Source organism: Nocardioides sp. (assembly GCF_047607185.1).
Lineage (GTDB): Bacteria > Actinomycetota > Actinomycetes > Propionibacteriales > Nocardioidaceae > Nocardioides.
On the sequence record NZ_JASGDQ010000140.1, the window covers coordinates 1 to 52,339 of the forward strand.

57 protein-coding genes and 1 riboswitch are annotated in these 52,339 nt (G+C 72.4%); of the genes, 12 read left to right on the forward strand and 45 right to left on the reverse strand.

What is annotated here, in order from left to right:
- Together infC and QM595_RS16500 are read right to left on the reverse strand one after the other, a co-directional pair.
- Nucleotides 1-333: translation initiation factor IF-3 (gene infC, locus QM595_RS16495; protein WP_415172721.1), on the reverse strand; the 333-nt coding region annotated here is incomplete at its 3' end.
- 285 nt (nt 334-618) lie between these two features.
- Complete coding sequence (locus QM595_RS16500; RefSeq protein ID WP_415172668.1) at nt 619-1,173, reverse strand: SseB family protein; 555 nt, start codon at nt 1,171-1,173, stop codon at nt 619-621.
- 43 nt (nt 1,174-1,216) lie between these two features.
- Between QM595_RS16500 and QM595_RS16505 the strand changes: the two genes are divergently transcribed.
- From QM595_RS16505 to QM595_RS16520, 4 genes are all read left to right on the forward strand, one after another.
- Nucleotides 1,217-1,630 carry a hypothetical protein gene (locus QM595_RS16505; RefSeq protein ID WP_415172669.1) on the forward strand — a complete coding sequence of 138 codons (414 nt, stop codon included), beginning with the start codon at nt 1,217-1,219 and terminating at the stop codon, nt 1,628-1,630.
- Nucleotides 1,627-2,850 carry an amino acid deaminase/aldolase gene (locus QM595_RS16510; protein WP_415172670.1) on the forward strand — a complete coding sequence of 408 codons (1,224 nt, stop codon included), beginning with the start codon at nt 1,627-1,629 and terminating at the stop codon, nt 2,848-2,850. Before QM595_RS16505 ends, QM595_RS16510 begins: the two co-directional genes overlap by 4 nt.
- A gap of 96 nt (nt 2,851-2,946) precedes the next feature.
- Entirely contained in the window at nt 2,947-3,519 is a 573-nt protein-coding gene (locus QM595_RS16515) for a Uma2 family endonuclease (protein ID WP_415172671.1), read from the forward strand.
- Nucleotides 3,516-4,067, forward strand: coding sequence for a 4-amino-4-deoxy-L-arabinose transferase (locus tag QM595_RS16520; RefSeq protein ID WP_415172672.1), 552 nt, complete (start codon nt 3,516-3,518; stop codon nt 4,065-4,067). Before QM595_RS16515 ends, QM595_RS16520 begins: the two co-directional genes overlap by 4 nt.
- On the opposite strand, the gene QM595_RS16525 is transcribed toward QM595_RS16520, so the two are convergent.
- The gene (locus tag QM595_RS16525; RefSeq protein WP_415172673.1) at nt 4,051-4,467 is read right to left on the reverse strand and encodes an Lrp/AsnC ligand binding domain-containing protein; all 417 of its coding nucleotides are present in this window, start codon (nt 4,465-4,467) and stop codon (nt 4,051-4,053) included. The genes QM595_RS16520 and QM595_RS16525 overlap by 17 nt on opposite strands.
- On the opposite strand from QM595_RS16525, the gene QM595_RS16530 reads away from it, so the two are divergent.
- The gene (locus QM595_RS16530) at nt 4,386-4,745 is read left to right on the forward strand and encodes a hypothetical protein (RefSeq protein WP_415172724.1); all 360 of its coding nucleotides are present in this window, start codon (nt 4,386-4,388) and stop codon (nt 4,743-4,745) included. The two genes, QM595_RS16525 and QM595_RS16530, sit on opposite strands and share 82 nt — an antisense overlap.
- A gap of 9 nt (nt 4,746-4,754) precedes the next feature.
- On the opposite strand, the gene QM595_RS16535 is transcribed toward QM595_RS16530, so the two are convergent.
- From QM595_RS16535 to rpe, 9 genes are all read right to left on the reverse strand, one after another.
- The gene (locus QM595_RS16535; protein ID WP_415172674.1) at nt 4,755-6,239 is read right to left on the reverse strand and encodes a glycoside hydrolase family 6 protein; all 1,485 of its coding nucleotides are present in this window, start codon (nt 6,237-6,239) and stop codon (nt 4,755-4,757) included.
- 74 nt (nt 6,240-6,313) lie between these two features.
- On the reverse strand, nt 6,314-6,793 hold the full coding sequence (locus tag QM595_RS16540) for a PH domain-containing protein (protein WP_415172675.1): 480 nt from the start codon (nt 6,791-6,793) through the stop codon (nt 6,314-6,316).
- On the reverse strand, nt 6,777-7,637 hold the full coding sequence (gene hisG, locus QM595_RS16545; RefSeq protein ID WP_415172676.1) for an ATP phosphoribosyltransferase: 861 nt from the start codon (nt 7,635-7,637) through the stop codon (nt 6,777-6,779). Before hisG ends, QM595_RS16540 begins: the two co-directional genes overlap by 17 nt.
- A gap of 11 nt (nt 7,638-7,648) precedes the next feature.
- A complete protein-coding gene (locus QM595_RS16550) occupies nt 7,649-7,912 on the reverse strand; it encodes a phosphoribosyl-ATP diphosphatase (RefSeq protein WP_415172677.1) in 264 nt (87 codons plus the stop codon).
- Nucleotides 7,913-7,959: 47 nt separating this feature from the next.
- Nucleotides 7,960-8,460: a 6,7-dimethyl-8-ribityllumazine synthase gene (gene ribH / locus QM595_RS16555; RefSeq protein ID WP_415172678.1), complete on the reverse strand. Its 501-nt coding sequence runs from the start codon at nt 8,458-8,460 to the stop codon at nt 7,960-7,962.
- 2 nt (nt 8,461-8,462) lie between these two features.
- Nucleotides 8,463-9,731 carry a bifunctional 3,4-dihydroxy-2-butanone-4-phosphate synthase/GTP cyclohydrolase II gene (locus QM595_RS16560; RefSeq protein ID WP_415172679.1) on the reverse strand — a complete coding sequence of 423 codons (1,269 nt, stop codon included), beginning with the start codon at nt 9,729-9,731 and terminating at the stop codon, nt 8,463-8,465.
- On the reverse strand, nt 9,728-10,315 hold the full coding sequence (locus tag QM595_RS16565; RefSeq protein ID WP_415172680.1) for a riboflavin synthase: 588 nt from the start codon (nt 10,313-10,315) through the stop codon (nt 9,728-9,730). Before QM595_RS16565 ends, QM595_RS16560 begins: the two co-directional genes overlap by 4 nt.
- A complete protein-coding gene (gene ribD / locus QM595_RS16570; protein ID WP_415172681.1) occupies nt 10,315-11,352 on the reverse strand; it encodes a bifunctional diaminohydroxyphosphoribosylaminopyrimidine deaminase/5-amino-6-(5-phosphoribosylamino)uracil reductase RibD in 1,038 nt (345 codons plus the stop codon). The genes QM595_RS16565 and ribD overlap by 1 nt, the downstream gene beginning before the upstream one ends.
- Nucleotides 11,353-11,468: 116 nt before the next feature.
- A riboswitch (FMN riboswitch) is annotated at nt 11,469-11,627 on the reverse strand.
- 184 nt (nt 11,628-11,811) lie between these two features.
- Nucleotides 11,812-12,483: a ribulose-phosphate 3-epimerase gene (gene rpe, locus QM595_RS16575; RefSeq protein WP_415172682.1), complete on the reverse strand. Its 672-nt coding sequence runs from the start codon at nt 12,481-12,483 to the stop codon at nt 11,812-11,814.
- 41 nt (nt 12,484-12,524) lie between these two features.
- Between rpe and QM595_RS16580 the strand changes: the two genes are divergently transcribed.
- Nucleotides 12,525-14,558, forward strand: coding sequence for a M3 family metallopeptidase (locus tag QM595_RS16580; RefSeq protein ID WP_415172683.1), 2,034 nt, complete (start codon nt 12,525-12,527; stop codon nt 14,556-14,558).
- Here QM595_RS16580 and QM595_RS16585 read toward each other — a convergent pair.
- Nucleotides 14,536-15,333 (reverse strand): isocitrate lyase/PEP mutase family protein, encoded by a 798-nt coding sequence (locus QM595_RS16585; protein WP_415172684.1) that lies wholly within the window; start codon nt 15,331-15,333, stop codon nt 14,536-14,538. The genes QM595_RS16580 and QM595_RS16585 overlap by 23 nt on opposite strands.
- A 94-nt stretch (nt 15,334-15,427) precedes the next feature.
- Entirely contained in the window at nt 15,428-16,387 is a 960-nt protein-coding gene (ligD, locus tag QM595_RS16590; protein ID WP_415172685.1) for a non-homologous end-joining DNA ligase, read from the reverse strand.
- 112 nt (nt 16,388-16,499) lie between these two features.
- On the opposite strand from ligD, the gene QM595_RS16595 reads away from it, so the two are divergent.
- Genes QM595_RS16595 through QM595_RS16605 form a run of 3 tightly spaced genes read left to right on the forward strand, consistent with a single transcriptional unit; the run spans nt 16,500 to nt 18,439 of the window.
- Nucleotides 16,500-17,222, forward strand: coding sequence for an AAA family ATPase (locus QM595_RS16595; RefSeq protein WP_415172686.1), 723 nt, complete (start codon nt 16,500-16,502; stop codon nt 17,220-17,222).
- A gap of 45 nt (nt 17,223-17,267) precedes the next feature.
- The gene (locus QM595_RS16600; protein ID WP_415172687.1) at nt 17,268-17,765 is read left to right on the forward strand and encodes a SigE family RNA polymerase sigma factor; all 498 of its coding nucleotides are present in this window, start codon (nt 17,268-17,270) and stop codon (nt 17,763-17,765) included.
- Nucleotides 17,762-18,439: a hypothetical protein gene (locus QM595_RS16605; protein ID WP_415172688.1), complete on the forward strand. Its 678-nt coding sequence runs from the start codon at nt 17,762-17,764 to the stop codon at nt 18,437-18,439. The genes QM595_RS16600 and QM595_RS16605 overlap by 4 nt, the downstream gene beginning before the upstream one ends.
- Nucleotides 18,440-18,485: 46 nt before the next feature.
- On the opposite strand, the gene QM595_RS16610 is transcribed toward QM595_RS16605, so the two are convergent.
- The 17 genes from QM595_RS16610 to QM595_RS16690 all read right to left on the reverse strand — a co-directional run bounded on the left by QM595_RS16610 (nt 18,486) and on the right by QM595_RS16690 (nt 36,564).
- On the reverse strand, nt 18,486-19,154 hold the full coding sequence (locus tag QM595_RS16610) for a maleylpyruvate isomerase family mycothiol-dependent enzyme (RefSeq protein ID WP_415172689.1): 669 nt from the start codon (nt 19,152-19,154) through the stop codon (nt 18,486-18,488).
- 61 nt (nt 19,155-19,215) lie between these two features.
- On the reverse strand, nt 19,216-20,601 hold the full coding sequence (locus QM595_RS16615; RefSeq protein WP_415172722.1) for an RsmB/NOP family class I SAM-dependent RNA methyltransferase: 1,386 nt from the start codon (nt 20,599-20,601) through the stop codon (nt 19,216-19,218).
- Entirely contained in the window at nt 20,594-21,010 is a 417-nt protein-coding gene (locus tag QM595_RS16620) for an MmcQ/YjbR family DNA-binding protein (protein WP_415172690.1), read from the reverse strand. The genes QM595_RS16615 and QM595_RS16620 overlap by 8 nt, the downstream gene beginning before the upstream one ends.
- Nucleotides 21,007-21,930: a methionyl-tRNA formyltransferase gene (gene fmt / locus QM595_RS16625; RefSeq protein ID WP_415172691.1), complete on the reverse strand. Its 924-nt coding sequence runs from the start codon at nt 21,928-21,930 to the stop codon at nt 21,007-21,009. The genes QM595_RS16620 and fmt overlap by 4 nt, the downstream gene beginning before the upstream one ends.
- Before the next feature lie 28 nt (nt 21,931-21,958).
- Nucleotides 21,959-22,501: a peptide deformylase gene (def, locus tag QM595_RS16630; protein ID WP_415172692.1), complete on the reverse strand. Its 543-nt coding sequence runs from the start codon at nt 22,499-22,501 to the stop codon at nt 21,959-21,961.
- Between the two features lie 43 nt (nt 22,502-22,544).
- On the reverse strand, nt 22,545-24,743 hold the full coding sequence (locus QM595_RS16635) for a primosomal protein N' (RefSeq protein ID WP_415172693.1): 2,199 nt from the start codon (nt 24,741-24,743) through the stop codon (nt 22,545-22,547).
- Between the two features lie 212 nt (nt 24,744-24,955).
- Nucleotides 24,956-26,158 (reverse strand): methionine adenosyltransferase, encoded by a 1,203-nt coding sequence (gene metK, locus QM595_RS16640; protein ID WP_415172694.1) that lies wholly within the window; start codon nt 26,156-26,158, stop codon nt 24,956-24,958.
- A 78-nt stretch (nt 26,159-26,236) separates the two neighbouring features.
- On the reverse strand, nt 26,237-27,466 hold the full coding sequence (gene coaBC, locus QM595_RS16645; RefSeq protein WP_415172723.1) for a bifunctional phosphopantothenoylcysteine decarboxylase/phosphopantothenate--cysteine ligase CoaBC: 1,230 nt from the start codon (nt 27,464-27,466) through the stop codon (nt 26,237-26,239).
- Between the two features lie 38 nt (nt 27,467-27,504).
- Nucleotides 27,505-27,840, reverse strand: a complete 336-nt coding sequence (gene rpoZ, locus QM595_RS16650) for a DNA-directed RNA polymerase subunit omega (RefSeq protein ID WP_415172695.1) — start codon at nt 27,838-27,840, stop codon at nt 27,505-27,507.
- A gap of 4 nt (nt 27,841-27,844) precedes the next feature.
- Complete coding sequence (gmk, locus tag QM595_RS16655) at nt 27,845-28,522, reverse strand: guanylate kinase (protein WP_415172696.1); 678 nt, start codon at nt 28,520-28,522, stop codon at nt 27,845-27,847.
- A complete protein-coding gene (mihF, locus tag QM595_RS16660; RefSeq protein WP_415172697.1) occupies nt 28,515-28,835 on the reverse strand; it encodes an integration host factor, actinobacterial type in 321 nt (106 codons plus the stop codon). Before mihF ends, gmk begins: the two co-directional genes overlap by 8 nt.
- A gap of 100 nt (nt 28,836-28,935) precedes the next feature.
- Nucleotides 28,936-29,355: a hypothetical protein gene (locus QM595_RS16665; RefSeq protein ID WP_415172698.1), complete on the reverse strand. Its 420-nt coding sequence runs from the start codon at nt 29,353-29,355 to the stop codon at nt 28,936-28,938.
- 40 nt (nt 29,356-29,395) lie between these two features.
- Entirely contained in the window at nt 29,396-30,217 is an 822-nt protein-coding gene (gene pyrF / locus QM595_RS16670; RefSeq protein ID WP_415172699.1) for an orotidine-5'-phosphate decarboxylase, read from the reverse strand.
- The gene (locus tag QM595_RS16675) at nt 30,210-31,325 is read right to left on the reverse strand and encodes a quinone-dependent dihydroorotate dehydrogenase (RefSeq protein WP_415172700.1); all 1,116 of its coding nucleotides are present in this window, start codon (nt 31,323-31,325) and stop codon (nt 30,210-30,212) included. Before QM595_RS16675 ends, pyrF begins: the two co-directional genes overlap by 8 nt.
- A complete protein-coding gene (carB, locus tag QM595_RS16680; protein ID WP_415172701.1) occupies nt 31,325-34,651 on the reverse strand; it encodes a carbamoyl-phosphate synthase large subunit in 3,327 nt (1,108 codons plus the stop codon). Before carB ends, QM595_RS16675 begins: the two co-directional genes overlap by 1 nt.
- 1 nt (nt 34,652) lies before the next feature.
- Nucleotides 34,653-35,795 carry a glutamine-hydrolyzing carbamoyl-phosphate synthase small subunit gene (gene carA, locus QM595_RS16685; RefSeq protein WP_415172702.1) on the reverse strand — a complete coding sequence of 381 codons (1,143 nt, stop codon included), beginning with the start codon at nt 35,793-35,795 and terminating at the stop codon, nt 34,653-34,655.
- 64 nt (nt 35,796-35,859) lie between these two features.
- Nucleotides 35,860-36,564, reverse strand: coding sequence for a lysostaphin resistance A-like protein (locus QM595_RS16690; RefSeq protein WP_415172703.1), 705 nt, complete (start codon nt 36,562-36,564; stop codon nt 35,860-35,862).
- A gap of 37 nt (nt 36,565-36,601) precedes the next feature.
- On the opposite strand from QM595_RS16690, the gene QM595_RS16695 reads away from it, so the two are divergent.
- The gene (locus tag QM595_RS16695; protein WP_415172704.1) at nt 36,602-37,747 is read left to right on the forward strand and encodes an NAD(P)H-binding protein; all 1,146 of its coding nucleotides are present in this window, start codon (nt 36,602-36,604) and stop codon (nt 37,745-37,747) included.
- On the opposite strand, the gene QM595_RS16700 is transcribed toward QM595_RS16695, so the two are convergent.
- From QM595_RS16700 to pyrR, 6 genes are all read right to left on the reverse strand, one after another.
- The gene (locus QM595_RS16700; protein ID WP_415172705.1) at nt 37,687-39,345 is read right to left on the reverse strand and encodes an ATP-binding cassette domain-containing protein; all 1,659 of its coding nucleotides are present in this window, start codon (nt 39,343-39,345) and stop codon (nt 37,687-37,689) included. The genes QM595_RS16695 and QM595_RS16700 overlap by 61 nt on opposite strands.
- A 111-nt stretch (nt 39,346-39,456) precedes the next feature.
- Nucleotides 39,457-39,843 carry a type II toxin-antitoxin system VapC family toxin gene (locus tag QM595_RS16705; protein ID WP_415172706.1) on the reverse strand — a complete coding sequence of 129 codons (387 nt, stop codon included), beginning with the start codon at nt 39,841-39,843 and terminating at the stop codon, nt 39,457-39,459.
- Nucleotides 39,840-40,079, reverse strand: coding sequence for a type II toxin-antitoxin system Phd/YefM family antitoxin (locus QM595_RS16710; RefSeq protein WP_415172707.1), 240 nt, complete (start codon nt 40,077-40,079; stop codon nt 39,840-39,842). The genes QM595_RS16705 and QM595_RS16710 overlap by 4 nt, the downstream gene beginning before the upstream one ends.
- A gap of 162 nt (nt 40,080-40,241) precedes the next feature.
- A complete protein-coding gene (locus QM595_RS16715) occupies nt 40,242-41,510 on the reverse strand; it encodes a dihydroorotase (protein WP_415172708.1) in 1,269 nt (422 codons plus the stop codon).
- A complete protein-coding gene (locus QM595_RS16720) occupies nt 41,510-42,448 on the reverse strand; it encodes an aspartate carbamoyltransferase catalytic subunit (protein ID WP_415172709.1) in 939 nt (312 codons plus the stop codon). The genes QM595_RS16715 and QM595_RS16720 overlap by 1 nt, the downstream gene beginning before the upstream one ends.
- A 61-nt stretch (nt 42,449-42,509) precedes the next feature.
- On the reverse strand, nt 42,510-43,043 hold the full coding sequence (gene pyrR, locus QM595_RS16725; protein ID WP_415172710.1) for a bifunctional pyr operon transcriptional regulator/uracil phosphoribosyltransferase PyrR: 534 nt from the start codon (nt 43,041-43,043) through the stop codon (nt 42,510-42,512).
- 197 nt (nt 43,044-43,240) lie between these two features.
- On the opposite strand from pyrR, the gene QM595_RS16730 reads away from it, so the two are divergent.
- Nucleotides 43,241-44,809: a hypothetical protein gene (locus QM595_RS16730; protein WP_415172711.1), complete on the forward strand. Its 1,569-nt coding sequence runs from the start codon at nt 43,241-43,243 to the stop codon at nt 44,807-44,809.
- Nucleotides 44,810-44,840: 31 nt separating this feature from the next.
- On the opposite strand, the gene nusB is transcribed toward QM595_RS16730, so the two are convergent.
- The 3 genes from nusB to QM595_RS16745 form a co-directional block, all read right to left on the reverse strand.
- Entirely contained in the window at nt 44,841-45,275 is a 435-nt protein-coding gene (gene nusB / locus QM595_RS16735; protein ID WP_415172712.1) for a transcription antitermination factor NusB, read from the reverse strand.
- Entirely contained in the window at nt 45,272-45,838 is a 567-nt protein-coding gene (efp, locus tag QM595_RS16740; RefSeq protein WP_415172713.1) for an elongation factor P, read from the reverse strand. Before efp ends, nusB begins: the two co-directional genes overlap by 4 nt.
- A gap of 76 nt (nt 45,839-45,914) precedes the next feature.
- The gene (locus QM595_RS16745; RefSeq protein WP_415172714.1) at nt 45,915-47,369 is read right to left on the reverse strand and encodes a PLP-dependent aminotransferase family protein; all 1,455 of its coding nucleotides are present in this window, start codon (nt 47,367-47,369) and stop codon (nt 45,915-45,917) included.
- Between the two features lie 62 nt (nt 47,370-47,431).
- Here QM595_RS16745 and QM595_RS16750 point away from each other — a divergent pair, with 62 nt between their 5' ends.
- Complete coding sequence (locus QM595_RS16750) at nt 47,432-48,085, forward strand: YczE/YyaS/YitT family protein (protein ID WP_415172715.1); 654 nt, start codon at nt 47,432-47,434, stop codon at nt 48,083-48,085.
- Here QM595_RS16750 and QM595_RS16755 read toward each other — a convergent pair.
- The 5 genes from QM595_RS16755 to QM595_RS16775 are packed head-to-tail and all read right to left on the reverse strand — an operon-like array spanning nt 48,043 to nt 52,046.
- Nucleotides 48,043-48,477, reverse strand: coding sequence for a type II 3-dehydroquinate dehydratase (locus tag QM595_RS16755; protein ID WP_415172716.1), 435 nt, complete (start codon nt 48,475-48,477; stop codon nt 48,043-48,045). The genes QM595_RS16750 and QM595_RS16755 overlap by 43 nt on opposite strands.
- Nucleotides 48,474-49,586 (reverse strand): 3-dehydroquinate synthase, encoded by a 1,113-nt coding sequence (aroB, locus tag QM595_RS16760; RefSeq protein WP_415172717.1) that lies wholly within the window; start codon nt 49,584-49,586, stop codon nt 48,474-48,476. The genes QM595_RS16755 and aroB overlap by 4 nt, the downstream gene beginning before the upstream one ends.
- On the reverse strand, nt 49,583-50,083 hold the full coding sequence (locus tag QM595_RS16765; RefSeq protein ID WP_415172718.1) for a shikimate kinase: 501 nt from the start codon (nt 50,081-50,083) through the stop codon (nt 49,583-49,585). Before QM595_RS16765 ends, aroB begins: the two co-directional genes overlap by 4 nt.
- Nucleotides 50,080-51,258, reverse strand: coding sequence for a chorismate synthase (aroC, locus tag QM595_RS16770; protein WP_415172719.1), 1,179 nt, complete (start codon nt 51,256-51,258; stop codon nt 50,080-50,082). The genes QM595_RS16765 and aroC overlap by 4 nt, the downstream gene beginning before the upstream one ends.
- Before the next feature lie 53 nt (nt 51,259-51,311).
- The gene (locus QM595_RS16775; protein WP_415172720.1) at nt 51,312-52,046 is read right to left on the reverse strand and encodes a hypothetical protein; all 735 of its coding nucleotides are present in this window, start codon (nt 52,044-52,046) and stop codon (nt 51,312-51,314) included.
- Between the last annotated feature and the right edge of the window lie 293 nt (nt 52,047-52,339).

The window sequence follows — 52,339 nt, forward strand, 5'->3', positions numbered from 1 at the left end:
CTTGAGGAACCGCTCGACGTGACCCTTCTTGGTGTCGTAGTCGTGCTGGTCGATCTTGGGACGAAGCTTCATCTCCTTGATGATCACGTTCGTCTGGTTGCGGCGCGCGTCACGGGCCTTCTGGGCGTTCTCGTACTTGAACTTGCCGTAGTCCATGATCTTGGCGACCGGCGGGTTGCCCTGCGGGGCGATCTCGACGAGGTCGAGGTCGGCCTCCTGGGCAAGGCGCAGCGCATCGGCCGTCGGCACGATGCCGACGGTCTCGCCGTTGGGACCAACGAGGCGGACCGAGGGGACCCGGATCCGGTCGTTGATGCGAAGCTCGGTGCTGATATGTCCTCCAGTGGTGTGGTTGACCGGAGGTCCTGCCCCGACAAATCGAAAAAGGGCCTCCGCTGATCAAGCGGAAGCCAGTCGCCGCGTCGCCCGCACTGGGCACGCTTCCGGAGAACCGCTGTCCGCGAACGCCGTACGACGTCCTCCGGACTGCTCCGGGACCGGACCCGACGACCTGTGCAGCCTTGGTCGATGCGGGTGGGACGACAGTGGCTGCCTTCCGCTTGTGGATGGTCCTCCCATTGCTGGGAGTCGCATCGGTCAACAGCAGAGGCTACCGGATCATTCCGTCTCGGACGAATCGCCGCCGAGGTCGGGCACGGCCGGCGGCCCGGCGGCAGGCCGGAGCCAGGCGGCTCGGGTGGTCCCGTCCGAGCCGGCGATGGCGGCGAGCTGCCACCCGGCGGCCAGCGCCTTGAGGTTGTCGCCCTCCACGACCAGCTTGGCCGGGCCCGCGATGTCGACCAGCAGCGCCTCGGCCTGCTCCTGGACGGCGGCCTTGGCCGCGTCGGCGGCGGCGACCGGCACCGGCCGGGCGTCCTCCCGCCAGGCACGCAGGGTGGCCATGCTGCTGAAGGCGAGTAGCGCGTGCCGGCCGTCGGCGCCGCGGATCAGCACGGTCGCCATGTCGGAGGTCTTGTCCGCGCCGTGCTCGTCCACCTCGCCGAGAACCGCGACCACCGGGACCAGCAGCCGGGCCTGGACCAGCGCGGCCACCGCGTCGGGGTAGGAGCCGGTGCCGTCGGCCAGTCGGGCGAGCGCGGTGGCCAGTCGGGGGTCGGCCGCGCCGTCGTCGGCGGGGAACGCCGGGGCCAGGATCTCGCGCGGCTCGGTCACGAGGCTCGATTCTGCCACTGGGACCGCGTGGAAGACTGAGAGCATGTTGGACTCGATCACCTGGGGCGTCTTCGCGGCGATGGGCACCGTCCTCGGCGGGGTCGGGACCTGGTTCGCCTACCAGCGCCGCGGGGCGCGCTCGGCCGCCCGCTGGCTGGCGGTCACGCTGCTCTTCCCGGCCGCCTATCTCACCCGGACGCTGAAGATGTTCGGTCGGATCGCCGACGCCATCTCCGACTGGGCGCTCTCCTTCGTGTGGAACCCGATGGTCTGGGTCGGCATCGCCCTCGGGGTCGTCGCGGTGGCGCTGTTCCTGGTCTCCGGGCGGCTGCCGTCGAAGGTGGCTCCCCAGCAGGCCGCCAAGCCGCTGCCGGCCGGCCGCGCGCCGGTCGCCTCGCAGGGCGATCCCGAGCTCGACGAGATCGAGGCGCTGCTACGGAAGCACGGCATCTCATGACCGCTGCCGCCGCAGCGGCGACCCAGCGCAACCGGCTGTGGTCGCGGCTCTCGGCAGCCGTCGCCGCTCACCCCGAGCCGCTGGCCACGCCGACGATGGTCGTCGACCTGGACGCCTTCGACGCCAACGCCGCGGATCTGGCCCGCCGCGCCGCCGGCCTGCCGATCCGGGTCGCCTCGAAGTCGCTGCGGGTGCCGGCGCTGATCGGCCGCGCGCTGTCGCTGCCCGGCTTCGCCGGCGTACTGGCGTTCACGCTCGCCGAGGCGCTGTGGCTGGAGGAGCAGGGCATCAGCGACGACATCGTGGTCGCCTATCCGAGCGTTGACCGGGGCGCCCTGGCCCGGCTGCTCGCCTCGCCGGCGGCGGCCACTCACATCACGCTGATGATCGACTCGGTCGACCATCTCGACCTGATCGCCTCGCTGCGCGGTGCCGACTCAGCCGAGGTCAAGGTCGCCATCGACGTCGACGCCGGCCTCGACCTGCGGGTCACCCGGGTCGGGCCGCGCCGGTCCCCCGTCACCGACGCGGCCGCGGCCGAGGCGCTGGCCCGGGCCAGTCAGCGGCCGGGGTTCCGGCTGGTCGGCGTGATGACCTACGAGGGTCAGGTCGCCGGCGTGCCCGACATGGTCCCGGGCCAGCGGATGCGCTCGGCGGTGGTACGACGCCTCAAGAGCCTCTCGGTGGGCCAGCTGGCCGACCGGCGTCGTGAGGTCGCCGCCGCGATCGCCCGGGTGACCAAGCTGGAGTTCTGGAACGCCGGCGGGTCGGGCTCACTGGAAACCTCCGCCGCCGATCCGATCGTCACCGAGCTGACCGCCGGCTCGGGACTGCTGGTGCCGGCGCTGTTCGACCACTACCGCGCCTTCGCGCCGCGCCCGGCGGCGTACTTCGGGCTGCCGGTCACCCGGATCCCCGGACCCGGGACGGTGACCGTCCATGGCGGCGGGCTGGTCGCCTCGGGCGCCCCCGGTTCCGATCGGCTGCCGCTCCCCTGGGCTCCCGCCGGGCTGTCGCTGACCGCACTGGAAGGGGCCGGCGAGGTGCAGACCCCGCTCACCGGCGAGGCCGCCGATCGGCTCCGTGTCGGCGACCTGGTGTGGTTCCGGCACGCCAAGTCGGGCGAGCTGTTCGAGCACGCCAACACCGCGCACCTGGTCTTCGGCGACCGGATCGTCGAGTCCGTCCCCACCTACCGCGGCCATGGCCTGGCGTTCTGACGCAGGTTTTCCACAAGCTTCGGCCGCTCCGGTTGCCGCTGCTCCGTCGGTTGCGGATGCTGGGCGCGTCGGCGACGATCTCGGGAGGAGCCGACCATGGCGGAGGTGAGGAAGATGAGCGCGATCAGCGTCGAGCGTCCGTCGGAGGACGGGCTGGTGCGGATCCCCATGACCTGGGAGGAGTACCTCGCCGCCGATGTCGTCCCGAGCGATTACTACGACGGGGCGATGGTGGTCATGAACCGACCGAGGCGCACACATCAAGAAATCGCGAGACGGTTGGAAGACGCCCTTCGCGCGACAGCGCCCGAGGGCGTCGAGGTCATCCGCGAGTGGGGCTGGTCACCCGCCGGAGTGAAAGAGGAGCTCGGTCCTGACCTCATGGCCTTCCCGCAGACCGACGAGGACCTACGCTTCTCCGGCGTGCCGTTCCTGGTCGTGGAGGTGCTCTCCGGCAACCGGCGTGACGACCTGGTGGCCAAGCTCAATCGCTATGCCGCCTGGGGCGCACCCGACTACTGGATCGTCGACCCGCGCGACCGGGTGGTGATCACGCTCCGCAACGACAGCGGCACGTTCACCGAGACCGGTCGGTTCACCGACGGCGACGTCACCCTGAGGTACGGCGCCGTCGAGGTGCCCGTCGACCTCGACGCGCTCTTCGGGTGAGCGAGCCACCGGTCCGAGGCGACGCCGAGCAGGTCCTCGCTCTCGCCCTGGGCCGGCCACCGACGCTCGGCGCCGGCCGGCTGGTCCGCATCGACGGCCCGGCGGGGTCGGGCAAGACCACCTTGGCCGCCGCCGTGGCCGACCTGGCGGGGGCGCGGGTGGTGCACCTGGACGACCTCTACGAGGGCTGGGACGGGCTGCCGCGGATCGACGCGCAGCTGGGCTCGCTGCTGCGGCCGCTGGCCGAGGGCCGTCCGGGCAGCTACCGCCGCTACGACTGGCATACCGGCCACTTCGCCGAGACCGTGGTCGTCGAGCCGGCCGGCCTGCTGGTGCTGGAGGGCGTCGGCAGCGGGGCCGATGCCTACTCCGCACTGGGCACGGTGCTGGTGTGGGTCGAGGCACCCGACGAGGTGCGGATGCGTCGCGGCATCGAGCGCGACGACGACGCGTTCGCGCCCTACTGGGACGCCTGGGCGCGCAGCGAGCGGGCGCTCTTCGCCCGGGAGCGCACCCGGGAGCGAGCCGACCTCATCGTCGTGACGTGAGCGCCGGCCGGACCAGCCGGCCGTCGGCGACCAGGCCGCCGGATTGCTTGACGAGGCGCTGGAAGATGAGGGTCTCCATCGACTCGATGCCGGCCAGGCCGCCGATCCGGCCCGAGACGAACTCGTAGAGGTGGGCCAGGTCGCGGCAGCTGAGCGAGGCCACCAGGTTGTCCCGGCCCGACATCGCCGCAACGAAGCCGACCTCCGGCAGCTCCGGCACCGCCTCGCCAATCTCGCGGCGGCCGGCTCTCCGCCCGACTGCCGGTCCGGCTACTGATCGGCCCCGGCCTGCTGATCGTCGGCGCCGGACTGCTGGCCATGTCCGGGCTGCACGCCGACACCGGCTGGACCCACCTCGCGCTGGGGCTGGTGCTGGGCGGCATCGGCAGCGGGCTGGCAAACCCGCCGCTGGCCTCGACCGCGGTCGGCGTCGTCCATCACCACCAGGCCGGGATGGCCTCGGGCGCCAACACCACGTTCCGGCAGATCGGCATCGCGGTCGGCGTGGCGGCGTACGGCTCCATCTCGACCACCGGACACGGTGCCCTCGGCGCCGGCCCGGCGGCGTTCGTGGACGGCCTCAACCGGCTGCTGCTGACCTCCGGCGGGGTCGCGCTCGTGGGCGGGGTGCTGGCGGTGCTGCTCATCCGGCAGCGCGACTTCGTGGCGCAGCACTGAGCCCGCGCGCTACTGGTACGGCGTAGAGCGGGCCACCTCGAGCGAGCGGGCGAGGCTGAACGGCGACGCCTGACGGATCAGCCAGGGACGGCCGAACCAGAGGTAGGCGTCGACATAGCGCAGCGCGAGGCGCTGCTGCTGCTCGCTGAGTCCGAGACCGGGCTCGCCGGTGACGTCGGTGGTGGGGGGCACCCCGAGGGTGTCGCAGGTGGTGTCGGAGACGCTGCGGCAGGTGGCCGCGTTGTCGAAGTCGGCGCCGGGATGCTCGGCGCGGTGCTGCAGCCAGGTGAACGGCCGGCCGTTGTCGGCGGTGTCGATCACCATGTGCTTGCCGGTGATGCCGTCGGCCTCGAGCGCGTCGATGATCTGCTTGCCGTAGTCGATGTTGTCGGGCACCGAGGAGTAGTGGGTCGCCCCGAGGGCGATGCCCCGGACGTACTCCACGCCGGCGGCCTCCAGCACCGGCACGATCTTGGCCAGGGAGAGCCAGTCTGCGTCGGAGGCGTCGAGGTAGACGCTGGTGCGGGGCAGCGCGGACAGTTTCTGGGCGGCGTAGCGGACCAGCGAGAGCCGGACGGCCGGGTCGGCGGTGCGCAGCTCCCAGGAGTTGTTGGGGATCGCGTTGAGGCCGAGGTCCGGCTCCAGGATCAGCGCGACCCGGGCGTCGCCGATCGCGGCGGCGGCCTGGTCGATCCAGGCGCGGTAGTCGGCCTGCTCGGCCCCGGAGAGCGGCTTGCCGCGGCCGGACTCCTCCCGCGGCCACTCCCGGAAGATCGCCAGCTGGATCAGCGCGTCGTCGCCGAACTCCGCCTGCTGCTCGGCGATGAAGCCGCTGATCGCCTCGCGGATCCGGGAGGTCGGCCAGTTCGCGGCGAACCAGATCACCCGGGGCTGCAAGGCGATCTTCGCGAGCTGGGCCTTGTTGTCGCCGCTCGCGGCCTGGTACGCCGGGTAGATGCCGTTCCACTCGCCGCGATAGACCGCCCACGGGCCGCCGTCGAGGGGGTTGTCCGACTTCACCACCCGGGCCCGGGAGACTCGCGAGGCCGGGGCGTAGCCGGCCTCGCGTCCGGTCACCTGCACGGAGATCTTCTTGCCGATGTGCCTCACCGTGGGGGTGAACCGGCGCTTGGTGGCGCCGGCGACCGGCTTGCCGTCGACCAGCCACTGGTAGCTGAATCGGGTGTCGGGGTCCCAGTTCTTCGGGATCTTGACCGTGACCGTCTGTCCCGCGACGGCGGCGCCGATCTTGGGCGCCCCGCCGGGTGTCACCACCTTGGGGCCGTAGCGGCCGGTCACCGGGGCCACGGTCGATGCCGTCGGCGCGCTCGACGGCTCGGTCGCGGAGTCGGCCTTCGACTCGCCGAGCCAGCCAAGTGCCCAGGCGCCCGTCACCAGCAGCGCCACCAACACCACCAGTGACCCGGCCGCGAGCGCCGCGACGCCACGGCGGGGCCGGAGGGCGGCGGCGCGGTGCGCGGGCAGGTCGATCACATCCCGGGGCAGGTCTGGCGGTCTCCTCCGACCATCCGACACCGGATGCCGTCAGGTCAAGTCGGCGAGTGCCGTCAGCGGGTCAGCTCGGTGGCCAGCTGCCGCAGCGTCCGGACGGCGGTCCTGGCCGAGGCGCCGTCGGAGGCCTGGATCCCCATGGCGGAGATCTCCGAGCCGTCCGAGAGGTCGAGGCGCACCCACGGAGCGCCCCGCGGCAGCCGCACCGCGACGATCTGCGCCCACGCCAGGTCGCGGCGCCGGTAGCCGTTGACGACCGTCAGCCGGTCCCGTGTCGCGGTCACCCGGGACCGGGTGATGGCGTGCACGCAGACCAGGATCAGCAGCGCGATGAAGGCCAGCGTGAGCTTCTCGAAGAGGGTGAACTTCGCCTGCGTCTCCGCGTCGAAGCTCAGCCAGGACATGGTGCAGACGACCACGAGTCCGACCACCAGCACGGCGGCGACGATGCGTGGTCCGAGCGGCCGCCACGTCCGCGGCAACGGCAGCGGCGGTGGCTCCGGCTCCTCCGGTGACGGCTCAGAGCCGGCAGGCATGGATCTCGGTGAGCAGGATGCCTCGGGCCCCGACGGCGTAAAGGTCGTCCATCAGCCGCTGGGAGCCGTCGCGCGGCACCATCACCCGTACGGCGACCCAGCCCTCGCGGCGCAGCGGCGAGACCGTCGGGCTCTCGATGCCGGGGGTGAGCGCCACCGCCGCCGGCACCGCGGCCTCGGGGATGTCGTAGTCCATCATCAGGTAGCTGCGCGCCACCAGCACGCCCTCGATGCGGCGCTGGAAGATGTCGAAGCCGTCGGGGGCGTTGCCGGAGCGGCCGATCAGCACCGCCTCGGAGGCGAGGATGACGTCGCCGAACACCTCCAGGCCCGCCTGCCGGAGCGTGGAGCCGGTCTCGACGACATCGGCGATGGCATCGGCGACGCCGAGTTGGATGCTCGACTCGACCGCGCCGTCGAGACGCACCACCTCGGCCTCGATGCCGCTGCGGCGCAGGAAGTCGTCGACCACTCCGGCGTACGACGTCGCGATCCGCTTGCCGGCCAGGTCGGCGGTCTCGGTGAAGGCGCCGACCGGTCCGGCGAACCGGAACCGCGACCGGCCGAAGCCCAGCCGCAGGATCTCCTCGGCCTTGGCGCCGGAGTCGGCGAGCAGGTCGCGGCCGGTGATGCCGATGTCGAGGGTGCCCTCGCCGACGTAGAGCGCGATGTCGCGCGGGCGCAGGTAGAAGAACTCGACGCCGTTCTCCTCGTCGATGAGCGTGAGTCGCTTGGCGTCGTCGCGCTGCCGGTAGCCCGCCTCGCGCAGCATGTCGGAGGCGGACTGGGAGAGCGAGCCCTTGTTGGGGACCGCGACCCGGAGCAGGGACTGCGTGGGAGTCATGGGTGGGACCTTCAGAGGTGGGAGTAGACGTCGTCGAGGGTCAGGCCGGTGGCGAGCATGAGCACCTGGGCGTGGTAGAGCAGCTGGCTGATCTCCAGCGCGGCCGCGTCCCTGCCCTCGTGCTCGGCGGCCATCCAGGACTCGGCGGCCTCCTCGACCAGCTTCTTGCCGATGGCATGGACACCGGCGTCGAGCTCGGCGACGGTGCCGGATCCGGCCGGCCGGGTGCGAGCCTTCTCGGACAGCTCGGCCCAGAGCTCGTCGAACGTCTTCACAGGGCACAAGCCTAGGGCTTGCCGGGCCGGCGCCTCGATCCGGGCCATCAGGTGAAGAGGCCGGTCTTGAACCGCGCCCGCACCCGGCGCAGCGTCATCGCGGTCGACAGCGCCGCCGCCGCGGCCTCGTAGCCCTTGTCCTCGCGGGAGCCCTCCAGGCCGGCCCGGTCCAGCGCCTGCTGCTCGTCGTCGCAGGTGAGCACGCCGAAGCCCACCGCGACGGTGTGGTCGAGCGCGACCCGGGTTAGCCCCTCGGTGGCCGAGCCGCAGACGTAGTCGAAGTGCGGCGTGCCACCCCTGATGACCACGCCGAGCGCGATGATCGCGTCGAAGCCACGCTGGGCCATCGCGCTGGCCACCACCGGCAGCTCGAAGGTGCCGGGCACCCGGGCGAGCACCGGGTCCTCGACCTGGTGCTCGCTGCAGGCGCGCTTGGCGCCGGCCAGCAGCCCGGCCATCACCTCCTCGTGCCAGCTGGCGGCCACGACGCCGACGCGCAGGTCGTGGCAGTCGATCGGCTGTGGGGTGGGTGCGCCCTGTCCGCTCATGGTCAGGCTCCTCGGCTGTCGAGATCCGGCAGGACGTGTCCCATCCTGTCGCGCTTGGTGCGCAGATACGCGATGTTGTGGTCGTTGGGGTGTGACGTGAGCGGCACTCGCTCGACCACCGCGACACCGTAGTCCTCCAGGTCGGCGACCTTCTGGGGGTTGTTGGTGAGCAGCCGCACGCTGCTCACTCCGAGGTCGCGCAGAATCTGGCTGGCGGCCGCATAGTGGCGGGCGTCGGCGGGCAGGCCGAGGTCGAGGTTGGCGTCGACCGTGTCGCGGCCGGCGTCCTGCAGCGCGTAGGCCCGCAGCTTGGCCACCAGGCCGATGCCGCGGCCCTCGTGGCCACGCAGGTAGACGACCACGCCACGGCCCGCCTCGACCACGCGCCGCAGCGACTCCTCGAGCTGGGGACCGCAATCGCAGCGCTGGCTGGCGAAGACGTCGCCGGTCAGACACTCGGAGTGGACCCGAGTCAGCACCGGCGTCCCGCCGGAGATGTCACCGGAGATGTCACCGTGCACCAGCGCAAGGTGCTCGCTCCCGGATCCGGCGGAGTCGTCCACCGCGACGCGGAAGCCGTACGCCGTGAAGTCGCCGTACCTGGTGGGGAGCAGGGTCTGCGCCACCCGCTCGACGAGCACGTCGTGGCGGCGGCGGTAGCCGACCAGGTCCTCGATCGAGATCATCGCCAGGCCGTGCTCGTCGGCGAACTCGCGCAGCTGCGGCGCCCGCGTCATAGTGCCGTCGTCGTTGACGATCTCGACCAGCGCCCCCGCCTCGGGAAGGCCGGCGAGTCGGGCCAGGTCGACGGCCGCCTCGGTGTGACCGCGGCGGGCCAGCACGCCGCCCTCGTGGTAGCGCAGCGGGAACACGTGGCCGGGCCGGGTCAGGTCGCCGGCCACCGTCGCCGGGTCGGCCAGCAGGCGGGCGGTCACCGCGCGGTCGTGGGCAGAGATGCCGGTGGAGACGCCGTCCCGGGCGTCCACCGAGATCGTGTACGCAGTCCGCATCCGGTCCTGGTTGCGGGGCACCATCAGCGGCAGGTCGAGGGCGTCGAGCCGATCCCCGGGCACCGCGACGCAGATGACGCCGCTGGAGTGCCGGACCGCGAAGCCCATCAGCTCCGCAGTCGCGGCCGCCGCCGCGAAGATCAGGTCACCCTCGTTCTCGCGGCCCTCGTCGTCGACGACCACGACCGGCCGTCCTGCCGCGATCTCGGCGATGGCCAGCTCGACCGGGTCGAGCCGAACCCCGCCGTACTGCTCGCTCACCGGGTCACCAGCCGCTCGACGTGCTTGGCGATGATGTCGACCTCCAGGTTGACCCGCTCGCCGGGCTGCCGCAGCCCGAGCGTGGTGCGGGCCAGCGTCTCGGGGATGAGGCTGATCGTGAAGCTCTGCTCTCCCGCGGTGACCACGGTCAGGCTGACGCCGTCGACGGCGACGGAGCCCTTGTCCACCAGATAGCGGGCCAGCTCGGGTGGGACGCTGATCTCGACGACCTCCCAGTGCTCGCTCGGCTCGCGCCGCAGGATCGTGCCGACGCCGTCGACGTGGCCTTGCACGATGTGGCCGCCGAGCCTGGTCTGTGGGGTCACCGCGCGCTCCAGGTTGACCCGGTCGCCCGGGCCGACGCCGGCGAGCGAGGTCTTGTCGAGGGTCTCCTGCATGACGTCGGCGGTCCAGGTGCCGGCGTCGGTGTCGGCCACGGTCAGGCAGCAGCCGTTGACGGCGATCGAGTCGCCGTGCTTGACGTCCTCCAGCACGGTGGTCGCGGTGATCGAGAGACGCAGGCTGTCGCCCTGGTCCAGCACGGCGGCGACGGTGCCGAGCTCCTCGACGATTCCGGTGAACATCAGTGGGCCTCCGATGGCTTCTCTGTTGACAGGGTGATGCGGACATTGGGCTGCTCGCCGTCGATCCCGGGCAGCACCGTCACGTCGGTGACGGTGGGCCGGAGCGCGTCGGCGATGGTGGTGATCCCGAGATCGGCGACCGCGCAGAGGCCGGCGCCGAGGAGTATGGGGGCGACGTAGCAGACGATCTCGTCGACCAGGCCGGCGGTGACGAAGGCGGCCGCCAGCGTCGGGCCGCCCTCCAGGAAGACGTGGTGCCGCTCGCGGGACCAGAGCTCCTTCAGCGCCTGGTGCGGGTCGCGGGTCCGCAGCCGGACGGTCTCCGGCCACCCAGAATCTGGCGGAGCGTTGAAGACCCGGTGGGTCGGCGCCAGGTCGCGCAGTCCCATCACCGCGCGCAGCGGCTGTACGGCGACGGGCCGGTCGTGCTCGTCGCGCACCGTGAGCTCGGGGTCGTCAACGACGACGTTGTTGGTGCCGACCAGCATCACGTCAGCCAGCGCCCGGAGCCGGTGGGTGTCCAGCCGGGCTGCTCGGGAGGAGATCCAGCGGCTGGTGCCGTCGGCGGCGGCGCTGCGGCCGTCGAGCGTGGTGGCCAGCTTCCAGGTCACGAAGGGCCGCTGCCGACCGGTCGCGATGGTCCAGACCCGGTTGAGGTCGCCGGCCTCCTCGGCCAGCAGGCCGGCCTCCACCTCGATGCCGGCCGCCCGGAGGAGGTCCGCGCCGCCTGCGGCGACCGGGTTGGGGTCGGTCTGGGCGTAGACCACCCGGCGTACCCCAGCGTCGATCAGCGCCTCCGCGCAGGGCCCGGTCCGGCCGGTGTGGGCGCACGGCTCGAGGGTGACCACGGCGGTGGCGCCGCCGGCCCGGTCCCCCGCGCGGGCGAGCGCGTCGGCCTCGGCGTGCGGCGTGCCGGCACCGCGGTGGAAGCCCTCGGCCAGAGTGACGCCGCCGGGGGTGAGCAGCACGCAGCCGACCCGGGGGTTGGGCCACCTCGGCACCCCGGCGCTGGCGGCGAGCGCGAGGGCGCGCCGCATTGCGGCAGTCTCGGCGTCGCTGAACATAGATCAGGCCCCTTCGTCCGCCTCGCGGACCCTGGGGCCTGTGAACAAGTGCTCGAGTCCGGCTCCTGTCGGGGCCGGACGAGGAGCAGGTGCGTGCGCTTCCCATCCGGACTTTCACCGTCGGTCCAGGAATCTCACCTGGTCAACCGATGACTGGCTGCCATCGGGTCGCGGACTCCTGAGCGAAGCGATAGGAGCTTCGGCCAGTCACCGCCGGTTCGGAATTACACCGACCCCAGAGCACGCGAGCTGTTGGCTCGTCCATGCGATCCTACCCCACGCCGAGTCGGCAGAAGTGCAGGTCCCAGAACCGCCGAGTCGGCAGAAGTGCAGGTCCCAGAACCGCCGAGTCGGCAGAAGCGCAGGTGGTGCACCAGCACTTCTGCCGACTCGGGCCCTTTCAGGCCAGCACTTCTGCCGACTCGCGCCCTTTCAGGCCAGCACTTCTGCCGACTCGGCGCGGCGGCGCAGCGCGGTGACCATGGCGTCGGGGTCGGCGGCGGAGTAGACCGCGGAGCCGGCCACGAAGACGTCCGCGCCGGCCTCGGCGCACCGCTCGATGGTCTCCAGGCTGACGCCGCCGTCGACCTGCAGCCAGGTCTCGACGCCGTGCCGGTCCATCATGGCGCGGGCGCGGCGGATCTTCGGCAGGCAGAGATCGAGGAACCGCTGACCGCCGAAGCCGGGCTCGACGGTCATGATCAGCACCATGTCGAGCTCGGGCAGCAGCTCCTCGTAGGGCTCGATCGGGGTGGCCGGCTTGAGCGCCATGCTCGCCCGGGCGCCCTGGCTGCGCAGCTCGCGGGCGAGCCGCACCGGCGCCTTGGCCGCCTCGACGTGGAAGGTGACGCTGCCGGCACCCGCCTCGGCGTACGCCGGAGCCCACCGGTCGGGGTCCTCGATCATCAGGTGGGCGTCGAGCGGGATGCTGGTGGCCCTGCTCAGCGCCTCGACCATGGCCGGCCCGAAGGTCAGGTTGGGCACGAAGTGGCCGTCCATGACGTCGACGTGGACCCAGTCGGCGCTGCCGATCCGCGCCACCTCCGCGCCCAGCTGGGCGAAGTCGGCGTTGAGGATGCTCGGCGTGATCTGGATGTCTCCCACGGCCGCGATCCTAGTGACTCCGCCGGTGACAGGATGGGCCGGTGACCAACCCCTTCCTCCGGGCCAGCACCCTGTCCGACGAGTACCCGCCCTTCGACCTGATCCGCTTCGAGCACTTCCGGCCCGCCTTCGAGGCGGGCATGGCCGAGCAGCTGCGCGAGATCGAGGAGATCGCCGCGACACCGGCGTCGTTCGCGACCACCGTCGAAGGACTGGAGCGCAGCGGCGCGATCCTGCGCCGGGTCTCGCAGGTCTTCGACAACCTCTGCGCGGCCGACGGCGACGAGCGGTTCCACGACCTCGACGCCGAGCTGGCGCCGTTGCGTGCCGCCCACGCCGACGCGATCAGCCAGCACGCGGGACTGTTCGCGCGGGTGCGGGAGGTCCACGAGGCCCGGCACACCGCCGGCCTGACGCCGGAGCAGGTCAACCTGGTCGAGCGGATCCATACCGACTTCGTCCGCGCCGGCGCGGCGCTGTCGCCGGCCGCCAAGGCGGAGCTCGCCGAGCTCAACGCCCGGCTGGCCGAGCTCGCCTCGACGTACTCCTCGCACCTGCTCAAGGACAACAACGACCTGGCGGTGCTGGTCGACGACCTCGCTCAGCTCGACGGCTTGGCACCGGACTCGGTCGAGTCCGCCCGGCAGGCGGCGGCCGACCGTGGCCTCGACGGCTACCTGCTCACGCTGTCGCTGTTCACCAACCAGCCGTGGCAGGAGGTGCTCGCCGACCGTGGCCTACGCCGGCGCATCCACGAGGCCTCGGTGGCTCGCGGCCGGCGCGGCAACCAGTGGGACACCCGGGCGACGCTGGTGGAGATCGCCGCGGTGCGGGCTCGCCGGGCCGCGCTGCTCGGCTACCCCAGCCATGCGGCGTACGTCGTCGCCGACGAGACCGCGGGCACCACCGAGGCGGTGACCGACCGGCTGCTGCCGATGGTCGGACCGGCGGTCCGCAACCTCGACGCCGTCGCCGCCGAGCTGACCGAGGCCCTGCACGCGGACGGTCACGAGGGGCCGCTGCAGCCGTGGGACTGGTCCTACTACTACGCGAGGCGGACCGCCGAGCGGCACTCGCTCGACCTGGCCGAGCTGCGGGCGTTCCTGCCGCTCCCCCAGGTCCGCGACGACGGCGTCTTCGCCGCGGCGAGCGCGCTCTACGGGCTGTCCTTCACCCGGCGCGAGGATCTGCCGCCGGCCCATCCCGACATCGAGGTCTACGACGTCGCCGACGACACCGGCCGGCACCTCGGCCTGGTCGCCTGTGACTGGTTCGCCCGCGACACCAAGCAGGGCGGCGCCTGGATGTGGCATCACGTCCCGCAGTCGAGGCTGCTCGGCACCCGGCCGGTGGTGACGCTGACGATGAACGTCCCCAAGCCGCCGCCCGGCCAGCCGGCGCTGATGACGATCGACGAGGTCGAGACGGCGTTCCACGAGTTCGGCCACGTGCTGCACGGACTGCTCTCGGACTGCGGCTACCCCCGCACCTCGATGACCAATGTGCCGCGCGACTTCGTGGAGTTCCCCTCGCAGGTCAACGAAATGTGGGCGTTCTGGCCGGGGGTGATCGACGTCTACGCCCGCCACCACGAGACCGGTGAGCCGCTGGCCGCCGAGGTCGTCGAGCGGCTGTTGGCCTCCCGGCACGAGCAGGACCCCTACGACACCGTCGAGATCCTGGCCGCGACGCTGGTGGACTGGGCCTGGCACCTCCACACCGATCCGGTGGCGGCCGAGGAGGTCGACGCCTTCGAGGCGGCCGCGCTGGAGCGCTACGGGCTGCGCCACCCGATCGTGCCGCCGCGCTACGGCAGCACCTACTTCAAGCACGTCTTCGCCGACGCCGAGGGCTATGCCGCCGGCTACTACTCCTACCTGTGGGCCGAGGTGCTCGACGCCGACACGGTGTCGTGGTTCGAGGAGAACGGCGGTCTGCTGCGCGGCAACGGCGAGCGGTTCCGCGCCATCCTGCTCTCCCGCGGCGGGACGGTCGACGTGCTCGCGGCGACGGCCGAGCTCCTGGGGCGGGAGCCGCGTGTCGAGCCGCTGCTCAGGCGTCGGGGGCTGCTCTGAACGCCGCCGCCGCTGCACGGCCACCGACCTCGGCGAGGGCGCGGTAGCCGTCGGTGCCGGTGTCGAGGAGCTCCTCCGCCGCAGTCACCAGGGCGCCGTACGCCGCATTGGCCAGCGCTCCCCCGACGGAGATCCGCGCCACGCCCAGCTCGGCGAGCCGCGGCACCGGTGGGAGGCCCGGCCACGCCAGCACGTTGATGGGCCGGTCCACCGCGCCGAGGACCGTCTCCACGTCGCGCTCGGTCGCGAGTCCGGGCGCGAAGAGCACCTGCGCGCCGGCGTCCTGGAAGCGCTGCAGCCGGCCGATGACGGCGTCGAGGCTGGCGCCGTGGAAGAGTCCCTCGGCGCGGGCGGTGATCACGAGGCTGCCGCCGGCCGCCTCGACCGCCGCGAAGACCCGCTCGGTGGCCAGCCCGATGTCGTAGAGCGGATCGCCGTCACGGCCGGTCGCGTCCTCGACCGAGCAGCCGGCCAGACCGGCCGCCACCGCCAGCCGCACCGTCGCGGCGACGCCCTCGGGGTCGTCGGCGAAGCAGTGCTCCAGGTCGGCCGAGACCGGCACGTCCACCGCGGCCGCGATGGCCGCGGCGTGGGCGATCGCCTCCTTACGGCTCACCTGACCGTCGAGCCGGCCGAGCGAGGCCGCGAAGCCGCTGCTGGTGGTCGCCAGCGCCCGGAAGCCGGCCGCCTCCAGCAGTCGCGCGGAGCCGATGTCCCAGGGGTTGGGCATCAGCAGCGGCCGGCCGGGGACGTGCAGGTCGAGGAACGCGCTCATGGCCCCATCCTGCCCCGTCGTAGCGACTCGGGCGTGGCCCCGAGCGGCAGCTCGGCGGTGCCGGACCTGCCGCTGTAGGCCGATCTGATGGTCCTCATTCGTCCTCCGGTGGGGTCTGGTGGCCCTCGCGCTCGTCGCGATCGGCCCACGCCAGCAGCTCGTCGATGGCGAAGACGTGGTCGTCGATGTCGGCGTGGAGGTCGCCGATCTCCGCGAACCTGGCGGGCACCGTCTCGATGGTGAAGTCGTCGGGGTGTACGTCGGGCACCTCGGCCCAGGTGACCGGCGTGGAGACCCGCGCCTCGGGGACGCCGCGCACGGAGTAGGCGGCGGCGATGGTGTGGTCGCGGGTGTTCTGGTTGTAGTCCACGAAGAGCCGCGCGGGATCACGGTCCTTGCGCCACCAGGCGGTCGTCACGTCGTACGGGTCGCGTCTCTCGACCTCGCGGGCGAAGGCGAGCGCGGCCCGGCGTACGTCCTGGAAGCCGTGAGTCGGCGGGATCCGGACGTAGACGTGGAGGCCCTTCCCGCCGCTGGTCTTGGGGTAGCCGACCGCGCCCAGCTCGTCGAGCACCTCGTGGACGACGCCGGCGACCCGCTGCACGGTCTGCCAGGGGCAGTCCGGACCGGGGTCGAGGTCGATGCGCCACTCGTCGGGCCTCTCGGTGTCCTCACGACGACTGTTCCAGGGATGGAACTCCACCGTCGACATCTGCACCGCCCAGATCACCGCGCCGAGCTCGGTGACGCACAGCTCGTCGGCGGTGCGGCCCCAGCGCGGAAACCACAGTCGCACCGTCTCGACCCAGTCGGGTGCGCCCGCCGGGAGCCGCTTCTGGTGCACCTTCTCCCCGGCCAGCCCCTTCGGGAACCGGTGCAACATGCACGGGCGCTCCCAGAGCGCGTTGACGATCCCGGGCCCGACGGCGAGGTAGTAGTGCACCAGGTCGAGCTTGGTCGCGCCGAGGCCCGGGAAGTAGACCCGGTCCGGGTTCGTCACCTTGACGACCCGGTTGTCGACCTCGATCTCGACGGACGGCGCGGTGGTGGCCACGCTGCGACCCTACGGCGTGCCGGACGACTTCCGCTGCCTTCTGAGTCATGGCGACTCCGATCTCGCGAGGGCTGACCTTCGGCTGTCGGCGGCGCGCCGTAGCGTGTCCGGCATGGACTTCGACCAACCGCCCGTGGTGCGGGTCGCGGCGAGGCCCGGTCACGATCTGCGTCCCGACACCTGGCCCCGGACGGTGCCGGCGGTCGAGCAGCTGCTGGACGAGGGGCTGACGCTGGACAAGGGCGTCACCTTCCTCGTCGGAGAGAACGGCTCCGGCAAGTCGACCATCGTCGAGGCGGTCGCGGCGGCGTACGGACTCAACCCGGAGGGTGGCTCGCGCAACTCGCTGCACTCCACCCGAGCCACCGAGTCCCCGCTGAGCGAGGCGATCACCCTGCAACGCGGCGTCGGAGCCGCACGGTGGGGATTCTTCCTGCGTGCCGAGACCATGCACGGCTGGTACACCTACCTCGAGTCCACCGGCGCCTCCAGCGATCCCCGCTTCCACGAGATGAGCCACGGCGAGTCGTTCCTGGCCGTGCTGCGCCGCCGCTTCGACTCCCCCGGCTTCTACTGCCTCGACGAGCCGGAGGCGGCGCTGTCGTTCTCGTCCACGCTCGGGCTGGTCTCGACCCTCCACGAGGTCGTCGAGGAGAAGGGCCAGGTGCTCTGCGCGACCCACTCACCCGTCCTCGCGGCGATGCCCGGCGCCACCATCCTGGAGGTCGGCGACTGGGGCCTGCGTCGTACGACGTGGGAGGACCTGGAGCTCGTCTACCACTGGCGCGCCTACCTGGCCGATCCCGACCGCTACCTGCGCCACGTCATCGACTGAGAAACACGCTGTCACGCGGCCGAGGCGTCGAGGAGTCAGAGGAGTGTGAAGAGGAACGACGCCGCCGAGTTCACGGCGTTCGTACGGGACACGGGCACCCAGCTCCACCGTGCGGCGCTGCTGCTCACCGGCGACCACCATCTGGCCGAGGACCTGACCCAGGCGACGTACGCGAAGGTGTTCGCCGCCTGGCGCCGGGTCTCGGCCACGGACAGCCCGCTCGCCTATGCGCGCACGACGCTGCTCAACACGTTCCTCTCCCACCGGCGGCTGCGACGCAACACCGAGCAGCCGTCGGACCAGGTGATCGTGCTCGAGGAAGCCGGCCCTCGCCACGATCCGACCACCGCGCTCGACCTCCTCGACGCACTGCGCACGCTCGCCCCGCTGGATCGGGCGGTCGTGGTGCTGCGCTACTGGGAGGACCGCAGCGTGGCCGACACCGCGGTCGACCTCGGACTCACCGAGACGGCCGTCCGCACCAGGGCGAAGCGCGCGCTCGAGCGGCTCCGCCCGCTGCTCACCGAGAGGACAACCTCATGAACGACCTCGACCTGGGGCCAGCCCTGCGCGACCGCGTGGGCGAGGTCCATCCCGATCTCGACCGGCTCGCCGCCGTCTCGCTGCGGGCCGGCACCCGGCTGCGGCGCCGTCGTACGTTCGGCGTCTCGCTGGCCGCCGCGGCGGGGGTGGCTGTGGTCGCCGGAGTCGTCTGGCAGCTCGCGCCAGGCCAGCCGGAGGCGGTCGACATCGGGTACGCCGCACAGCCCAGCGCCTCCTCGACGCCGACGCCCGAGCAACTCGAGCAGCTCGTACCGCTCGAGTGCCTGGTCAGCGACGACGCGACCGCGATCAGTCCTCCCATCGCCGAGTCGAGTCCGGTGGCGACCTATCAGTGCCATCCCCTGATCACCACGCCGCCAGCGCCCCAGGAGCTTCCGGTGACCCACGACGACCTGCCGGGCTGGACGTTCGGGACGCCCGGCGACGACAAGTTCCCTGCGAGCAAGGGGGACTACCAGCTCAGCGTCAACGTCCGGCCGCTCAGTGAGCTGTCAGCCTGGTCCGGCGCGGATGGCGACCGCCCGTCGAGCCAGGTCGTCCATCAGGGCAAGAACTACTTCGTCACCGTCCAGCCCGGCCCGGACGTCCCGAGGAGCGTTGTCGACGAGCTGGTCGCTGGCCTCCACTTCAAGCCGGTCTGGCACCAGGGCTGAGGTCTGGAGGGTGAGGCGCACCGGGTGCGCCTCACCCTCCAGGCCTTCAGGGCGTGATCGCGGTGGCGAGGGCGCGTCGTACGACGTCCTCGTCACCGGTCACCTCACTCGCCTCGACACCGAGGCGACCCCACAGCAGCAGCGTCAGCGTCTGAGCGGTGCCGGCGATCTGCGCGGTCGGCTCGTCGTCGCCGAGCCGCCATTCCCGACCGGTGTCGGTGGCGACCAGCCGGAGCGGGTCCGCGAGCGGAGCGATGCGGTCGAGTCGCACCTGGCGGGGGTACATCACCGCGACCACCTCGTCGACGGCATCGGCCCACACCTCGGCCGAGACATCGTCGGCCGATCCCAGCAGGTCGTGGAGGTGCACCAGCGTCTCGTGCACCTGGCGGCGGTGCCAGAAGGAGGCCGGCCCCGGGCCGTTCAGGGTGCGGGCCGGCGCGTCCGGTGGCAGCGTGGCGAGCGTCTCACGCAGTTCGGCGGCGCACTCGGCGTACCGGCCCACGAGGTCGGCCGGGTGACGCGGCAGCGCAACGGCATCCTCGTCACGTGCCATCGCGGCCGCCCAGTGATGGACCCAGGCCAGATGCTCGACCAGGTCGCGCACCGTCCAGTCTCCGCAGCCAGGCACCGCCGCATCCTCGGCCACCGACCCGATGCCCCGTTCGAACCGGTCCTGGAGGTGGGCCAGCAGCGCCAGGTAGTCGAGCGGCATGGCGCGAGCCTACCGGTCCAGGGACCTCTCGCGGGGCGATCAGGGACCTCTCGCGGGGCAATCAGGGACCTCTCGCGGGGCGATCAGGGACCTCTCGGCGGATGAGGAGCGCCAGGAACATCGCATCGGTGCCGTGCCGGTGCGGCCAGAGCTGGCGGGTGCCGGGGAGGGGGCCGTCGGAGTCGGGTACGTCGGCCGCGGCGCCCGCCACCGGCGCCAGGGTGGCGTCCGGCCGGTCGGCCAGCACCGCCTCGACGACACCGCTGGTCTCGGCGAGGACCGGTGAGCAGGTGGCGTAGAGGACCGCGCCGCCGGGCCGGACCAGGTCGAGCGCGCTGGCCAGCAGCTCGCGCTGCAGCGGCACCAGCTCGTCGACGGCGGAGGGCGCCCGACGCCAGCGGGCCTCGGGCCGGCGGCGCAGCGCGCCTAGCCCGGTGCAGGGCGCGTCGACGAGCACCCGGTCGAAGGTGCCCGGCCGGAACGGTGGGCGGCGACCATCCGCGGCCACCACCACCGACACCCCGTTGCGGCGCACCAGCCCGGCGCGGTGCGGCTGGGCCTCGTTGGCGACGAGCACGGCACCGCGCTGTCCGGCCAGCGCGGCGAGCAGCGCCGCCTTGCCACCCGGGCCGGCGCACAGGTCCAGCCATCGCTCGTCCGGGCCGGCCAGCGGCGCCTGGGCCAATGCCAGTGCCACCAGCTGGGAGCCCTCGTCCTGCACCCCCGCTCGGCCCTCGGCCACGGCCGGCACCTCGGCGGGACTGCCGGAGTCGAGCACGACGCCATAGGGCGAGAGCCGGGTCGGCTCCCCCGGCAGCTCGGTCCGGTCCGAGAGCCCCGGCCGGGCCACCAGCATCACCCGCGGCGGCGCGTTGTCGGCGGCCAGCAGGTCGCCGAGCTCCGCCTCGCCGACCGCCTCGGCCAGCAGGTCCACCACCCAGCGAGGGTGGGAGTGTGCCAGCGCCAGCCGCTCGTGATCGTCGGCGGGTGCGAGCCGCTGCACCCACTCGGTCGACGACCGGACGGCGACCCGCCGCAGCACGGCGTTGGCGAACGAGCCCGCGCCGGCGCCCGACTTCGCCTTGACGAGGTCCACGGTGGTCGAGATCGCGGCGTGGTCGGGCACCCGCATCGAGAGCAGCTGATGAGACCCGAGCCGGAGCGCGTCGAGCACCTTCGCCTCGACCTTGGCCAGTGACCGGTCGACGCAGTCGGCCAGCACGGCGTCATAGAGGCCTCGCATCCGCAGCGTCCCCGAGACCAGCTCGGTGGCGAAGGCCGCATCGCGGCCGGTGAGGCCGTGCCCGGCCAGGGCGTGCGGCAGCACCAGGTTGGCGTAGGCGTCGTCCACCCGGACCGCGCGGAGCACCTCGAAGGCGGCCAGCCGGGCGGGATCGAGCGGTCGGCGTCCGCCGCGACGGCCCGGCGGGCGGCGGGGCTCACGCATCGCCATCGTCGAACTCGCGCACCAGCCGCTTCGGCGCCACCGCCCGCCAGGCGTCCTCGATCACCTCGCGCAGCTCCTCGACGGTGATCTCGCCGAGCCGCGACTGCTGGACGAGCACGGCGTTGTAGCCGTTGAAGTGTGGGATGGTGAAGAACGGCCCGTCGGCGGCCACCAGGCCGAGCTTGTCGGCCTCGGTCGGGGTGTGGATGACCAGCAGGTCGTCGTACTCCTCGCCGGTCTCGGGGTCGACGGCGGTCTTGTGCGGCTTGCGGTAGAGCACGAAGCCGCGGCCCTTGCCGCCGCGCGGCACCTTGTAGGTCGGTCGGTCGCCCCAGCTGATGCCGAGCTCGACCTCGGGCAGCGAGAGGCAGATCGCCTCGACGTCCTCGGGAGTGGCCGGTCGAGTCATGACCCGAAGGTAGCCCCGGGGGCGAGGTTGGCGCCTCTGGCCCAGTCGGCCGCCGGCATCTCCTTGCGGCCGAACGCCTTGAGCCGGCCCAGGCGTACGGCGGTGGTGGCGGTGCCGACCAGGACCTCCTGCTTGCGCACCAGGATCTCGCCGGGCGCCGCCCGCTCGTCGGTGAGCGTGACGGGCCCGAGCTTGACCCGCTCGCCGTCGAGGAGCGTCCAGGCACCCGGCGCCGGGGTGCAGGCACGGACGCGGCGGTCGACCGCGGCGGCCGGCTCGGTCCAGTCGACTCGGGCGTCCTCGACCTCGATCTTGCCGGCGATCGTGACGCCCTCGACGGGCTGCTCGCGAGCCTCGATCTCTCCGGACTCGATGCCGTCGAGGGTGGCGACCAGCAGGTGGGCGCCGCCCTCGGCGAGCCGGGCCAGCAGGTCGCCGGCGGTGTCGGTGGCCCGGATCCGCTCGGTCATCACGCCGAAGGTCGGCCCGGCGTCGAGGGCCGGGACGATCCGGAAGGTGGTGGCGCCGGTGAACTCGTCGCCCGCCCAGATCGCGTGCTGCACCGGCGCCGCGCCCCGCCAGTTCGGCAGCAGGGAGAAGTGCAGGTTGACCCAGCCGTGCCGCGGGATCGCCAGCGCGGCGGCGGGCAGCAGCGCGCCGTAGGCGACCACCGGGCAGCAGTCCGGCGCGAGCGCCGTCAGCTCGGCCTGGAACTCCGGGTCACGGGGATGGGAGGGCTTGAGCACCGGCACGCCGAGCTCCTCGGCCCGCTGTGCGACCGGGCTGGCCACGAGCCGTCGGCCGCGACCTGCCGCGGCGTCGGGGCGGGTGACGACGGCGACGAGCTCGTGACGCGAGTCGGCGAGCGCCTCAAGCGAGGGCAGCGCCACCTCGGGCGTGCCGGCGAAGACGCAGCGCACTACCTCGGCCTCGCTGCCACTCGGCCGGTCAACGGCCGAGCCCGAAGGTCGCGTGCGGACTGACCTTGACGATCGGCTTCGCCAGGCCGAACCAGTCCGACTCGCGGATCTGCTTCATCGCCGCCTTGCGGGACGCCTCGTCGAGCTTGTCGATGAACAGGATGCCGTCCAGGTGGTCGGTCTCGTGCTGGATGGCGCGGGCAAGCAGCTCCGAGCCCTCGATCACGACCGGCTCGCCGTGCATGTCGAAGCCACGGGCGACCACGGAGAGGGCGCGCCGGCAGTCGAATTTCAGGCCGGGCAGGCTCAGACAGCCCTCGTCGCCGTCCTGGATCTCCTCGGAGAGGGTGAGGTCGGGGTTGACGAGATAGCCGGGCTGGCCGTCGACGTACCACGTGAAGACCCGCAGCGGCACCCCGATCTGCGGCGCGGCCAGGCCGGCGCCGGGGGCGTCGAGCATGGTGTCGGTCAGATCCTCGACGAGCCGTCGCAGCTCCTTGTCGAAGTCGGTGACCGGTGCGGCCTTCTGCCGCAGCACCGGGTCGCCGAAGAGTCGGATGGGCTGGATCATCGGGGTCCCCGCGGGAGCGGTCTCGTGGGGTGAGGTGCCATGCTCAGAATCCTAGTGAGGGTGGGTCGACCTGAACCCGGACGGGGTCGAGCTTGCGGGCCGAGCGGACCCGCTGCAGCTCGCCCAGCGACCGGGAGAGGTCGGGTCCGGCCCGGTGCGGGACGCGTACGACGACGCGCCAGCTGTCCTCCTCGACCTCGATCGGCCCCAGCACCTCTGCGCCCGGCGGGGTGACGAGCAGGGTGAGCGCGTCGTCGACCGCCCCGGCGGCACCCGTGATGGTGGCGAGCCGGGAGGCGGGTGGCAGGTGCGCCTCGGTGCGGGTGGCCGACTCGCGGCGGGCGAAGCCGGGCTGGTCCCAGCGCAGCAGCGCCTGCAGCGCGGGCTGGGCCGGGTCGCCGACGGCGATGGCGCGGCCGCCGGGCCGGGCCAGGGCGACGGCGTTGCTCCAGCGGCGCAGCGCCTCCTCCTCGGTGCGCAGGTCGGGTCGGGACAGCAGCAGCCAGGTGTCGAGCAGCACCACGGCCGCGTAGTCGCCGACCGGCTCGGCGCCTGGCGTGGCCACCACGATGCCGGCCCCCTTCGGCACGCTGGCGAGCACCCGGTCGCCGGCCGAGGCGACGACCCGGGCGCCGGGAAAGGCCCGACCCAGCTCCTCTGCGGTCCGGCTCTCCCCCACGACCGGGGCGCGGAGGCCACGATGCTCGCAGACCGGGCAGGTCCACTGTGGCGCCGGCGTGCCGCACCAGGCGCACGAGGGTGGCTCGGCGCGGCTGGTCAGCCGGAGCGGGCCGGTACAGGGAAGGGCATGTCCCGCCGGCGGGGGCCACGGCGAGCGGCGCATCTGCGGCGCGGCTGGCAAGGCGCCTTCGCGAAGCGAGACCGGGGTTGTCTCGTGAGCGGGGGCAACGCCGCCAGGCGCCCGCGGGGCGTCGCGCAGCTGGCCGTCCGTCTGCGGGACATGCCCTTGGCACCGGGCGGGGGCGCGGCACCGCTCGCAGGCGAGCGCGGCGGCATAGCCGCGCCGGGGCGTCTGGACCAGCACCGGTCCGGCGGTGAGCGCGGTGCGGATGGTGTCGTAGACCTCTTTGGGGACTCGGGAGACCCGGGCCAGCGGGTCGCGCTCCAGCTCGAAGTCGGTCGCCCCGCTGATCGCGACCAGCACCTCGCGGGCCCGCGCCCGGGTCGGCGCGATCTCCTGCGCCCAGCCGGTGGTCAGCAGCTGCTCGGCCTCGACGGTGCGGGCGAAGCCCGCGACGAGGGCGGCGGCGCCCTCGCGCTCGGCGCGCAGCAACAGCGTCTCACGGGCGTGGGGGTAAGGCGCGCGGGGCTCGGCGTGGAGGTCGTCGCCGTCGTCCCAGATCGCCACCAGGCCGAGGTCGTGGATCGGCGCGAAGGCTGCCGCTCGGGTCCCGATCGCGACTCTCACCGCCCCGCGGGAGATGGCGAGGAAGGCGCGGTAGCGGGCGGCCGGGCCGGCGTCGGCGGTGAGCGCCACGTGCTGGCCCGGGCCCAGCACCTCCGTCAGCGCTGTCGAGAGCCGGGCCACGTCTCTGCCGTCGGGCAGGCAGGCTACGGCGCCGCGGCCGCTGCTCCGCACTGCGGCGAGGGCATGGGCGAGCAGCAGCGGCCAGTCGGCGCCGGGGGCGGCGTGCCACACGGCTCGCGGCGAGCCACCGGTGGCCAGGTGGCGCAGGAACGCCTCGGCGGGCTCGTGACCGGCCCAGGCGGCCAGGGTCGCCGCCGGGTCGACCCCGCGAGGCGGCGGCGGCGGTGTCGGCTCGGCCTCGGTCGCCGCGTGCCTGGGCGGCACGGCCAGCCGGAGCAGGTCGGCTCGGGTGCCGGCGTACCGCTCGGCGAGGTCGGCGGCCAGGCCGGCGATGGCCGGTGAGAGCACCGGCTCGGGGCTGACCACGCGGCGCAGCGGGGTCAGCCGGCCCTCGTGCTCGGAGGCCTCCGACCGGGCGACGACGAAGCCGTCGACGTCCTTGCCCGCGAAGCGCGCCTTGACCCGCACCCCGGGCATGGCGGCGTCCGCGAGTGAGACCGGCACGGCGTAGTCGAAGGTCCGGTCGAGGTGGGCGAGCGGCACGTCGAGCAGCACCCGCGCGACCGGAAGGTGGTCGGTGATCGCCGCCTCTGCCTGGTTGCGGGCTCGGGTGGCCCGGGCCTTGGCCCGTCCCTCGGCGACCTTGTCCCGGACGAGCCCGGGCAGCTCGAGGGCAGGCTCGTCGGGACTCATGCGCGCAGTTCTACCAGTGCCGGCCGACACCCCGCCGAGTCGGCAGAAGTGCAGGTCCAGAAACGGCCGAGTCGGCACAAGTGCAGGTCCACAACAAGCCGAGTCGGCACAAGTGCAGGCTCGCGGCCTGCACTTCTGCCGACTCGAGGTGTCTCAGAGCTGCACTTCTGCCGACTCGAGGTGTCTCAGAGCCGCACTTCTGCCGACTCGCGTCAGACTCCGGCGGCGGCCTTCAGCGCCTCGGCGCGGTCGGTCTTCTCCCAGGTGAAGTCGGGCAGCTCCCGGCCGAAGTGGCCGTAGCGCGCGGTCTGGGCGTAGATCGGGCGGAGCAGGTCGAGGTCGCGGATGATCGCGGCGGGGCGCAGGTCGAAGACCTCGAGCACGGCGGCCTGGATCCTCTCCACCGGTACCGTCTCGGTGCCGAAGGTCTCCACGAAGACGCCGACCGGGTGGGCCTTGCCGATGGCGTAGGCGACCTGGACCTCGGCACGACGGGCCAGCCCGGCCGCGACGATGTTCTTGGCAACCCAGCGCATCGCATAGGCGGCGGAGCGGTCGACCTTCGACGGGTCCTTGCCGGAGAAGGCGCCGCCGCCGTGGCGGGCCATGCCGCCGTAGGTGTCCACGATGATCTTGCGGCCGGTCAGGCCGGCGTCGCCCATCGGGCCGCCGACCACGAAGCGCCCGGTCGGGTTGACCAGCAGCCGGTAGTCGTCGGAGGGCACCGAGGCCTTGAAGGACTCCAGCACCGGCTCGATGACGTGCTTCTTGATGTCGGGAGCGAGCGTCTTCTCCAGGTCGATGTCCTCGGCGTGCTGGGTGGAGAGCACGACGGTGTCGATGCGGACCGGCCGGTTGTCGTCGTCGTACTCGATCGTCACCTGGGTCTTGCCGTCGGGGCGCAGGTAGGGCAGCGTGCCGTCCTTGCGGACCTCGGCGAGCCGCTCAGCCAGCGTCTGGGCGATCTTGATCGGCAGCGGGTAGAGCTCGGGGGTGTCGTCACAGGCGTAGCCGAACATCAGGCCCTGGTCGCCAGCACCCTGCTTGTCGAGCTCGTCGGCGGAGGACTCGACGCGCTCCTCGAAGGCGTCGTCGACGCCCTGGGCGATGTCGGCCGACTGCGCGCCGATGGCGACCTGGACGCCGCAGGAGTTGCCGTCGAAACCCTTCTCGGAGGAGTCGTAGCCGATCTCGAGGACCTTCTCGCGCACCAGCTGCGCCACCGGCGCGTAGGCGTCGGTGGTGACCTCGCCGGCCACGACCACCAGGCCGGTGGTGAGCAAGGTCTCGACCGCGACCCGGCTCTTCGGGTCGTGGGCGAGGAGATAGTCAAGCACCGTGTCGCTGATCTGGTCGGCGATCTTGTCGGGGTGCCCCTCGGTCACCGACTCCGAGGTGAACAGACGTCCGGTCACGATCCAACTCCCTATCTACGGGTCAGGTTCCAGTCGTAGGTTAGAGGAGACTGTCCACTCCTCGGACGGCCGTCTCGGTCAATGGCTGGTCAGACGTGCGGCGACCTGGTCCCAGATGACATGGGCCAGGAGTCGCTTGGAGCCCAACGGCACGTCGTACGACGTCTCGTCGGCGCCCAGGATGACGGCCTGATTGTCGGGGCTGCCGAAGACCGCTCCCCCGCTGACGTCGTTGACGACGAGCAGGTCGCACCCCTTGCGGGCCAGCTTGGCGCGGGCCAGGTCCAGCACGCTGCCGGTCTCGTCGCCAGTCTCGGCGGCGAAGCCGACGATGACGCTGTCGGGACGGGGCCGGTGGTGGCTGATCTCGGCCAGGATGTCGGGGTTCTGGGCGAGCTCGATCGTGGGCGCCGAGCCGTCGGCGGCCTTCTTGATCTTGGCGTCGCTGACGCTGGTGGGCCGGAAGTCGGCTGGCGCCGCCGCCATCACCACGGCGTCGGCCCCGGCCGCGGCCGCGACCACCTCGTCACGCAGCTGCGCGGTGGTCTCGACGCGGACCACCTTGACGCCGGCCGGGTCTGGCAGCGTCACATTGGCGGCCACCACGGTGACCTCGGCACCGCGGGCGGCGGCGGCGCGGGCGAGTGCGTAGCCCTGCAGCCCGCTGGAGCGGTTGCCGAGGAAGCGGACCGGGTCCAGATACTCCCGGGTGCCGCCGGCGCTGACCACCACCTGGCGGCCGGCCAGGTCAGGGCGCAGCGGGCCGCGGTCGAGCACCTCGACGCAGAGCTCGAAGATCTCGGCAGGGTCGGGCAACCGGCCCTTACCGGTGTCCTTACCGGTCAGCCGGCCCTCGGCGGGCTCGATGACGATGGCGCCCCGCTCGCGGAGCGTGGCGACATTAGCCTGGGTGGCGGGGTGCTCCCACATCTCGGTGTGCATCGCGGGCGCGAACACCACCGGGCAGCGGGCGGTGAGCAGCACGTTGGTGAGCAGGTCGTCGGCGAGGCCGTGGGCGGCCCGGGCCAGCGTGTTGGCGGTCGCCGGGGCGACCACGACGAGGTCGGCCTGCTGGCCGATCCGCACGTGCGGCACCTCGGTGATGTGCTCGAAGACCTCGGTGGCGATCTCCTTGCCGGACAGCGCCGCCCAGGTCGGTGCGCCGACGAACTCCAGCGCCGTCCGGGTCGGCACCACGGTGACGTCGTGGCCGGACTCGGTGAGCCGCCGCAGCAGCTCGGCGGCCTTGTACGCCGCGATGCCGCCGCAGACCCCCAGAACGACCGTCGGCCGCCTCCCCGCGGGGATGGCGGCCGTCGGGTCGGTGACCTGGCTCAGCGGATCGCTCACTCAGCGTCGGGGAAGGGTGCGGCCTTGGCCGTGGAGGCAGCACGACCCGCCTCCGCGGCGGCCAGCTCGGCCGGGTCGACGTCCTCACAGGTGAGCAGGTCGTCGTTGATCTCGCGCAGCGCGATCGAGAGCGGCTTCTCCTGGACGTGAGTGTCGACCAGCGGGCCGACGTACTCCAGCAGGCCCTCGCCGAGCTGGGAGTAGTAGGCGTTGATCTGGCGGGCGCGCTGGGCGCTGTAGAGCACCAGCTTGTACTTGCTGTCGGTCTTGGACAGCAAGTCGTCGATCGAGGGGTTGGTCACGCCCTGGGCGTCGATCTCGGGGGCAGCCACGAACTCAGGCCTCACTTCGTCTGGGCTGGAAGGAACTTCCCGCCTCCGGCGGGGGGCTCGGGGTGCCGAGCGTCATCAAGGCTACCAACTCCTCCGCGGCAGCGTGAACTTCGCGATTGACGATGACGACGTCGAACTCCGCGGAGGCGGCCAGCTCCCCACGGGCGGTCTCCAGGCGGCGCTCGCGCTCCTCCTCGGTCTCGGTGCCCCGGCCGACCAGGCGTCGTACCAGTTCCTCCCAGTCCGGCGGGGCGAGGAAGACGAAGAGCGCCTCAGGCATGGTGTCGCGCACCTGACGCGCGCCCTGCAGATCGATCTCGAGCAGCGCCGGCCGGCCGGCGTCGAGCGCCTCCTCGACCGGCTTGCGAGGGGTGCCGTAGCGGGCCACCTTGTGGACGACCGCCCACTCCAGCAGCTCGTCCGCGGCGATCATGCGGTCGAACTCCTCCTCGGAGACGAACCAGTAGTGGACGCCGTTCTGCTCGCCGGCGCGGGGCTTGCGGGTGGTCGCGGAGACGGAGTACCACACCTCCGGGTGGTGGGCCCGGACATCGGCCGCGACGGTGCCCTTGCCGACCGCCGTCGGCCCGGCCAGCACGACCAGGCGCGACCTGGTGGGCCGGTCGCCGGTCTCAGAGCGTGTTTGAGAACTCGGAAGCGCCGGCTCCGCGTTCTCAGCCACGCCCGGCGAACTCCTCTTCGAGGGCGGCGATCTGCTTGTAGCCCAGTCCCCTGACCCGCCGGCTCTCGGCGATGCCGATCCGGTCCATCAGCTGGCGGGCGCGGACCTTGCCCAGGCCCGGCACCGAGGTGAGCAGGTCGAGCACCCGCATCTTGCCGATGGCTTCGTTCGTCTGGCCCTCCTCGATGACGTCGAAGATGGAGCCGCCGGAGTGCTTGAGGCGGTTCTTCACCTCGGCCCGCTCCCGTCGGGAAGCGGAGGCCTTCTCGAGGGCCGCCTGGCGCTGTTCGGGCGTGAGAGGGGGCAGAGCCACGTGCGTCAGGTCCTTGTCCGGGTCGGGCTGGCTGGTCCGGCTCAACCTAGCCGCCACCACCGGCGAGGGCAACGAGAGGTGTGCCCTGTTGGCGGAACCTCTACAGCGTCAGCGGGGTGTGGCAGACGTCGCGTGCCTGCTGCTCGACTGCCTGCAGCGCGTCCTTCGTCGGCTGGCTGGCGAGCCGGTCGGCGGCGGCGGTGATGCGCTCCTGCTCGGCCTTGCCGAGTCCTGCCGGCGGGTGGGCGGGATCGTATGAACCCGAGTCGATGCCCGCGTCGTCCAGCGCCGTGCGCAGCCCGTTGAGCGCGTCGACGACCGTCCGCCAGTCCTCTCGGATGTCCTCGGGCGCCTTGACCTGGAACTCCTCGAAGGTGCCCAGCCCCGCCAGCAGGCCGTGCTCGTCGACGGCGCGGGTCAGCTCCTGCTGGTGCTCCTTCACGGTGCCGCAGTAGGCGTCGTACGGGTCCTTGCTGCAGCCGCTGAGCACCGTCACCGTGAGTCCCACCGCGACGGCCACGTGCGCCGCTGCTCGCCGACGTGTCACGGGTACGACGGGCTCAGCCGCGCAGCTCGTCGTTGGTGCGCCGCGCCGCGTCGCGCAGCGCGGCCACGTCGGGGCCGTGCCGGAGCAACCCGCGCGAGGAGCTGGGCAGCACGGTGAGCGAGCCGAAGATGCGGCGGATGTCGGCCGGGGTGCCGCCCTGCTCACCGAGGCCGGGGGCCAGGATCGGACCGCCGAAGTCGATGTCCTCCTCGGCGTCTCCGATGGTCGCGCCGATGACGGCGCCGAAGGAGCCCAGTGCCCCGGCGGCGCGGGCGTCGGCGTTGAGCCGGCGCAGTCCGTCGAAGATCCGCTGCGCCACCGTCTCGCCGGTGCCCACGCGGGCCGACTGCACCTCGGGGCCCTCCTTGTTGGAGGTGAGCCCCAGCACGAAGACGCCGGCGCCGTGCTTGGCGGCGGTGTCGAACATCGGCGTCAGCGACCCGAAGCCGAGAAAGGGGCTCGCCGTGACCGCGTCGACGGCCAGCGGGCTCGACGGGTCGAGATAGGCCTCGGCGTAGGCCTGGGAGGTGGAGCCGATGTCGCCGCGCTTGACGTCGAGCAGCACCAGGGCGCCCGCCGCCCGCGACTCCGCGATCACCCGCTCCAGCACCGCGACGCCGCGGGAGCCGAACCGCTCGTAGAAGGCGCTCTGCGGCTTCACCACGCCAACGTGCGGAGCGAGCCCCTCGACGGCGGTCAGCGCGAACCGCTCCAGGCCGGCGACGTCGTCGGCCAGCCCCCATTCGTGCAGCAGCGTGGCGTGCGGGTCGATCCCGGCGCACAGCGGGCCGCGGTCGGCCACCGTCGCGGCCAGGCGCTCCCCGAAGCTAGTCATCAGTCATTCCCTCCGTCAGCGACCGAGCGATCCGGCGCGGCCATAGCGGGCCCTCGTAGATGAACGCGGTATAGCCCTGCACCAGGTCGGCCCCGGCAGCGAGCCGGGCCCGGGCGTCCTCGGGCGTGGTGATCCCGCCGACGCCGACCAGGGTGAGCCGGTCGCCGACCCGCTCCTTGAGCAGCCGTGTCACCGCCAGCGCGCGATCGGTCAGCGGCCGGCCGGAGAGGCCACCGGCACCGACCTCCTCGATCTCGCTGGGATGGCTGCGCAGCCCGTCGCGACTGATCGTGGTGTTGGTCGCGATGATGCCGTCGAGGCCGAGGGCCAGCGCCAGGTCGGCGACGGCGAGCACGTCCTCGTCGGCGAGGTCGGGGGCGATCTTGACCAGCAGTGGCACCCGCTTGTCGGTCGCCGAGTCCGCGGTACGCCGGACATGGGCCAGCAGCGGCTCCAGCCGCTCGACCGCCTGCAGCGAGCGCAGCCCCGGGGTGTTGGGCGAGCTGACGTTGACCACCAGATAGTCGGCGTAGGGCGCCAGCAGCCGGGTGGACTTGCCGTAGTCGGCCTCGACTGCCGCCTGGTCGTCCTCGGGCACCACCTTGGTCTTGCCGATGTTGACGCCCAGCACCGGTGAGCGGGCGCAAACTGACACCGAAGGCGCGCTGACCGGACGCAAACTGACGTCGCGAGCCGCGAGCCGCGCGGCGACCACCTCGGCGCCGTCGTTGTTGAACCCCATCCGGTTGACGACCGCCCGGTCGGAGACCAGCCGGAACAGCCTCGGCCGAGGGTTGCCGGGCTGCGGCTCGGCAGTGACGGTGCCGATCTCGACGTGGCCGAAGCCGAGCGCCGCCAGTGCGTCGATGCCGACGGCGTTCTTGTCGAAGCCCGCCGCCAGGCCGAGCCGGTTGGCGAACCGCAGCCCCATGGCCTCCACGTGTCCGTTTGCGTCCGCTCGGCGCGCCTTCGGTGTCAGTTTGCGTCTGTTCACCGTGTGGAGGGCGGGGCCGGCGGCACGGATCGCCCGGAAGGCGGCCTGGTGGGCGTCCTCCGGGTCCTGCTTGGACAGCACGTGCTCGAAGAGCATCCGGTAGGGCCTGCCCATCAGCGGGCCTTGATCGAGGCTGACCAGTCCTGCAGCGACCGCACGTCGATCGAGCCACGCTCCATCGCCTCAATGCCCTGCACCGCCGCGCCGAGCCCCTGCACGGTGGTGATCTGCGGGATGCCCGCCATCACCGCGGCGGTGCGGATCTCGTAGCCGTCCATCCGGGCGCTCTTCGCCGAGGAGGCGCCGTTGGGGGTGTTGATGACCAGGTCGACCTCGCCGTCGAGGATCATCTGGACGGTCGTCTTCTCGCCCTCCGGCCCCGGGCCGTCGAAGTGCTTGCGCACCACCCGCGCGGTGACGCCGTTGCGGCGCAGCACCTCGGCGGTGCCCTGGGTCGCCAGGATCTCGAAGCCGTGGTCGGCGAGGACCTTGATCGGGAAGATCATGGTGCGCTTGTCGCGGTTGGCCATCGAGACGAACACCCTCCCTCCGCCCTCCTTCGACGCCAGTGGCAGCGGCCCGAACGCGCCGGCCTGCGACTTGGCGAAGGCCCGGCCGAAGTCGGCGTCGAGCCCCATCACCTCGCCGGTCGACTTCATCTCCGGACCGAGCACGGTGTCGACCTGGGCGCCCTCCGGCGTACGGAACCTGTTGAACGGCAGCACCGCCTCCTTGACCGCGATCGGCTGGTCGACCGGCAGCGTGCCGCCATCGCCCTCCGCAGGAAGCACGCCGGCGGCGCGCAGCGAGGCGATCGACTCCCCCAGCATCAGCCGGGCGGCCGCCTTCGCCAGCGGCGTCGCGGTCGCCTTGGACACGAACGGCACCGTCCGCGAGGCCCGCGGGTTGGCCTCCAGCACGTAGAGCACGTCGGAGCCGAGCGCGAACTGGATGTTGATCAGGCCGCGCACCCCGACGCCCTCGGCGATGGCCAGGGTGGCCTCGCGGATCCGGGCGATCTCGGCGTCGCCGAGCGTGATCGGCGGCAGCGCACAGGACGAGTCGCCGGAGTGCACCCCGGCCTCCTCGATGTGCTCCATGACGCCGCCGAGGAAGAGATCCGCGCCGTCGTAGAGCGCGTCGACGTCGATCTCGACGGCGTCGTCGACGAACTTGTCGACCAGCACCGGCCGGTCCGGGGAGACCTCGGTGGCCGCCTCAATGTACGACGCCAGCGCCTCGTCGTCGTAGACTATCTGCATACCGCGCCCGCCCAGGACGTACGACGGCCGCACCAGCACCGGGTAGCCGATCTCGGCCGCGATCGACCGGGCCTCGGGGAAGGTGGTCGCCATGCCGTGCTTGGGCGCCACCAGGCCGGCCTCGGCCAGCACCCGCCCGAACGCGCCGCGCTCCTCGGCGAGGTTGATCGCCTCCGGCGAGGTGCCCACGATCGGCACGCCGTTGTCCTTGAGCGCCTGGGCCAGGCCGAGCGGGGTCTGGCCGCCGAGCGAGGCGATCACGCCCACGACCGGACCGGCCTGCTGCTCGGCGTGGACGATCTCCAGCACGTCCTCCAGCGTCAGCGGCTCGAAGTAGAGCCGATCGGAGGTGTCGTAGTCGGTGCTCACCGTCTCCGGGTTGCAGTTGACCATGACCGTCTCGTAGCCGGCCTCGGAGAGCGCCATCGAGGCGTGCACGCAGGAGTAGTCGAACTCGATGCCCTGGCCGATCCGGTTGGGGCCGGAGCCGAGGATGATCACCGCCGGCCGCTCCCGGGGCGCGACCTCGGTCTCCTCGTCGTAGGAGGAGTAGTGGTACGGCGTCCTGGCGGCGAACTCGGCGGCGCAGGTGTCGACGGTCTTGAAGACCGGCCGGATGCCCAGCGCGTGCCGGACCCCGCGCACCACGTCGGCGGACATGCCTGCCCCCGCGATCGAACGGAGCTCGCCGATCTGGACGTCGGAGAAGCCGTGCCGCTTGGCCAGCCGCAGCACCGCCGGGGTCAGCTCCGCCGCGGACATGATCTCGCCCGCGACCTCGTGGATGAGGAAGAGCTGGTCGACGAACCAGGGGTCGATCTTGGTCGCCTCGAAGATCTCCACCGGCGTCGCGCCGGCGCGGATCGCGTCCATGACCAGCCCGAGCCGGCCGTCGGTCGGCACCCCGATCCGGGTCAGCAGGTCGGCGCGGTCGCCGGGCTCGCCGGCCCAGGAGAAGACCGCCTCCTTCCTCTCCAGGGAGCGCAGCGCCTTCTGCAGCGCCTCGGTGAAGTTGCGGCCGATCGCCATCGCCTCGCCGACCGACTTCATGTGGGTGGTCAGCACCGGGTCGGCGCCGGGGAACTTCTCGAACGCGAACCGCGGCACCTTGACGACCACGTAGTCCAGGGTCGGCTCGAAGCTCGCGGGCGTCTCCCGGGTGATGTCGTTGCGGATCTCGTCCAGGGTGTAGCCGATGGCCACCTTCGCCGCGATCTTGGCGATCGGGAAGCCGGTCGCCTTGCTCGCCAGCGCGGAGGACCGGGAGACCCGCGGGTTCATCTCGATGACGATGAGCCGGCCGTCCTCGGGATTGACCGCATATTGGATGTTGCAGCCGCCGGTGTCGACGCCGACCGCCCGGATGATGCCGATCGCGAGGTCGCGCATCTTCTGGTACTCCCGGTCGGTGAGCGTCATCGCCGGCGCCACCGTGATGGAGTCGCCGGTGTGGACGCCCATCGGGTCGAGGTTCTCGATGGAGCAGACGATCACGACGTTGTCGGCCGTGTCGCGCATCACCTCGAGCTCGTACTCCTTCCAGCCGAGGATCGACTCCTCGAGCAGCACCTCGGTGGTCGGGCTGGCCGCCAGGCCGGCGCCGCCGATGCGGCGCAGGTCGGCCTCGTCGTAGGCCATCCCGGAGCCGGCGCCGCCCATGGTGAAGGAGGGCCGCACCACCATCGGGTAGCCGAGCTCCTCGGCCGCGGCCAGCAGATCCTCCAGCGAGTGGCAGACCACCGAGCGGGCGGACTCGCCGCCGAGCTCGTCGACGATCTTCTTGAACTGCTCGCGGTTCTCGCCGCGGTCGATGGCCTCGATGGAGGCGCCGATCAGCTCGACGCCGTACTTCTCCAGGACGCCGTTCTCGGCGAGCGCGACCGCGCAGTTGAGGGCGGTCTGGCCGCCCAGCGTGGCCAGCAGCGCGTCGGGGCGCTCCTTGGCAATGACCTTCTCGACGAACTCCGGGGTGATCGGCTCGACGTAGGTGGCGTCGGCGAACTCCGGGTCGGTCATGATCGTGGCGGGGTTGGAGTTGACCAGCACCACACGCAGGCCCTCGGCCTTGAGCACCCGGCAGGCCTGGGTGCCGGAGTAGTCGAACTCGCAGGCCTGGCCGATAACGATCGGGCCGGAGCCGATCACCAGGACGGAGGAGATATCGGTGCGCTTGGGCATGTCAGACCTCCTTCCGATCTTCCATGAGCGAGACGAAGCGGTCGAAGAGGTACGCCGCGTCGTGGGGTCCGGCGGCCGCCTCGGGGTGGTATTGCACCGAGAACGCCTTGAGCCGGCCGTCCTCGTCGCGCAGCTCCAGGCCCTCGACGCAGTCGTCGTTGAGGTTGACGTGGGAGACCGTGGCGACGCCGTACGGCGTGGTGGTGGCCTCGCCGATCGGCGCGTCGACCGCGAAGCCGTGGTTGTGCGCGGTCACCTCCACCTTGCGGGTGGTCAGGTCCATCACCGGCTGGTTGATGCCGCGGTGGCCGTATTTCAGCTTGTAGGTGCCGAAGCCGAGGGCGCGGCCGAAGAGCTGGTTGCCGAAGCAGATCCCGAAGTAGGGGACGTCGCGGGCCAGTGCCTGCCGCAGCAGCTCCACCTGACCGGTGGTGGCCGCCGGGTCGCCCGGCCCGTTGGAGAAGAACAGCCCGTCGGGCTCGACCGCGAGCACGTCGTCGAGGGTGCTCGTCGCCGGCAGCACGTGCACCTCGATCCCCCGCTCGGCCATCCGCTCCGGGGTCATCTCCTTGATGCCGAGATCGAGGGCAGCGACGGTGAGCCGCCGCTCCCCCTGGGCCGGGACGACGTACGCCGCATCGGTGGAGACCGCCTCGGAGAGGTTGGCGCCGCTCATCTCCGCGCTCTGCCGCACCTTCGCCAGCAGCGTCTCGGCGTCGGCATGAGTGGAGATGCCGACCCGCATCGCGCCGCGCTCACGCAGGTGCCGGGTCAGCGCGCGGGTGTCGACCCCGCTGATGCCGACCACGCCCTGCGCTCGCAGCTCGTCGCCGAGGGAGCGCCGTGAGCGCCAGTTGCTCGGCACTCGGGCGGGGTCGCGCACGACATAGCCGGCGACCCAGATCCGACGCGACTCCGGGTCCTCGTCGTTCATGCCGGTGTTGCCCACGTGCGGGGCGGTCATCACCACGACCTGGCCGTGGTAGGACGGGTCGGTCAGGGTCTCCTGGTAGCCGGTCATGCCGGTGGAGAACACGGCCTCGCCGAAGGTCTCGCCCTCGGCCCCGAAGGACTCCCCATGGAAGGTGCGGCCGTCCTCGAGGACCAGGACCGCGGGGGTGTTGCTATAGGCAGGCAGAGCCACGCCGTACCTCCTTCTCCGCCTCACGGGACGGCTCCTTAAAGGATGTCGGACGCCACCGACACTATCAGCCCCCGCCCCCGAACCAGGACCCGGTGACGACGACCGGGAGGATCAGCAGCGTCACCATCGTCCAGCTCGCGTGGCAGGCCACCGCCGAGGCGACCCGGCCGGTGCGGACCCGCAGCAGCGCCGCGACCAGGCCCAGCGGCACCGAGGCCAGCACCAGGGCCAGTGAGCCGGTCGCGGCGGTGACGGCGGCGTAGCAGACCGTCGAGGCGATCACGGGGCGAGGCAGCCAGTCGACCACCGCGCCGCGGAAGATCACCTCCTCGCTGGCGCCCACGACCAGCGCGGTCACCAGCACCGGGGCGAAGACGTCCGGCTCGACCCGGCCGATCACCGCCTCGATCGAGTCGGCCACCAGCGGGATCTCCTGCGCGACCGCGGCACCGAGGCAGTAGACCGCGCCGAGGCCGGTGCCGGCGAGCAGGCCGTGCCCCACCCCCTGCCGCGGGCCGAGCAGCGCTGGCGACCGCGGTCGCGCCGTCAGCGTGCCGCCGAGCAGCCACACCAGCGCGAGCGCGCCGGAGGCGAGATAGAAGCCGGGCTGGTCGTAGTCGAAGGCGAAGGTCGCGTGCAGCGCCAGCGCACCGGCACCGAGCACCACGACGCGGAGCGCCCAGGTGGCCGGCGTGGCCGTGGTCCACGGGGTTGGCTCGCCGATCGCTCTTGACCCCCGGTGGCTCGCGGTGTGGGAATGGAGTGCCATTCAATCGCGCCGAGGCTGGCGCAGGAAAGAGTGCGACATGGTGGCGTTCGTGAGCGGCGCGTCCGGATATCTCGGGTCCCGGCTGATCCCGGAGCTGTTGGACCGGGGTCACCCGGTGACGGCCGGGCTCCGCGATCCCGACCGCGCCGATCGGTACTCCTGGGCGGACCGGGTCGACGCGGTCGCCTTCGACATCACCGATCCCGAGACCGTGCGAGACGCGCTCGCCGGCTGCACGATCGCCTACTACCTGGTGCACTCGATGGCGGGCCCGGACTTCCGTCGCAAGGACGCCGAGGGCGCGGAGCGGTTCGCGCAGGCCTGTGCCGAGGCCCAGGTGAGGCAGGTCGTCTACGTCTCCGGCCTGGTGCCGAACGGCGAGCTCTCCGACCATCTCGCCTCGCGGCTGGAGGTCGAGCGGATCCTGCTCGGTGGCGCGGTGCCGGCGCTGGTGCTGCGGGCCGCCGTCATCGTGGGCGCCGGGTCGACCTCCTTCGAGCTGATCCGGCGGCTGGTCGAGCGGCTGCCGGTGATCCCGGTGCCGGCGTGGATGCACTGCCAGGTGCAGCCGGTGGCGGCCGAGGACGTGGTGAGCACGCTGGCCGACCTCGCCGACGCCGTCGCTCGTGGGGAGATCCGGCGCGGTCACCACGATCTGGGCGGACCGGACCGGCTCGACTATCCGGATCTGATCGCGCTGGTGGCCGAGGAGCTGGAGCTGCCACGTCCGCAGCTGCCGTTCCCGGCCATCCCGCAGGCGCTGGCCGGACACGCCGCCGCGCTGCTCACCGGCATCCCCCGGAGCACCGTCGTCGAGCTGTTCAAGAGCCTGCGTCACGACATGGTCTGCGAGCCGGACGCGGTCCTCGGCACGCTTCCCGTCGCCGAGGCGGTACGACGCGCGCTCGCCGAGGAGCACACCGGCACCGCCGCCCGGGGCGACCGGCAGACGATGGCCGACTCCGACCCCGAGTGGGTCGGCGGCACCGTCGAGGTCGACCCCAGCGGCGTACGCCGTCATCGGCACCGCTCCGCCGTCGGCCAGGCGGTCTTCGTGGCCTCGGCCGCGGTGGGCCTGGGAGTCATCGTGGGGACCACCGCGGCCCGCTCGGCCCGCCGGCTTCAGCGCCGGATGACCACCTTCAACGCCTTGGTGTCCGCGGCGTTGCCGAAGGTCTCGTAGGCGTCGAGCCGCAGCTCACGGCCCTCCCAGTGCCGGCGCAGCCAGCGGTCGTGGCTGGCGGCCACCACGGTGCCGAGGCTGCGGCCGATGGCCTCCTCCAACTCCCCGGCGAGCGTGAGGGAGAGATGGTTGGTGGGCTCGTCGAGGAGCAGCAGGTCCGGGCCGGTGGCGACCACGAGCGCCAGCGCGACCCGGCGCCGCTGGCCAACGCTGAGGGCGCCGACCGGTCGGCCGAGGTCGCGGGGGTGGACCAGGCCGAGATGACGGAGCGGCTGCTCGGCGGCGTACTCCTCGCCCAACGTCTCCCGGTAGAGCTGCTGCGGGGTGCGGCGCGGGTCGGGGAAGATCGGGTCCTGCGTCAGCTCCGCGACGCGTCTGGCGGTGACCTGGACCGTGCCGCCGGTCGGCGTGATGCGGCCGGCCAGCACGCCGAGCAGGGTGGACTTCCCGGAGCCGTTCGGGCCGGTGACGAGCAGGTGTTCGCCGGCTACGAGGTCGAGCCGGTCGAGCCGCAGCCGGTCGGCGACGACCAGCCCCCGGATCAGGACCACGCGGCCGCTGCCGGCCGTCGCCAGCTCCGTGCTCAGCCGCAGCGGCGAGGGCGGCTTGCGCACCTGCGCCTCCTCGGCCTCCGCGAGCCGGCGCTGAGCGTCCCGCTTGCGCCGGGCGAGGGTCTTCTCGACCTGCTGGCCCTTGAACCCGTAGCTGAGCTTGTCGTTGTCGGTCGGGCCGCGGTCGTGGGCGATCGCGCCGGTGCCGATCCGGGTCGCGGCACGGAGTCGCTTGAGCTCCTCCTGCTGCTCGGCGTAGGTCTGCTCCCAGCGCTGCCTCGCCGCCGACCTGGCCTCCTCGTAGGCGGTCCAGCCGCCGCCGAACCGGCGACCGCCGTCGCCGTCGGTTCCGAAGGCGGTGGGATCGAGGTCGACCAGGTGGGTGGCGGCCTCGTCGAGGAAGACCCGGTCGTGGCTGGCGAGGAGCACCACGCCGGGCAGGTCGCGGATCAGCTCGACCAGCACCGCCACCGCGTCGTCGTCGAGATGGTTGGTCGGCTCGTCGAGGAGCAGCGCGTCGGGTCGCCGGGTGATGGCGGTCGCCAGCGCTAGCCGGCTGCGCTGGCCACCGGAGAGAGTGCCGATCCGGCGCCCGTCGTCGAGGCCGGCCAGGCCGAGCCGGTCGGCGGCCAGCAGGGCGCGCCGGTCGGCGTCCCAGGCGTCGTGGGCGACCGCCCAGTCGAGGATCTCGGCGTACTCTCGCGCCGCCTGCTCGTCGGTGAGCCGGTCGGCGAGCGCCTCGACGCGGGCGACCGCCTCGCGCAGCGGTCGCAGCGTGGTGGCGAGCACGTCGGCCACGGTGTCGTCGTCGCCGAACGGCGGCTCCTGTGGCAGCCAGACGAGGTCGGCCGGTGCCGCGATGGCGCCGGTGACCTGGGCGTACGGCGGCAGCGTGCCCGCGATCGCCCGCAGCAGGGTGGACTTGCCGGTGCCGTTCTCGCCCACCAGCGCGACCCGCTCACCCGGGCTGGCGGTCAGGTCGATGCCGCTCAGGACGGGTCCGGAGCGGAAGGCGACGGTGAGGTCGGTGACGACGATCGGCTGCATGCGCTGGTCTCTCCGGGACGAGGAGGACCCGCCGGGCTCTGCCCAGGGCACCGAAGGTGCGGCCGCGGACGCGGGTCGGTTCAGCGCGAGATCAGCATGATGACAGCGAGTCTAGTCAGGCCAGATCGCGAAGTCGAGCTGATTGCGGAGCCGCCGGTCCTTGGTCAGCAGCCGCACCCCGGCGGCTCGGGCGTTGGCAGCGATGAGCCGGTCGAACGGGTCGCGGGTGAAGGCGAAGGTCTCGGTCGCCGCCTCGGCCGCGACGGCGGCGAATGGCGTGGCGTCGACGGTCAAGCCGAGTTCGCGCGTCAACCACGCGAGAATCTCCGTCGGCTCGGGATTGATCCTGCCGCTCTCCTTCAGCCAGGTCAGCTCGAGTGCGGCCATCGGGGACGCGGTGAGCTGCTCGCTGTCGAGCAGATCACGCGCCCCGTCGCCGAGCCTCTCCGGCTTGCCCTCGTAGAGCCAGACGAGCACATGCGTGTCGACGTGGATCAAGGGTTGAGCGCCCGATCTGGATCCCAGTCGTAGACCTGGAGCTCGGCGAGATCGTCCGGATCGCCGTTGACGACGCCCTCGCGTCGCACCAGCCTCGACAGCTTGCTCTCCGGCGGGGTCGACACGACCCGCAGGATCCTGCCGTTGCGCTTGATCTCGAGCGGCTCACCCGTCTCGAGCACTCGATCGAGCAGACGGAAGATGTCCGCCCGCAACTGCGTCGCCGTCACTGCCATGCCTCCACGATAGGTCGATATGTACATGTCGACAACCAAATGCGTACATGTCAGTGGGAGCGCCCCAGCGGCGCGTAGCGGATCCGCGCCCACGGCGACTCGGTGTAGGCACGCCACGCCGTGAGCCGCTCCGAGAAGACGTCGGTCATGACCCGGTCCGCGTCAGTCGCCGAACGTCGGCGTGCCGCGCAGGAGGGTGGCGACGATCCGGCCGGTCAGGGTGCGGCCGTGCCAGGGGTTGTTGCGGCTCAGCGACAGGCTCTCGTCGCGGTCGACGGTGATCGACGCGACCGGGTCGACCAGGGTCAGGTTGGCCGGCTCCCCCACCTCGACCGGGCGACCCTGACCGGCCAGGCCGGCGATCCGAGCCGGGGTGGCGGACATCGCTCGCGCGACGCCGGCCCAGCCCAGCTGCTCCCCCAGCACCGTCCAGACCACCGGCAGCGCCGTCTCCAGGCCGACCATGCCGAAGGCGGCGTCGACGAAGGCGTGCTCCTTGTCGTGGCGGGCGTGCGGGGCGTGGTCGGTGGCGACGGCGTCGACGGTGCCGTCCAGCAGCGCCTCGCGCAGCGCCTCGACATCCTCGGCCGGCCGCAGCGGTGGGTTGACCTTGTAGACCGGGTCGTAGCCGGCCAGCAGGTCGGTGGTGAGCAGCAGGTGGTGCGGCGTCACCTCGGCGGTCACGTCGATGCCCTGGGCCTTGGCCCAGCGAACCACCTCGACCGAGCCGGCCGTCGAGACGTGGGCGACGTGGAGACGAGATCCGGTGTGACGGGCGAGCATCACGTCCCGCGCGACGATGACCTCCTCGGCGACGCCGGGCCAGCCGGGCAGGCCGAGCCGTCCGGAGAGCTCGCCCTCGTGACAGCAGGCGGTGTGCGGCGCGAGCGAGGGGTCCTGGCTGTGCTGGGAGACGACCCCGCCGAAGGCTCGGACGTACTCCAGCGCCCGGCGCATCACCCGGGCGTCGGCCACGCAGCGGCCGTCGTCGGAGAAGACGCGTACGCCGGCCCGGGAGCGTGCCATCAGCCCGAGCTCGGCCAGCTCCTCGCCGGCCAGGCCCTTGGTCACCGCGCCGACCGGCCGGACGTCGACCAGGCCGATCTTCTGGCCGAGGTCGTAGACGTGCTCGGCCGCCTCGGCGGTGTCGGTCACCGGGGTGGTGTTGGCCATCGCCAGCACCGCCGTGAAGCCGCCGGCGGCGGCCGCCCGCGAGCCGGTGAGCACCGTCTCGGCGTCCTCCCGACCGGGCTCGCGCAGGTGGGTGTGCAGGTCGACGAGCCCCGGCAGCAGCACCAGCCCGTCGGCGTCGACGACCCTGTCGGCGGTCGTGGAGACCGCGCCGATCTCGCGGATCAGGCCGCCCTCGACGTACACGTCGGCGGTGCGCTCGCCCAGCAGCGAGGCGCCCTTGATCAGGACAGTGGACATCAGGACGCTCCCTCGTCGGGGCCGGCGAGCAGGTGGTAGAGGACGGCCATCCGGACCGCGACGCCGGCGGAGACCTGGTCGAGCACGACCGAGTCGACCGCGTCGGCGGCGTCGGCGGAGATCTCCAGGCCACGGTTCATCGGGCCCGGGTGCAGGATCGGCGTGCCGGGCCGCAGCGCGGCGAGCCGGTCGCGGGTGAGGCCGTAGCCGACGGTGTACTCCCGGGCCGAGGGGAAGTAGCCGCCGCTCATCCGCTCCCGCTGGACCCGCAGCATCATCACGGCGTCGACGTCGGGCAGCACCTCGTCGAGGTCGTACGACGTCGCGAAGCCGGCCTCCTTCGACCAGGCCGACACCCCCGACGGCATCAGCGTCGGCGGGGCGACCGCGGTCACCGAGGCGCCGAGCTTGGTGAGGCACTTGAGGTTGGACCGGAAGACCCGCGAGTGGGTCAGGTCGCCGACGATCGCCACGTGCCTCCCGGACAGCGAGCCGAGCCGGCGCGTCAGCGTGTAGGCGTCGAGCAGCGCCTGAGTGGGGTGCTCGTGGGTGCCGTCGCCGGCGTTGACGACCGGCACGTCCACCCACTGGCTCACCTGCTGGGCGGCGCCGGAGGCCGAGTGCCGCATCACCAGGCCGTCGACGCCCATCGCGGTCACGGTCAGCACGGTGTCGCGCAGCGACTCGCCCTTCGAGGTCGAGGAGCCCTTGGCGGAGAGGTTGATGACGTCGGCGGAGAGCCACTTGCCGGCGATCTCGAAGCTGCTCCGGGTCCGGGTCGAGTCCTCGAAGAACAGGTTGATGACGGTGCGGCCGCGCAGCGCGGGCAGCTTCTTGACCTCGCGCCGCTGCACGTCGTGCATCTCGGCCGCGGTCTCGAAGAGGGCGCCGATGTCGTCGGCGGTGACGTCGTCGATGGAGAGCAGATGCCGCTTCACGACCTCGCCCCTCGCTGCGCTCGTGGCCGGCGTGATGCCCTCGGTTCGCTCGCAAGCTCGCTCACGAGATCACCACCTCGTCGGCTCCGTCGGTCTCCACGAGATGGACCGAGACCCGCTCGTCGCGGGCGGTGGGGAGGTTCTTGCCGACGTGGTCGGCGCGGATCGGCAGCTCGCGGTGGCCGCGGTCGACCAGCACGGCCAGCCGTACGGCGGCGGGCCGGCCGAGGTCGGAGAGCGCATCGAGCGCGGCGCGGACGGTGCGGCCGCTGTAGAGCACGTCGTCGACGAGCACCACCGTCTTGCCGTCGATCGAGCCCGGCACCGAGGTGCGGTGCGGCGCCCGGGTGGGATGGCTGCGCAGGTCGTCGCGGTACATCGTGACGTCGAGCGAGCCGGCCGCCACCGGCTGGCCCTCGACCTCCTCGATCCGCGCCGCGACCCGGCTCGCCAGTGGCACGCCGCGGGTGTGCAGCCCGAGCAGCAGCAGGCCGGCGGCTCCCTTGTTGCGTTCGAGGATCTCGTGGGAGATGCGGGTCAGCGCGCGCGAGACGTCGTCCGCGTCGAGCACCACCCGCCCGTCGGGGCCAGGCATCACGCCACCCCTCGCTGCCGGCGCAGCACCCGTGGTTCGCTCACCTGCTCACTCACCGGGACCTCCTTCTCCGCCTCACGGGACGGGTCGTTAAAGGATGTCGAACAAGCCGAAGGCTACCCGTCGCCGGTCGAGCCCGCGAGCCGGTCAGGCACCTGTCGGTTTCAACCCGGCCACCGCTGGGCAAGGTCTGTTGCGTGGGAAAGCTGACTCGATATGTCCTGATCATCCTTGCGGCGCTGGCGCTGCTCCCGTTCAGCGCGGTCTCCGCCGACGCGGCCGGCTCACCGAAGGTCGCGGGCATCGCCCTCGACGAGCAGGGCCAGCCGCTGCGCAACGTCTTCTGGAACGTCTATCACCAGGAGGGCGGTGAGTGGGTGGGCCTCCAGATGGGTCCGCTCCTCACCGACGCGGCGGGCAGGTTCGAGGACAGCGTGGATGCCGGCACGGGTTATCGGGTCTGCTTCTCCGACAGCTACTACGGCCTGGACTACGCCACCGAGTCGAGCTACTGGTTCCCCGAGGTCCGGCACCGCGACACCTGCTGGCCCGATGCGACCTCGGTCGAGAGCGCGCAGACCTGGACCGCTCCCGCTGACGGCACCACCACCCTGACCATGACGCTGCCCTCGGAGGGTCTCGGCATGGCGCCCGTCGACCCGTTCGTGGTGGGCGCCTTCGAGGTCGGCCAGCCGCTGACCGTCGTCGGGCAGGAGGGCTGGCGCCCGACCAACGCCACCTTCAGCTACCAGTGGTATGCCTACGACGGCGCAGCGAGCGGCCCCATCGCCGGCGCGACCGGCGCGACCTTCACGCCGACCTCGGCGCAGGACGGCAAGTGGGTCCAGGCGATCGTGACCGCCTCCCTGCCCGGCTACAAGCCCGTCAGGCTGGGGAGCCAGACCAATATGGTCGGCGCGCTCCACGCCCAGCTCACCTCGCCCTTGCAGATCACCGGCACCGCCGCGGCCGGCCAGACCCTGACCGCGAGCTTCGGCCAGCCGACTGCCGCCGGCCACAGCATCCTGGAGTGGTTCGTGGACGGCATCCCCCAGCCCGAGGCGACCACCCAGGGCAGCGCCACCAGCACCTTCGCCGTCACCAGCGCCATGTCGGGGGCCAACATCGAGGCGCGGCTGTCCGCCTATCTGACCGACGCCGACAGCAACTACATCGACGGCAGCAGCACCTACGCCCGAGCCATCGTCCAGGCCGCGGGCACCCGGCCGACCCAGCCGCTGTCGACCGCGGTGACCACGGCCGGCAAGCCCACCGTGGGGCGGGTGCTCACCGCGCCGAGCGGCGTCACCGCCGATCCCAATGCGACGATCAGCTATCAGTGGCTGCGCGGCACGAGCGTCGTCACCGGAGCTACCACAGCCCGCTACAAGCTCCGCAAGGCCGACCTCGGCAAGCCCGTCCAGGTCCAGGTGACCGTCAACCGGCCCGGCTGGTGGAACAGCTATGTCGGGACCTCCCCCGCCACCGTGGTCAAGAAGTCCCTCGAGAACGGCAGGCTGGCGGTCGCCGGCAAGGCCCGGGTCGGCAAGAGGCTCACCGCGCGCGCCACCGGCTGGGGCCCCAAGCCGGTCAAGGTCCGCTACCAGTGGCTGCGTGACGGCCAGCCGATCGACCATGCCACCAAGGCGACGTACCGGGTGCGGAAGGCCGACAAGGGCACCGAGCTCCAGGTCCGCGTGACGGTGACGAAGAAGCGCTATCTCGCCGTGACGAAGACCAGCAAGGCGAAGAAGGTCAAGCGCTGAGGCCGGAGTGGCCCGGTGCGAGCCGGCTCGCTCACGCGGTGAGCTTGGCCTTGTCGCGCTGGATCGCGCCGAGGACGCCGTTGACGAACTGCGGCGACTCGTCGGTGGAGAGGTCGCGCACCAGCGCGAGCGCCTCCGAGACCGCGACGTGCTCGGGCACGTCGGCGGCGTAGAGCAGCTCCCAGACGCCGATGCGCAGCACGTTGCGGTCGACGGCGGGCATCCGCTCCAGCGACCAGCCCTCGGAGTAGGACGACAGCACCTCGTCGATGCGGGGCTGCTCGGCGGTCACGCCGCGCACCAGCACGGCGGTGTAGGGGTTGGTCGGACCCTCGCCCTCGGCGATGGCCTCGTCGAGCATCGCCACCGGGCTGAGGCCGCGTGCCTCGCCGGCGAAGAGCAGGTCGAGCGCCCGCTTGCGCGCCTTGGTGCGGGCGGTTCCTCGGCCCTTGGGCGGAGTCGTCATCCCTTGACGCGGCTCAGGTAGGCGCCGCCGTCGCGGGTGTCGACCTTGATCTTCTCGCCCTGCTCGATGAAGAGCGGGACCTGGATCTCGTGGCCGGTCTCCAGCGTGGCGGGCTTGGTGCGGCCGGTGGCGGAGTCGCCGACGACGCCCGGCTCGGTGTAGGTGATGGTGAGCTCGACCGAGGCCGGGAGCTCGATGAACAGGACGCGGCCCTCGTTGGTGGCCACGATGACGTCCTGGTTCTCCAGCATGTAGTTCTTGGCGTCGCCAACCAGGTCGGGGTCGACCTCGATCTGGTCGTAGGTGGCGGTGTCCATGAAGACGTAGTTGGTGCCGTCGTTGTAGAGGTACTGGTAGCTGCGGCGGTCGACCGTGGCGGTCTCGACCTTGGTGCCGGCGTTGAAGGTCTTGTCGACGTTCTTGCCCGACTCGACGTTCTTCAGCTTGGTGCGGACGAACGCGGGGCCCTTGCCCGGCTTGACGTGCTGGAACTCCACCACCTGCCAGAGCTGGCCGTCGATGTTGAGAACCAAGCCGTTCTTGAGGTCGTTCGTGGTTGCCATGCTCGCGCGTCCAGCCTTCTGTGCAGGTGTCAAGGGATTGCCGACGGACAATCCTATCGGCGAAGGCGCACGAGGCCTAAGCGACGATCACCCGAGGGGTACGACGGACCCGGCCGGCGCCGCGAGCCAGCACCGCCCGCCAGGACTCCCCCAGCACCCGGGCGGCCCGCGCCAGCTCCTCGGCGGGGCGAGTCCAGGGGATCCGTAGGAAGTGGTCGAGGCCGCCCTCGACCGCGAAGACCGGCCCGGGCGCGGTGACCACGCCGCGCTGCTCCGCCTCCGCCGCGACCTCGGTAGCGACCGGCAGCGGCAGCCGGCACCACAGGCACAGTCCGCCGCTGGGGAGCCGGAAGGCCCATTCGGGCAGCTGCTCGGCGACGGCGGCCGCCAGCGCGGCCCGCTGCTCGCGCAGTCGCTCCCGGTGGGCGGTCAGCACCGCTTCGGGGTGGGCCAGCAGCCGGGCCAGCACCAGCTGCTCCAGCACCGGGGCGCCGAGGTCGAGCCGCACCCGAGCGCCGGTGAGCTCCGTCATCACCGCCGCTCCGCCGGACGTCGGAGGGGGCACCCTGATCCAGCCCAGCCGGAGCCCGCCCCAGAACGCCTTCGACGCGCTGCCGAGGGTGATCGCGTCGGGCGCGAAGGCCGCGAACGGTGGCGGCATGGCGGCGCCGTCGAGCTCGAGCGCCTGGTGTGCCTCGTCGACCACCGCCACCGTCCCGGTCCGGGCGAGGGAGTCCGCCAGCGTGGCTCGCTCGGCGGCGCTCATCACCAGGCCGGTGGGGTTCTGGAAGTCGGCGATGACATAGGCCAGCGAGGGCCGGGTCTGCCGCAGCGTGGCGGCGATCGCGGCCAGGTCCCAGGCCTCGGGCGCGACCGGTGAGACCACCAGCCGGGCACCGGCGTGGCGCAGCGCGTCCACGGCGTTGGGGTAGACCGGCGAGTCCACCAGCACCCGGGTGCCAGGCCGGGTGAGCGCCTGCGCGAGGATCGCGGCCGCGCTGAGGGCGCCGGGCGTGACCATGATCTGCTCGGGGCGGGTGGGCAGTCCCCGGGCGTCGTAGGTCGCCGCGATGGCCTCCTGCAGCCGGGGCAGCCCGGCGGGGAAGTAGCCGTGCCCGCCGAGGTAGGCCGGCAGGTCGGTCGCCGCCTCCGCGTAGGCCGCCGCGATGCCCGGCGGCGCGGAGCCGGCCGCGCAGTTGAGGTCGATGACGTCGTTGCTGTCGTGCCCCGGCAGCAGCGCCCGGTCGTGCACCCGGCGCCGGCCGCCGGGGACCTTGCTGAAGGTGCCGGCGCCCCGTCTGGCCTCGGCGTACCCCGACTCCACCAGTGCGGCGTAGGCCCGCGTCACCGTGGTCCGCGACACCCCCAGCGCGGTCGCCAGGTCGCGCTCGCTGGGCAGCCGGGTCCGCCACGGGATCCGGCCGTCGCCGATCAGCAGCGTCAGGCTCTCGGCCAGCCCGAGATAGGCCGGCGCACGATGGAACCCGTCGACCAGCCCGGCCAGCCGGGCGGGTGAGATGGACCGCGTCACGCAGGCCACTCTTCCACGATTGGCTATTTCGAACCAGTCCAATCCGGCGAGAGGATCGCGGCATGATCACCGACCTGGGTCCGCTCGCCCAGCTCCGCGCCGGCCGGCTCCCCCGCCGGCTCCTTCAGCTCGCCGTCGGACTGGTGCTCTACGGCGTCTCGCTCGGCATGATGATCCGCGGCGCGCTCGGCTTGGCGCCCTGGGACGTGCTCCACTCCGGACTGATCCGGCACGTCCCGATCAGTATCGGGCAGGCGCTGGTCGCCGTCAGCGTGGTGGTGATGCTGGGCTGGATCCCGCTGCGGGAGAAGCCCGGCCTGGGCACGATCGCCAACACCCTCGTGCTCGGGCCCTCGGCCGACGCCACGCTGGCGGTGCTGGACCGCCCCGAGGGCCCTCTGCTGCGCGTCGCGCTGATGGCCGGCGGCGTGGTGCTCTGCGCGCTGGCGACGGCGATGTACGTCGGCGCCCAGCTCGGCCGGGGCCCTCGCGACGGCCTGATGACCGGTCTGGTCCGCCGTACCGGCCTCTCGATCCGGCTGGTCCGCACCGCCATGGAGGTCACCGTGGTGGTCGTCGGCGTGCTGCTCGGCGGCAGCCTCGGCCTGGGCACGGTGCTGTTCGCGCTGACCATCGGCCCGCTGACCCAGTGGCTGCTGCCGATGTGGGTGGTTCAGCTCGACGAGCCGGCGATCGTCTCCAGCGCCAGCCGGTAGCCCTCGATGCCCTCGCCCTCGATGACCCGAGCCGCGTGCGGCGTCACGACGGAGGTGTGCCGCCACTCCTCCGGCCGCCTCGACGGCGCACTGATGTGCACCTCGACCAAGGGCGCGGTGAGCTGGGCGCAGGCGTCGTAGAGGGCGTAGGAGTAGTGGGTCCAGGCGCCGGCGTTGAGCACTACCGGGGTCTGCTCGTCAGCGGCGGTGTTGAGCCAGTCGAGCAGGTCGCCCTCGTGGTTGGTCTGCCGTACCTCGACCTCCAGACCGACCTCTTCCCCCCACCGCTGGCACCGGGCCGCGAGCTCGGCGTGGGTGGTGGCGCCGTAGATCTCCGGCTGTCGCTTGCCGAGCCGGCCCAGGTTGGGGCCGTTGAGCACCAGCACCCTCATGAGAGCACCCGGTAGGCCTCGCGGAGCAGGTCCTCGTCGGGGCCGGCGAGGATCGCCGGCTTCGCCAGGTCATCGAGGACCAGGAACCGCAGCACCGAGCCGCGGGCCTTCTTGTCGACCCGCATCGCGCCGATCAGCTCGTCGAAGGAGGCCCGGTCGTACGTCGTGGGCAGGCCCACTCGCCCGAACGCCGCGCGGTGCCGGGCGGCGACCTCGTCGGAGAGCCGGCCGGCCAGTCGCGCCAGCTCGGCGGCGTAGACGCAGCCCAGCGCCACCGCCTCACCGTGGCGGATCTTGTAGTCCTCGTGCTTCTCGACGGCGTGGGCCAGGGTGTGGCCGTAGTTGAGGACCTCCCGGCCGGGATGACCGTCGGCTCCGCCGGTCTCCTTGAGGTCGGCCACCACGACCTCGACCTTGACCCGCACCGCCCGCTCGACCAGCTCGGCGAGCACCGGCGAGTCGTGGGTCAGCTCCTCCGGCGGCGTGGACTCGACCAGCCGCAGGATCTCCGGGTCGGCGATGAAGCCGCACTTGATCACCTCGCCGAGCCCGGCGACCAGCTCCTCGCGGGGCAGGGTGGCCAGCAGCGACAGGTCACAGAGCACGCCGGCGGGCTCGTGGAAGGCGCCGACGAGGTTCTTGCCGGCACCGGTGTTGACGCCGGTCTTGCCGCCGACGGCGGCGTCGACCATGGCCAGGAGGGTGGTCGGCACGTGGACCACCCGGACGCCGCGCAGCCAGGTCGCCGCGACGAAGCCACCGAGGTCGGTGGTGGCGCCGCCGCCGAAGGTCACTACGGCGTCGGAGCGGGTGAAGCCCTTCTCCCCCAGCGCCTCCCAGCACTGGTCGGCGACCTCGACGGTCTTGGCCGCCTCGCCGTCGGGCAGGCCGAGCCCGAGCACGTCGTAGTGCGGGACGAGCCCTTCCAGCACCGGCCGGGCGAGGTCCGCCAGCTCGGCGGCGTACAGGAAGGCCACCCGCTCGACCTTGTCTCCCAGGATCCTGGGGAGCCGGCCGGCCAGGTCGTTGCCGATCACGACGTCGTACGGCGAGGCGCCGCCGACGTGGAGCGTGGCCGGCGCCGGGCGGGCCTTCCGGGGTCTGGTCACAGGACCTCCTCGATCCGGTCGGCGACCTCGGCGGGGCTGAGCCCGTCGGTGTCGACGGTGACGGTGGCGACCGACTCGTAGATCGGCCCGCGCTCCTCCAGCAGCTGCCGCACCCGAGCCCGGACGTTGCCGAGGAGCAGCGGCCGGCCGGTGCCCAGACCGACCCGTCTAACGGCGTCGGCGAGGCCGACCCGGAGGAAGACCACCGGGTGACTCTTCAGCAGCACCTGGGTGTCGGGGTCGAGGACCGCGCCGCCGCCGAGCGAGAGCACGCCGTCGTGGCTGGCCAGCGCCGTGGCGACGGCCGCCTTCTCCAGCTCGCGGAAGGCCGCCTCGCCGTCGTCGACGAAGATCTCGGAGACCGGCTTGCCAGCGCCGGCCTCGACGTCGGCGTCGGTGTCGCGCACCGCCACGTCCCAGCGCTCGCCCAGCAGTCGCGCCACCGTGGTCTTGCCGGCCCCCATCGGTCCCACCAGCACGACGCGCGGACCGGTCACCTGAACCTCAGGGTGTCGAGGTAGGACTCGGCGTTGCGGCGGGTCTCCCGCACCGAGTCGCCGCCGAACTTCTCCAGCACGGCGTCGGCGAGCACCAGCGCCACCATCGCCTCGGCGACGATGCCGGCGGCCGGCACCGCGCAGACGTCGGAGCGCTGGTGGTGGGCGACGGCCGCCTCGCCGGTGGCGACATCGACCGTCCGCAGCGCCCGGGGCACCGTGGCGATGGGCTTCATGGCGGCGCGGACTCGCAGCACCTCGCCGGTGGACATCCCCCCCTCGGTGCCGCCGCTGCGGCCCGACGTACGGGTGATGCCGTCCTCGCCGGTCACGATCTCGTCGTGGGCCCGCGACCCGGGGGTGGCGGCCAGCTCGAAGCCGTCGCCGACCTCGACGCCCTTGATGGCCTGGATGCCCATCAGCGCGGCAGCCAGGCGGGCGTCGAGACGGCGGTCCCAGTGGACGTGGGAGCCCAGCCCCGGCGGCAGGCCGTAGACGACCACCTCGACGACGCCGCCGAGGGTGTCGCCCTCCTTGTGGGCCTCGTCGATCCGCTCGACCATCAGCTTGGAGCCGTCGGGATCGAGGCAGCGCACCGGGTCCTCGTCGAGGCGGGCGAGGTCGTCGGGCGTCGGCAGGTCGGTGCCGGGGGTGCGGACGCCGCCGAGCTCCAGCACGTGGGAGACGACCTGGGCGCCGACGGCCTGCTCGAGGAAGTTGGTGGCCACCCGGCCGAGCGCGACCCGGGCGGCCGTCTCGCGGGCGGAGGCGCGCTCCAGGATGGGACGGGCGTCGGTGAAGTCGTACTTCTGCATTCCGACCAGGTCGGCGTGACCGGGCCGGGGGCGGGTCAGCGGGGCGTTGCGGGCCTGGCCCTTGAGGACGGCGGGGTCGACCGGGTCGGCCGACATCACCGTCTCCCACTTGGGCCACTCGGTGTTGCCCACCTCGATGGCGATGGGGCCACCCTGCGACTCGCCGTGGCGGACGCCGCCGAGGAGGGTGACCTGGTCCTGCTCGAACTTCATCCTGGCGCCGCGGCCGTAGCCGAGCCGGCGGCGGGCGAGCGAGTCGGCGATCTCCGCCGAGGTGATCCGGACGTGGGCGGGCAGCCCCTCGAGGATGGCGACCAGGGAGGGGCCGTGGGACTCGCCCGCGGTGAGCCAACGCAGCATGGGACAAGTCTCCCATGCGCTGCCGACGGCCGGCAGCCGCGTATCACCGCGGGTCAGCTCAGCACGATGTACTGCCCCGCCACAGCCGCGACCAGCGCGCCGACCATCAGGAAGGGCCCGAAGGGCACCCGCTCGCGCAGCAGCCCCTCGCTGCCGTCGCGGCGCCAGGTGCGGCCCAGCAGCCTGAGGGCGGGCCAGGCCAGTGCGCCGATCACCCCGGCGGCGAGGACCGAGATGATCAGGACGCCGGCACCCAAGGGGCCCAGGGCCAGCCCCAGCAGGCCGCCTAGCCGGACGTCACCGAAGGCCATGATGCGGGGACTGATCAGCCACATCAGGCCGTAGTAGAGGCCCAGCGCGAGGAGGCCGGCCACCGCCCAGACGACGACCCGCCAGTCGCTGACCGCGACGGCGCCGACGACGACGAGCAACGCCACTACGGCATACGACGGATTGACGATCTTCGACGGGAGGTACCAGGTGGTGTAGTCGATGATGGTGAGCGCGCAGCCGATCGGCACCAGGAACAGCAGCCACGGCAGCGCCCAGGTCCAGCCGAAGGTTGCGCCCAGCACTCCTGCCACCACCGCGCAGGCGATCGCGCAGCGGAGCGCCAGCCCGGGCGCGCCGGCGATCACCCGGTAGGGCACCTTCTCGGGGAACTCCCCCGGCTCCTCCTCGGGGTCCGTCTCGGGCTCCGGCACCGCCCCGATCAGTCGCGGCACCAGCCAGCCGGCACCGGCGCCCAGCAGGGCGCACACCAGCGCGGGGATCACCGTCGACTCCATGGCGGGGAGCGTATCCGGCTGCGACCGCCGGCGCCCTCCCCCCCACACGTGACCAGTCTCAAACTGACACCCAATTCCCGGTGAGCAGCCGCAAACTGACACCCATAACGCGGTGACCGGTCGCAAACTGACACCGAAGTGGCAGCGAGCAGACGCCAGCTCGCTCTTAGCCTCGATCCGTGGACCGGCTGGGGCGATCGGGGTCTGACTCGGCGGGGCTGACGTAGAAGTGCCTTCTGGGCAAGGAGAATCGAGATTGTCGAGATCCTGATCCGCCCGCACGCAGAAGGCAC

Excerpts from the sequence above, each read along its gene's own strand:
- QM595_RS16505 (WP_415172669.1), top strand. The coding sequence starts at position 1,217 with ATGTTGGACTCGATCACCTGGGGCGTCTTCGCGGCGATGGGCACCGTC.
- QM595_RS16510 (WP_415172670.1), top strand. The coding sequence starts at position 1,627 with ATGACCGCTGCCGCCGCAGCGGCGACCCAGCGCAACCGGCTGTGGTCG.
- QM595_RS16515 (WP_415172671.1), top strand. The coding sequence starts at position 2,947 with ATGGCGGAGGTGAGGAAGATGAGCGCGATCAGCGTCGAGCGTCCGTCG.
- QM595_RS16530 (WP_415172724.1), top strand. The coding sequence starts at position 4,386 with ATGTCCGGGCTGCACGCCGACACCGGCTGGACCCACCTCGCGCTGGGG.
- QM595_RS16540 (WP_415172675.1), bottom strand. The coding sequence starts at position 6,793 with ATGCCTGCCGGCTCTGAGCCGTCACCGGAGGAGCCGGAGCCACCGCCG.
- hisG (WP_415172676.1), bottom strand. The coding sequence starts at position 7,637 with ATGACTCCCACGCAGTCCCTGCTCCGGGTCGCGGTCCCCAACAAGGGC.
- ribH (WP_415172678.1), bottom strand. The coding sequence starts at position 8,460 with ATGAGCGGACAGGGCGCACCCACCCCACAGCCGATCGACTGCCACGAC.
- QM595_RS16565 (WP_415172680.1), bottom strand. The coding sequence starts at position 10,315 with ATGTTCACCGGAATCGTCGAGGAGCTCGGCACCGTCGCCGCCGTGCTG.
- ribD (WP_415172681.1), bottom strand. The coding sequence starts at position 11,352 with ATGCGGCGCGCCCTCGCGCTCGCCGCCAGCGCCGGGGTGCCGAGGTGG.
- QM595_RS16585 (WP_415172684.1), bottom strand. The coding sequence starts at position 15,333 with ATGAGCGCGTTCCTCGACCTGCACGTCCCCGGCCGGCCGCTGCTGATG.
- QM595_RS16595 (WP_415172686.1), top strand. The coding sequence starts at position 16,500 with ATGGACTTCGACCAACCGCCCGTGGTGCGGGTCGCGGCGAGGCCCGGT.
- QM595_RS16605 (WP_415172688.1), top strand. The coding sequence starts at position 17,762 with ATGAACGACCTCGACCTGGGGCCAGCCCTGCGCGACCGCGTGGGCGAG.
- QM595_RS16610 (WP_415172689.1), bottom strand. The coding sequence starts at position 19,154 with ATGCCGCTCGACTACCTGGCGCTGCTGGCCCACCTCCAGGACCGGTTC.
- QM595_RS16615 (WP_415172722.1), bottom strand. The coding sequence starts at position 20,601 with ATGCGTGAGCCCCGCCGCCCGCCGGGCCGTCGCGGCGGACGCCGACCG.
- QM595_RS16620 (WP_415172690.1), bottom strand. The coding sequence starts at position 21,010 with ATGACTCGACCGGCCACTCCCGAGGACGTCGAGGCGATCTGCCTCTCG.
- def (WP_415172692.1), bottom strand. The coding sequence starts at position 22,501 with ATGATCCAGCCCATCCGACTCTTCGGCGACCCGGTGCTGCGGCAGAAG.
- QM595_RS16635 (WP_415172693.1), bottom strand. The coding sequence starts at position 24,743 with ATGAGTCCCGACGAGCCTGCCCTCGAGCTGCCCGGGCTCGTCCGGGAC.
- pyrF (WP_415172699.1), bottom strand. The coding sequence starts at position 30,217 with ATGACTAGCTTCGGGGAGCGCCTGGCCGCGACGGTGGCCGACCGCGGC.
- QM595_RS16675 (WP_415172700.1), bottom strand. The coding sequence starts at position 31,325 with ATGGGCAGGCCCTACCGGATGCTCTTCGAGCACGTGCTGTCCAAGCAG.
- carB (WP_415172701.1), bottom strand. The coding sequence starts at position 34,651 with ATGCCCAAGCGCACCGATATCTCCTCCGTCCTGGTGATCGGCTCCGGC.
- QM595_RS16690 (WP_415172703.1), bottom strand. The coding sequence starts at position 36,564 with ATGGCACTCCATTCCCACACCGCGAGCCACCGGGGGTCAAGAGCGATC.
- QM595_RS16695 (WP_415172704.1), top strand. The coding sequence starts at position 36,602 with ATGGTGGCGTTCGTGAGCGGCGCGTCCGGATATCTCGGGTCCCGGCTG.
- QM595_RS16700 (WP_415172705.1), bottom strand. The coding sequence starts at position 39,345 with ATGCAGCCGATCGTCGTCACCGACCTCACCGTCGCCTTCCGCTCCGGA.
- QM595_RS16710 (WP_415172707.1), bottom strand. The coding sequence starts at position 40,079 with ATGGCAGTGACGGCGACGCAGTTGCGGGCGGACATCTTCCGTCTGCTC.
- QM595_RS16715 (WP_415172708.1), bottom strand. The coding sequence starts at position 41,510 with ATGTCCACTGTCCTGATCAAGGGCGCCTCGCTGCTGGGCGAGCGCACC.
- pyrR (WP_415172710.1), bottom strand. The coding sequence starts at position 43,043 with ATGCCTGGCCCCGACGGGCGGGTGGTGCTCGACGCGGACGACGTCTCG.
- nusB (WP_415172712.1), bottom strand. The coding sequence starts at position 45,275 with ATGACGACTCCGCCCAAGGGCCGAGGAACCGCCCGCACCAAGGCGCGC.
- efp (WP_415172713.1), bottom strand. The coding sequence starts at position 45,838 with ATGGCAACCACGAACGACCTCAAGAACGGCTTGGTTCTCAACATCGAC.
- QM595_RS16750 (WP_415172715.1), top strand. The coding sequence starts at position 47,432 with ATGATCACCGACCTGGGTCCGCTCGCCCAGCTCCGCGCCGGCCGGCTC.
- QM595_RS16755 (WP_415172716.1), bottom strand. The coding sequence starts at position 48,477 with ATGAGGGTGCTGGTGCTCAACGGCCCCAACCTGGGCCGGCTCGGCAAG.
- aroC (WP_415172719.1), bottom strand. The coding sequence starts at position 51,258 with ATGCTGCGTTGGCTCACCGCGGGCGAGTCCCACGGCCCCTCCCTGGTC.
- QM595_RS16775 (WP_415172720.1), bottom strand. The coding sequence starts at position 52,046 with ATGGAGTCGACGGTGATCCCCGCGCTGGTGTGCGCCCTGCTGGGCGCC.